Here is a 56,816-nt window from a genome sequence, read left to right as displayed (position 1 = left end):
GGCATGGCGGTATTGCAGGCCAGCAATGCGCAACAACGTTTTCGAAACAAGTTCGAGCGCACCAACCAGCAGCACCTGGGCGCCCGGACCGACGAGATGCGCGTCAATGCCTGGCTGCTGCGCCCGATGCTGGACCTGATCAACGTCTTGTTGCTGGCGCTGGTGATCTACAGTTTTGGCCAGCGCGCCCTCGGCGCGCTGGAGATCGGCGTTCTTTACGCCTTTGTCAGCTATATCGGTCGGGTGGTCGACCCACTGATCCAGATCACGCTGCAGTTCGGCCAGTTGCAGCAAGCCGTGGTGGCGGCGGCGCGGGTCGACGCGCTGCTGCAGGAGCAGCGCCCCGCGGCGATGAAGGGCCCGCAGCGCATCGCGCAGGGTGCCGGCAGCATCGGGCAACTTCGCTTCGGCTACGACCCGTCCACCGTGGTCTTGCATGACCTCAGGCTGGAGATCCCGGCCGGGGGTTTTTACGGTTTGGTGGGCCACACCGGCAGTGGCAAGTCGACCTTGCTGAGCCTGTTGCTGCGCTTCTATCAAGCCCAATCGGGCAGCATCCGGCTCGATGGAATCCCCTTGGCCAATTTCAGCGATGAGCAATTCCGCGCCGATGTGGGCCTGGTGCCGCAAGATCCGTTCCTGCTGGCCACCAGCGTGCGCGAAAACATTGATATGGGTCGGGGCCTGTCTCTGGAGGCGGTGCAGACGGCCGCTCGTGCTGCCCACTGCCATGACTTCATCACGCAACTGGAGCAGGGCTACGAAACCTTGCTGGGCGAGGGTGGCGCCCGCCTGTCGGTCGGTCAAAAGCAGCTGATTGCCATCGCCCGTGCCCTGGCCGGCAACCCGCGCATTCTGTTCCTGGACGAAGCCACCGCGCACATCGACTCGCAGACCGAACAGATCGTGCAGGCCGCCTTGTCGGAATTGCATGGACGGGTGACCGTGATCGCCATCGCCCACCGGCTCTCCACCATCCGCGGCGCCGATTGCATTGTGGTGCTCAACCATGGCCGCATCCATGAGCAAGGCACGCACGACCAACTGATGGCGATCGATCAAGGCATTTATCAGCGCCTGTACTTGTTGCAGCAGATGGACGACTGAGCCCGGCCCGCGCCGGCGCCCCAGGGCTTATTCAAAGATCCTCGGCAACTGCCCGTGGCGGGTCCACTCGGGCAGGGGTTCTCCCCGAACAAAGCGCGACCAACAGCTGTGCATCTCCTGTGCCAGCGCCGCAGGGGCTTGGGCGCCGATGAATTCCTGGGCGCGCGCCGAAGCGCTGTTGCCCAGTACAAAAGGGATTTCCATGGCGTGCGCCGCGCCCATGCGACCCTGGAGTAGCGGTGAGTGCCAGGCAAATTCATATTGCAGCGTTTCGCAGCCGCCCTGGCGCAGGGCTTGTGCCAGGGCGTTGGCGGGTTGCCGGTAGTAGTAATCCGACTGGATCTGGCAAAGCAGCTCGCCGGCGCTGGCCTCGGGGGCCTGGGCGGCATACTTTGCCAGCAGCGCTTCGGCCCCGTCGATGTCCTGCACAAAGCGTTTCAGACTCGCCTCGTCGATGCGCTCGATCTGGCCGCCGGGCACCAGGTAAAAGCGCATCTCTTGCGCATTGCAGCCCAGCAGGACCGGCCAGCGCGCAGTGCCTTGGTCCAGACGTTTCTGGATCGCCGCCAGTGGCGCGGCTTGCACGATGCGCCCGTCGATCACCGGGCGCACTGGAAAGTAGTTGCGTGGCCGCAGGCCCCATTGCTGCTTCAGGCTTTCGTTGCCGACAAAAGAGAACAACGCCTGCGTCAAGGGACCCAGTGGCACGTCCGCCAAGGCGGCCCGGGTGGGCGCCACGCCCAGCACGCCGGCCAGTGCATGGCGGATGCGCTGGGCATCTTCCAGGTCATGGGTTTGCAGACTGGGGCTTTGCAGGACCACGCGCTGGAACAGGCCGGCGCTGGCCGGCATGCCCATGAGGTGGCTGATGGCGCCGGAGCCGGCCGACACCCCCGCCACCGTCACGCGCTGGGGGTCGCCGCCAAACAGCTCGATGTGGTCCTGCACCCAACGCAGCGCGGCCAACTGGTCTTGCAGGCCGCGGTTCGGCTGGGCATCGTCAAAATGCATGAAGCCGTCAACGCCGATGCGGTAGTTGATGGACACAAAGACGATGCCTTGGCGCGCCATGGCGCTGCCGTCGTACAAGGGGTCGGCGGCACCCCCGCGCAGAAAGCCTCCGCCCGGCACCCAGACCATGACCGGCCAGGGGCGTTCCGCTTCGGCCGGGCACCAAACGTTCAGGCTCAGGCAATCGAAGTCGCCGCTGTGCGCGTGGCTGCCCGCAAGGCCTGCCTGCACCGCCAGCGGACCGAAGCGGTCGCAGACGCGCGTGCCGGTCCAGGCGGGCGCGGCCTGAGGCGCTTGCCAGCGCAGTGCTCCGGTCGGCGCGGCGGCGTAAGGAAGGCCCTTGAAGATGTGCAGCCCGGCTTCCTGCGTGCCCTCGATCCAGCCGCAAGGCAGTTGCAGGCGGGGCGCGCCGGCCAACGGCTTATTCAATCGCCAGGCCCAGCTTGTCGATCAGCGGTTTCCAAACCGCGATGTCACGCGCCGCCCAGGCCACCACGTCAGCGGGTTTGCTGGCGGTCAGCGTCACGTTCATGGTATTCATGCGGGCCGCGTAGGCGCTGTCGTTGCGGCAGTTGTTGGTGGCCTCGTTCAGTTTGGCCAGTAGCTCCGGTGGCGTGCCCTTCTTGGCGACGATGGCGATCCATGCCGGACGCGCCAGGATTTTGGGGCCACCGGCTTCGCTGATGGTGGGCACCTCCGGCATGAGGCTGGAACGCTCGCTCGCGAACACCGCCAACGGCACCAGCTTGCCGGCCTTGACCTGCGTCGCGGCGGTGCCGATCACCAGCGTCATGGCCTGAATCTGCCGACCCATGAGGGCCGTCAGGCCGGCCCCCTCGCCCACAAAAGGCACATGCGTGGCTGGCCAGTTCATGGCCTCAGCCAGTGCCGTGGTCAACAGGTGGGCCGGGCTGCCCTTGCCGGGCGAGCCAAAATTGATGCCACCCGCTTGCGAGCGGGCCACTTTTCCCAGATCGGCCAGATTCTGAATCCCCATCCCGGCCGGCACCGCCAGCACCAGCGGCGATGTGCCAATCAGCGCCACGCCGTCAAAGTCCTTGATCGGGTCGTACGGCATCTGCTTGTGCACAAAGGGCGTGATGCTCATTTGCGACATGCCGATCGACATCAGGTTCAGGCCATCGGCCGGCTGAGCCTTGAGGTAGTTGATGGCCAGGATGCCGTTGGCGCCGGGTTTGTTCAGCACCACCAACGACTGGTTGATCTGGCGCGATGCGCATTCGGCCCAGGCGCGGGTCATCGCGTCGGAGCCGCTCCCGGGCGGTTGCTGGGCGATCACTTGCAGCGGTGTCTGGGCCTGGGCCGTGGTGCTCAAGGCGCTCCCGGCCAAGGCGGCCAGGCAGGCGAAGCGGAACAAGCGCAGTGCAGTTTTCATGGGGTTTCCTGGGAAGGGGCGGACCAGGTCTGAATGACTAGGGACAGAACCTGCAACTGCGGCTCGATCACGGACGCGGGGGCGAACGGGTTGACCAGGCCGAGGCCGCGCAGGGACGAAAGAATCAACGCAAAACGCGCCTCGGCCTGCCGGCCGCGCGCCAATTCGGGGAACACGGCGAAGAACTTTTGCCGCATCTGTTGCTGAAGCAGTGAGCGTTGTTCGACAATGTGCGCGGTCATCGCGGCATCGTCACGCGCCGCCAGATAGGCCGACCAGGCGGTGGCAAAGCGCGGCTGGCTGTAGAGCTGCTGCCAAGCTTGGCGCACGAAATGATCGGCCCGGCGCCGCAAGCCCCAGCGCGGCGAGGGCCAGAAGTCGCTGCTGCTCTCAAGGGATTCGATCAGGCGGCTGAGCACTTGCATCATCAGCGCCGCCTTGGACGGAAAGTGGTGTTGCACCGCGCCCGTGGTCATGCCGGCGGCCCTGGCCACTTCCTGAATGGAGATCTGACCCGCTCCTTTTTCTTCCATCACCCACAGTGCGGAGCTGAGCAGGCGCTCCCGGGTGAGTTCGCTTTTGGCTTGGTGCAGGTTCATGACCATCGGTCCATCTGTTTTTGAATTTACATTATGGTTGTAATGCAATTTGCCGGTGTCGGGATTTACCCTGATCGACCTCCCTGGACCACTTGGGTTGGCCGCCGGGGCGCACGCCTGTGAACTACTGCCCCCATAAGCTGGACAGCGGCGCAGCCCATAGGCCGTCTCCCAGCGGCAGGGTTTGCGTGCCATCGTACAAAATCACGCCCAGTTTGAACTTTTCGCCGACGACGCCGGCCAACTTCTTCAGACCCCGCAGATCGCGCTCGCTGACCGTGGCGGACGCCTTCACCTCGACCCCGATCAATTGGCCGGCAGCATTCTCGACGACGATATCAACTTCAAACTTATCGAGATCGCGGTAGTAAAGCAGTCGATAGTCTCCTTCGGCCGTGCTGCTGTGTTTGAGCAGTTCCCCATAAACAAAAGTCTCCAGTAGATTGCCAAACCGGGTGCGGTCCTGACTCACTTGAGCCGGCGTCAGGTCGATCAGGGTGGCCAACAAGCCGGAATCGATGAATTGAAGTTTGGGGGTCTTGACCACACGGCTGAGCCGGTTGCTGGCCCAGACCTCAACCCGTTTGAGCAAGTACATTTGTTCGAACACGCCGCAATATCGGGCTGCGGTTTTGCTGTCCAAGCCTACCTGCCCACCTAATTGGGTGAAGTTGCACATCTGGCCCGACATCTGTGCCAAGCCGCGCAGGAAACGCGGCAATTGGTCAAGTTTATCGATGTTGGCCACATCACGGACGTCGCGCTGCAGGATGGCATCGAGGTATTGCCTGGCCCAGGCCGTGCGCCTGCGCGCGGATGGGCGCGCGACCGCCTCAGGGTAACCGCCGCGCATTACAACGTCGACCATTTCATCGCCCACGACCGTGGCGGGCACCTTGAGCAGGTCTCCTGCGAAGGCAGCGTCAAGCCAATTGGCCGTATTCCCGCGCATCTCACTTTGCGACAACGGAAGCAATAGAAGTACCTCTATGCGCCCGGCGAGTGAGTCGGCCACGGTCGGCAAGGCCATCAAATTGGCCGAGCCGGTGAGCAGGAAACGACCAGGACGCCGATCTTCATCGACACTTTTCTTGATCGCCATAAGTAGCTGTGGGGCACGCTGGATCTCATCGATGACGGCTCGGTCCAGGCCACGGATCATCCCTACCGGATCTGCTTTGGCTGCGAGCAAGGTCAACTCGTCGTCAAGCGTGAAGTAACGCAATTCCCCCTGTGCCATCTGGCGCACCAAAGTCGTCTTGCCTGCCTGCCGCGGTCCGGCGACAAGAACCACCGGGGTGTCAGCCATCGCTTCCGCGATGCGCGCTTCAATGAGTCGTGGGTAAAGAGTTGAGAAATTCATGGTGACCATGGTACCGTGAATTATGGATTTAGTGGTCGTAAATTACGGATTGTTAGATCGATAATTACGGAATACTTCAGGATCTACCGGCCGCTGGTCTCCTCTCTGGCCGATGATTCTGACGCCACGGCATCCGGCTGGCGCCCCCGACGGGAATCGAACCCATATCTAGCGCTTAGGAGGCGCTCGTTCTATCCATTGAACTACGGCGGCGGTGGGTCGCATTGTAAGGCCCGGCGTCGGCCAGCTCAGTCGTAACGCAGCGTGAAAATCAGGTCGACGGCGCTTTGTTCGCCGGTCTGGGCGCGCAGGGTGAAACGGCGCGACAGGTCGTAGAAAATGTAGAAGGTGCCCAGGGCTCCGGCCAGGCTGCGTTCGTAGGCGACGTAGAAGTTGCGCGAGACGCGCTTGCCCAGCGTGACGGTGGCGCCGCTGGTGGTTCCGTCGGCGCTGCTGGTGGCGGCGCCGCGCACCGACAACTCGTCCAGACCCAGCGATTCGGCCAGACTGCCCGACAGGCTCTCCGGTTTGGATCGTGGCTTGAAGGGGTTTTGAAGCGCTTTCATTGGTACCGGGCCAAGCTCTGGTTTGTGGAAACTGCAGCGTAGATGCCCCCACCGTTGTGGCAGAACATCCGTTATCCATTTATCAAGGTGAAGTGGGAAGGACTGTGGTAACCGCTGCGCCTCACGGCCAACACGATGGGCTCTTCCCGGACTTGCCAGCGCCGGCTCAGACTCGCTATCGTGGTGCGCCATAGGAAAAGATTCATGGAGTACGCGAGCATTTGAATATTGCTTGTCATGCCGCTGGCGCGGCATAACGGGTCTGGGCCCGGGTTCGTAAGTAACGTGACCGGCCGCTGTGCAGCGGACGTGGCCATTCAAGTTCGCCTATAGTGCTCCTTAGAATAGAAGCGATTTTTAAGGGGAGGCTATGACTTTCATTCGCGTGCTTTTTGTTTTTTGGGTATTTGTGATTTCCGGGTGTGCAAGCGTCGACTCGCAAAAAGAAGGACTAGCTATGTCGAGTGTGTGTTGTAAGGCATACGCGGATATGCCAGTGGCTAAATTGGCAGTCGAAGGGACCCAGATTAACTTTGGTCCAAGTGACCCTGTCTTTCAATTTCCCCTGGGACGGAGCAGATTTCGCACTTTTGAGTTGCCTGCAAAATTGAATCCCGGCAGCACGCTTGTCGTAAACGCTTTGGGACAAGCCGGCAACGTGTATACAAAAGACGGATCATGGGCACCATATTTTCATCCGGCAGTTACGTTTCTTGACAACGAAAAAATAGCGACTTCAACCTATACGGAGAAATCACCGACGGTACCGCCCGATTCCTGCGTCTCTCTTTTCCGTTGCGGGGTTGCACTCATTTCTGTTCCCATACCCTCTGCAGCGAAATTCGTTGTTATCCATACACCTTTTGATGCTGTTGGCCGAACCAGGAATGAACTGTTGAGTGGAGTGAATCCTGATCAAACCTACGTGATCAATGGAGCGTATGTCACGCTGCCAGGGCATGCAAGAAAGCTGCGTGCTATCGGAATGGCAACTGGAATTGTTGATGTCCGCGTAGTTAACTTCAGCGTGTCTTCTGACGCGCCTGTCGGACTCGCAACACTGTATGTCATGAGGCCACATGCCGACCCAGGAACACCATTGTCGCCAGTTACCTATTTGAATGGCGTGAAAGTCATTGACCTCAAAGATGGCGCTTACACAAAGTTGTATGTGTCGCCAGGAACTTACTCGATCAATACAGAAAAAGGTAACTCGATAAACGGGTTAGGAAACGTACCGGGAGAGTTCACGGTTTCTGATCAAGGAAAGTATTTCCTTGCATTCATAACCGATGGTAATGACTCGCGCTTCCCACCAGGCACCGTTCCAATTTCTGATCCCAAGCCGAGGCAGTGGCTAGTTGTTCCTGAGGCGGCCGCAGTTCCTGCGCTCACGAAGATGTTTTACATAGCGCCCGAAACAAAGGAACTTAGAAAGTAAAGGTTCCTAAATTTCAAAATCCAGAAAAGCAGGCCAATCTATACGGACAGCAAACATCCCGACGCCCCTCTGTGGCGCGTGCTGCCCACTGGGGGTCCAAACGTTAACGACAGTTTTGGAGCGCAGCGAATGACTGCAACCTTCAAGCGACTTTCTCAATTGCTCGAAGCCGATCGTCAAAATCGAACACCAGGTCTTGAGAAAGGTACTCGGAAGAGGTCTGCCCTTGACGAGGATCGCCTTTACGGCCCGGGGGGCGACAGAACGATTGTTCCGGCAGCCCCTACAGCTACGAAGGTGTTGTTGGCGAAGGTTACCCCGTACAGGGAGCTATTCGTCCCGGTCACGTACGGCTGCCAATGAACGGCATCTTCACTAACGAGCACGCTGCTTCCGACGGCCACGAACTGTCTGTTGCCGTAGGTCACACCAAACAAGTTGTCGATTGTTCCGGAAGGGCTCCAGGTCCAAGTCTGGCCATCCTCACTTAACCAGATGGCGCCGCCCCAGCCAACTGCCACAAAGCGACCGTTGCCAAAGGTCACTGTTTTGACGGTGCCAACACCAAGTAGCCCGGTCTCCCAAGTCTTTCCGTCGGTACTGCTGATGATGCAGCCGTAGCCAACTGCCACAAAGCGACCGTTGCCATAGGTCACGCCCAAGAGCGTTGCCGATACCCCGGAAGCTGCGCCAGACCAGTTCACAGCATCGGGGCTGGTGAGAACAGTACCATCAGACCCCACAGCGACGAAGCGACCACCACCGTAGACCACCGAATAGAGAACGTCAGGCGTATGGATGGGAGCGGCCGTCCACTGATCACCGTCGCTGCTCGAAAAAATGTTGCCAGACCCCAGGACCAGGAATCGCCCGTTGCCGTGTGTGACGCTGGTGAGGCCGGCAGGGACCACCGTGCTGGCGGGGGACCACTGGAGCGCGTCGGTGCTCTTTAGTAAAGTGCCTCCAGCGCCGACGGCAACCCAGACACCGTTCATGGCGTCCACGCTCCCCAAGTCGACTGATGGACCTTGTATTGCAGAGGCCCATGTCTTCGTGTCCGCGCTTTGCTGCAACAACCCATTGAACCCAACCAGAACGTAGCGGTCCGCGCTGGCGGCCATCCCCATGATGGGGTTGAGATTGGTGGTCTTGTTATAGATAGATGTCCAGGTGACGCCGTCACGAGAAGCCATGACGCTATTGTTCGCAATTAGAAAGTACTGCCCGTTACTGAAGCTCAGAGTGCCTCCGAAGACATCGTGCGCCGTGGTTTGCCAAGTGATGCCATCGGTGCTGGTGAGAATATTGCCATCACCAGGGGTCAGGACGAAGCGGCCATTGCCGTAGACCACACCCGAGCCCGAGTAAGCACCGGGGATGTTTAGAGGCGTCCAGGTGATACCGTCATCGCTGATAAGGATTTTCCCGCTGTATCCGACCGCGACGAATCGGCCACTGCCGAACGCGACACGGCTCATATACGTCACTCCCGCCGGACTGACGGCGGTCCAGGTCACCGCATCCGTGCTGTGGAAGATGCCACCAATCCCCGCGGCGACGTAGCCGCCCTTGCCCGCAGTGACGCCGTAAAAGTCGATCAAGTTGATGGTGCGCGGGTCATGAACCGGTGTCGTGCGTGTCCAGGTTTCCCCGTCCGCGCTCTTGAACACAGTGTTGCCAAAACCCACTGCCACGTAGCCGGCGTCACCGTAGGTAATCGCACGCAGATTTCCGGACGGGACGGGCTTAGGGACCCAGTTCAGGCCATCCGTACTGACGAGGATCGTGCCATAGTTGTTTACGGCGAAGAACTTCCCGTTGAGGTACTGCACATCGGTGAAATCACCCTTCGGGTAGGACGCTATCTGCCATTTACGTCCGGCCGAAACACCCACTGTGATCGTGACCGACTTGGTCAGCGTGCCCAAGGTGGCCGTGATGGTTGCATCAGCTTGGCTGCTTAAGGTGCTAGGCAGCGGTGGCGTGTAGGTTACCGAAGTACCAGTCGTCGCGCCAAGCGTGCCCGGGCCTGTCACGGCCCATGTGACAGATTGCGTCGAGTTCTGGATATTCGCTGCGATTGCTACTGTGGGGCCACCAGCCACCGTATTGGTGGCATCAGCGGTGATGCCGAGAGCTGCCGCCGGAGGAGGGAGCGGCGAAGCCGGAGTACCTCCGCCTCCACAGGCGGACATGCAGGCGACTAGGCACACTGAAATAGCACGACGAAATATCGCCGGCCACCAATACGGATTCAAAATCACGACTTCCTCCCTGGATACTTGTTGCTTGAACGCAAGTTTTCTAGATTCGCAACTACGTGCGCTAGGATATAAGTGTACTCATCGAGTCCCTTCGCAAGGCTCTGAACACCCCCCCAAACCGGCAATTTTGCGAAAGTCCGTTGCGGTAATGCCGAAGTCCAGCGCTGAGTATTCACCGGCACAGTCCACCGCCAGCTATCTGGCATTCACTGAAGTCAGCCGGCCGCAATCGAGAACGAAGATTTGCATCCGCTCTCGGTCGGTCGTGGGTGCTCAGTTTGACGAAATCGTCGGTACATTGCCAACCGTCCAAGGTATGTTTGAATGGCCGATCTATTGCAGGCAAGTCCGAAAAGCGTACTTCAGCAATGTGTCTGAACTTGAAGGTCGTTGAGGTCAGTGGGCGAGATCAGACTTCCTGCCAACCTTCAGTGCCTCAGTGATTGATACGAAATTGATGCAGATTTTCGCAATATCCAACGAGAGATTCCCATTGAACTACGGCGGCGGTGGGTCGCATTGTAAGGCCCGGCGTCGGCCAACTCAGTCGTAGCGCAGCGTGAAAATCAGGTCGACGGCGCTTTGTTCGCCGGTCTGGGCGCGCAGGGTGAAACGGCGCGACAGGTCGTAGAAAATGTAGAAGGTGCCCAGGGCTCCGGCCAGGCTGCGCTCGTAGGCAACGTAGAAGTTGCGCGAGACGCGCTTGCCCAGCGTGACGGTGGCGCCGCTGGTGGTTCCGTCGGCGCTGCTGGTGGCGGCGCCGCGCACCGACAACTCGTCCAGGCCCAGCGATTCGGCCAGACTGCCCGACAAGCTCTTGCCCCTGCCGCCCAGCAGGGCCAGCGCCGCCTGTTGCAGCATGGCGGATTCGGCGCCACCATTGGCGGCCGAGCGACCCAGCACCAGCCAGGCCAGTTTGTCGGCTTCGGCCATGTCCGGTTCGGCGTACAGCCGCACCACCGGCGACAGGGCGGTGCCGCTGATCTGCACGCCCACGCGTTGCTGCAGATTGGGGCGCAACGCCAGGATGTCTAGCGCCGGGTTGTCGTACGGTCCGGTGAAACGCAGTTGGCCCTCTTCGATATCCAACTGCTGGCCGTAGGCTTTGTAAGTGCCCCCCACGGTGTGCAGTTGGCCGCTGAGCTGCGGCGTCAAGCCATGGCCCAGCGTGCTGCGCAGTTCCAGCGTACCGGCCAGATGGGTCGCCAGACCGCGCCCGCGCACTTCGAAGTTTTGCCCCAGATCGAGGCTGACGGTGACGTCAGGCGTCACCCGCTGCTGCGGCGCCGGGTTGGCGGGCTGCGGGATGGGTCCGCGGCCGGTCTGGCTGTCGCCGGCAATGCGCACCCGCACGTCGGCGCCCAACTGCGGTGCCGAGTCCTCCGGCAGGATGAACAGCGCCTCATCGGCCTTGAGCGCGCCGCGCAGCGTCAGGCGCGTGTTGTCCAGTCGCGCCGTCAGCTTGCCTGACAGCACCAGGCGTTGGTCGGCGCGGGCCGTCACGCGCAAGGTCTTGGCTTCAAAGTCCAGCGCCATGTGCAGGCGCGACAGCGGGCTGGCCATGCTTGGCGTGGCAGGCAGCCACACGACCGAGCCCGTCACCGAGAGCCGGCCGCCGCTGTTGCCGCCGGCGCCTTGCAGCGTGAAAGAGTCGATGTCTAGCCGCTGGCCGGTCAGGCTGGCGCGCAGCGTACCCTGGCTGAAGTCGATGCCGTCCGCCAGCGAGCGCACGGCCAGTTCTTGCGCCCCCAGCGTGCCGCGCCATTGCGGCGCACTGCGCGTGCCCGACAGGGCGGCATCGGCGGCCAGCGTGCCGCGCAAGCGCCAGCCGGGCGGTGCCAGCAAGGACCAGGCACCGCTGCTGGGCAGTTGCGCGCGCAGGGTGCCGCTCAGAGGGGCGTCGCCGGGCCAGATCCAGACGCCGTCCTGGCGTTGCAACTGCGTGCTGAAATCAGCCTGCACCTGGCCGGCACGTTCACTGTCCCAGCGCAGGCTGGCGGCCAGTTGCTGGGCGTCGGCGCTGAGCAGCAGGCGTGCCGTGCGCACCCCGGCTTGCAGGGTAGTCGCCGGGCCACCCGTTTCAGCCGCGTCGGTCCGCAATTGCAGGTCGCCGCTGCTGCGCTCCAGCGTGGCGCGCAGGCGCAGCCGATCACCGCCGCCAAGGTCCCACTGGCCGCCAAACAGAAGGTCGCCGCGCAAACCCAGGTTGGCCATCTGGGTCTGGCCCAGCAGATCCAGCCAGGCCAGTGGCAGTCCCTCCAGGCGACCCTGGGTCATCCAGCCGGTTTGCGCTGGATTGCCGCCACCGCGCGACCATTGCGCGGCCTGCCAGTTGACGGTCGCCGCACCCGGAACCGGTCCGCTCAGAGCGGCACTGCCGGCAGCGATGTGCAGCGACTGCGCGCCCTCGCTCTGCTTCCAGTCCAGGGCCACGCGCTGGCGCAACTGCAAGCTCCAGAGGCCGGGGCGCAAGCTGTCTTGCGCGCTGAGCTGGGCGGTCTCCAATTGGGCTTGCCACAGGCCGTCGCCCAGCCGTCCAAGCTGGGCCTGCATCTGTAGCGCGAAGTGCCGGCTGGCCTGATCGGCCTGGCCGCGCGTGCTCAGACTCAGGGCGCCCAGCGTGCCGGAGATGTCGGCTTGCCAATCGCGCAAACGCCAGCCCTGATCGGCTGCTGTATCGCTGGCGCGCAGTTCAAGCTTGGGCGCCCGCAGGCTGGCCGCAAGGCGCAGTTCCCGACCCTGATTTTGCCAACCGCCTTGCCAGTTTCCGTTCATTTCCACGGCGCCCTGGAGGCCCATTTGGTTCAGCGCCGCCGGTGCCCCTGGCCAGCGGGCCAGCCAGTGGGCGGCCAGTGCCGCATCGGTCACGCGCAAGCTCATCGCGCCTTGGCCACTGCGGCTGGCGAGGTCACCTTGCAGGGTCGCGCTGGCACCGGGCAGGGCTAGCGCCAACTGGCCTTGCGCGGCTTGGCTGAGAGTATTGAAGCTCAACTGGCCTTGCAATTGCGCGTCGTCGCTTTGCAGCGCCAACTGCTCCAGCTTCAGCATCGGCGCCTGCCAGATTCCCTTGGCCTGCAGTGCTTGCAGGCGCAGGCCGGCCAGGGCACCACCAGCCGGCGAAGCGGTCTTGCCATGGGCGCCTTGCAGGCTGGCTTCGAAGGCGATGCCGGATGGCGTCTGCCGCGCCGTCACCTGGCCGTCCAGTGCCGTGATGGCCAGTCGCGAGTCGAGCGCGGCCGGGTTGATGCCATGCAGGGTGGCGCTGCCTTGCCAGTTGGCGGCGCCGCCCACTTGGCCGCGCCCGTCAATGCGCCCGCCGGCGCCGCTGGCCTGTAGCGACGCTATGGTCCACTGCCCCGTTGCGAACACCAGCCTGGCGCTCAGCTTGTCGATCGGCAGGCGCTGCTGGTTCCATGGGCCGCTCAGTGCGTTGCCGAGCTGGATGGCGGCCTGCCAGCTCTGGCCGGCCGGCGTGACCGTGGCCTCACCGCTGAGCAGCGTTTGCGGTGCCCGCGGCCACAGCGCCGCCAGGTCCAGTGCCTGCCAGTGTGCCGTGGCGGTGACGACCGGTTGCGGCTGCCAGGGCGCAAGCTCCGCCGTGACGCTGGCTTGCATCGCCTGCTTGATGGTTGGCCCGGTCGGTTTCGTGTTGCCGGGTGTGCTGGGTAGCTGGGGCTTTAGCTGGGCCTGCAACGCCAGCCGGGCGTCAGGGCCGGCCAACTGGCCTTGTAGCGTGGCGTCAGCCCGCAGCGTGACACTGCGGCCCCCGGAGGGCAGCTGGGTTGCCAGCGTGCCCTGCATTTGCAGCGCCAGTGCCATGGGGGCAAGCGCCTGCAAGCGGCCCATGCCGCGGTAGTTGCCGGAGGCCATCCGCAAGCTGCTCAGCTCGAACGTGTGTTCCTTGTTGTCGAAGGCGTAGTGCCCCGCGAGGCCACTGATTTGCAGCGCGGCGGGGCCTACCCACTCCAGCGTGGTGACGCTGAATGGCGCGGCTACACGCAGCGGCAGACGCAAATCGGTGGGTGCTGTGGCGCCGGCGCTGGGGCGCCGGTCTTCGATGCGCAAGTGCTCGACGGAAAGCTGGCCAAGGCGCAGTTCGCCGTCCAGCAGCGTTCGCAGCTCCCAGGCTACGCTGACATCGCGTGCCTCGACGCTGAGCGCGCCCTGTTGCCAGCGTAACCAGCCGACGCGGCCACCCCGGCGCAGCGAGCCTTCGACATCTTTCGCCTCCAGTGTCTGGCCGGCGGGAAGATGCTGCGCCAGTTGTTCCAGTGAAGTCGCCAGCGAGGTGCTGGCGCCGCTCCAGAGCCACAGCGCTCCGGCCAGGGCCAGCAGCGTCAGCAGCGTGGTGCCCAGTGCGCTCAAGGCCATGCGCAGTGCTTTCATCAGAAGGTGAAACCCACGTTCAGATGCAGCCGCAAGCGTTCCACCGCTACGCCATACGCCAGGTCGATTTGCAGCGGGCCGACCGGGCTCTTCCAGCGCGCGCCGACGCCGATACCGACCTTGGCACGCAATTCAGCGGGTTTGTTGGCGACGGCGCCGGCGTCCATGAATACGGTGCTCTCCCAGTCCGTCAGGCGGCCGTTGGCAACGATGGGGCGCTGCCATTCGACGCTGGCCACGGTGAGGTAGCGGCCGGCGCTGACGGTTCCATCGGGCAGCGTGACGCCGAGGTCGTGGTAGCCGTAACCGCGCACGCTGTTGTCGCCGCCGGTGAGGAACAGTTGCGTGCTGGGCAGGGCGATGTCGCTCTTGGCCAGCACGGCGCCGGCCTCCGCCCGCAGCGCCAGGCGTCCGCCGCGCAGGGCTCCGGTTGCGGCGTCGCCGTTGCCGCCCAGTGGCACATAGCCGAGCAAGCGTCCCAGTACGCGGCCGTAAGGGTCTTGCTGGCTGCCCAGCGTGCTGCCGCCGCCCACTTCCACGCCCAGCCCCCAGCCGCTGCCCGGGAAGGGCAGGCTGTCGAAGTTGCGCACGGTGAAAGCGTAGTTGGCACTCAGCGCTTGCGCCACCACCGGCACGCTGCCATCGCTGGCGGCGGTCTCGGCCCGGTCGTATTGCAGGTAGTAATTGCGGTCTATGCGCTGGCCGCCCTGGCTGCGTCCGGCGCGCAGGCGCAGGCTGCTGATGTCGGTGCTGCCACTGTTCTGGTTTTGCAGCAGGGCCGAGCTGACCCAGCGCCAGTTGTCGGCGTCGGGCGGTGCCGTCAGCTCGCTGCCCAGGGAACGTGTCTCGCGGTCCAGCGACAGCTTGCTGACGGCGCGCCAGCCGATGCCCGGCACCCGGTGGTGCGTGTGTTCGGCCGACAGGCGGGCGCCGCTGTCGGTGCTGGCACCGACACCCAGCACCAGTTTTTGCATCAAGGCTTCGCGCAGTTGCACCCGCACCGGTGCCGCCAGCGGATCGCCAGCGGTGTCCAGCGAGACGAACACCGAGTCGAAAAATCCACTGTCCGTCAGGCGCTGCTGGGCTTGCACCAGTTGGGTTTGGTCGTAGTCGGCGCCAGGCGTCAGGCGCGCCAGCCGGGTGACCAGTTCGGTGTCATAACGCTGGGCGCCGCTGATCACCAGAGCGCCTAGCCGGTAGGCTGGTCCGCTGTCCAGCGTGACCGACAGGCGCGCGCTGTGGTTGATGGGGTCGATGTCGGCTAGGCTGCTGCCGATTTGCCCGGCCGGGTAGCGTTGCCCGGTGAGCTGGCGCAGTGCCTGCTGCTTGGCGGCGTCCCAACTGGCCTGGGTGAAGCGCATGCCGGCGCGCAGCGGCCAGTTGGCCTCGATTTGCTGGCGTTGGCTGCGGGCCGCCGGATCGTTGGCGATGGCGCCGCTGAATTCAAGGCGCACCTCGCTCACCAACGTCGGCGCGCCGGGCGCCACGCTCAGTTTCACCCGGCGCGTGAGCGGGCCGGAGTCTGTTCTCGCCTGTTCGATACCGATGTCGGGCGAGAAGTAACCCAGCGTGGCCAGCAGGTCCTGGGTGTTTTGCCGGGCGGCTCCCAGCAGGCGTGCCAGTTCGCTGTCACTCAGATCCGTCAACTCGCGGTAACGCAGCAACTCCAGATGGCGCTCCAGCAGCGCCCGGATTTCATCCGGCGCGGCGATCTCCAGCTCGAAGGCGCTGGCGTTGGCCACGGCGCCGGGGCTGGCGGGCTGGGCTTGCGCGGGCAGCAGGGCCGGCAGGCCGGCCAGCAGCGCCAGCGCCAGCAGCCATTTCATTTTGTCAGCAGTCGCATGGCTTCTTCCAGTCCCTTGATTGTCAGGGGAAACATGCGCTGGCTCATGATTTGCTGGATCACGCTGATGCTTTGGCGGTATTGCCAGACCCCTTGCGGCTCCGGGTTGATCCAGGCGAATTTGGGGAAAGCGCTGGTCAGGCGTTGCAGCCATTCGACGCCCGCTTCCTCGTTGTTGTATTCGACGCTGCCGCCCGGTTGCAGGATTTCGTAGGGGCTCATGGTGGCGTCGCCGACGAAGATCAGCTTGTAGTCCTTGTTGTACTTGCGGATGATGTCCCAGGTGGGGAACTTTTCGCTGTAGCGGCGGCGGTTGTTCTTCCACATGAAGTCGTAGACACAGTTGTGGAAGTAATAGAACTCCAGGTGCTTGAGCTCGGTCTTGGTGGCACTGAAGAGTTCTTCCACGCGCTGGATGTGCTCGTCCATGGTGCCGCCCACGTCCATCAGCAGCAGCACCTTCACGTTGTTGTGGCGCTCCGGCACCATTTTGATGTCCAGGTAGCCGGCGTTGGCCGCCGTCGACCGGATGGTGTCGTCCAGGTCCAGTTCTTCTTCATGGCCCTCGCGGACAAATTTGCGCAGACGGCGCAGCGCCACCTTGATGTTGCGGGTGCCCAGTTCCTGCGTGTCGTCGTAGTCCTTGTAGGCACGCTGGTCCCACACCTTGACGGCACTCTTGTTGCGGCTCTTGTCCTGGCCGATGCGTATGCCTTGCGGGTTTTGGCCGTAGGCGCCGAACGGGCTGGTGCCGCCGGTGCCTATCCATTTGGAGCCGCCTTCATGGCGTTCTTTTTGCTCCTCGAAACGCTTCTTGAGCGTTTCCATCAACTCGTCCCAGCCCATCTTCTGGATCTTGGCGAGTTCTTCCGGGCTCAGGTTCAGTTCCAGATTCTTGCGCAACCATTCCAGCGGGATCTCCTTGCTGAAGTCGGCAATCATCTCCACGCCCTTGAAGTAGGCGGCAAAAGCGCGGTCGAACTTGTCGTAGTTCTTTTCGTCCTTCACCAGCGTGGCGCGGCTCAGGTAGTAAAAGTCGTCGATCTTGTAGCCGCTGGCCTGCGTCTCATCTTCAGGCGCCGGCGCGTTGGGACCCACCACGCCGGCCTTGAGCGCTTCCAGCAGTGTCAGGTACTCCTTGACCGACACCGGCAGCTTGGCCGAGCGCAAGGTGTAGAAGAAGTCAATCAGCATGGTGTTCCTTCATCTCTCGGTATCAGATTCTGCCGCCCAATTTTCCAGCTTCAACCCATCCACCCGTGCAAATTCGCGGGTGTTATTTGTCACCAGCGTCATACCCAGTGCCAGCGCGTGCGCTGCGATCCACAAGTCGTTGCCGCCAATGGGCGTGCCTGCGGCCGCCAGTTGCGAGCGCGCAGTGCCGTAGTGCTGTGCCGCGTCAGCGGGAAGGGGCTGTACCGGGATGGCACTGAACAGCCCGTCCAGCTGACGCGCCAACAGGGCGGAGCGGCGCGACGCCGGCAGTCGGCGCAGGCCGTAACGCAGCTCACCCGCGCTGATGGTGGAGATGGCCAGTTGCTCCGGGGTGCTGTTCAAAATACGCCGGTTCAGGGCCGGCGAGGCGCCGCGCAGGAAGTGGCTGACGATGTTGGTGTCGAGCAGGTACCTCATGCGCGGGTCGACTTTCTGCGCCCGCTGCGCGCTGTCGGACCGCTGGCGACCTGGCCCGCTGGTGCCAGCCCCAGCAGCGTATTCCAGTCGCGTTCCTGAGGTTGGGGATCCGCGATGAACGCGGCAATGCGCTCCCAGTCCCCGGTTTCCCCGGTGCCCAGCGCAGGCAACTGCCGCAGGATGTCGCCGACGGTACGTTTCTTTTCGCGCAAGATGATTTCGTCGCCCCGGCGCTCGATTTCCACCGTATTGGAATTGACTCTAAACGCCTTGGGCAGACGAACCGCCTGACTGTTGCCGGACGTAAAAACGGTGGTCGTTTGTTTGGCCTGGGTAAGTGGTGTTGGTGCAAGAACCTTGTTCATGATGGCTCCTCCATGTATACACTTTGAGTATATACATACTTGAAGTATGTTGTCTTGATCGAACGAATCAGGGCAAATACACCGGGTCACTGCTCCATTGCTCTTGCGGTTAAGACCCGATGCTGTAATGGCACGCGTTTTCGCGTCAGCGCGGCTTGTCCAGCAGGTACAGCAACTGCGCCTTGGCTTCGGGCCATTCGCCGCTGCGCATGCTGTACATCACGGTATCGCGAATGGTGCCGTCGCGGCGCAGCGCATGGCCCCGAATGACGCCGTCTTTCTGGGCGCCGAGCCGCTCGATGGCGGCCTGCGAGGCAAAGTTGAAATTGTCGGTGCGCCAGCCCACTACTTTGCAGCCGACGGTTTCGAAGGCATGCGTCATCAGCAGCAGCTTGGCGACCGAGTTGACGTGGCTGCGCTGGCAGCGCTTGGCATACCAGGTGTAGCCAATTTCCACGCGCTGCACCGCTGGCACGATGTCGTGGTAGCTGGTGCAGCCCAGCACTGTGCCGCTGGCGGCCTCCAGCACGGCAAAAGCAAAGCGGTTGCCAGCTTCCCGCATGGCCAGCGCATCTGCGATGTATTTGGCGGTCTGCTCCGGCTCGGGCACCGAGGTGACGCGCAGCTTCCAGAGTTCGCCGTCGGCGGCGGCGGCGCGCAGCCCGCTTTCATGGCTCAAGGCCAGCGGCACCAGTTCAATGCCGCGCCCGGCCAGGGTGATGGGTTCGATGTAGGCCATGTTCAGTCTTCGCCAATCAATGATGGAGGGTGTCCGCCCGTTTCAGCGGTTGTGCCGTTGCATGAACACCAGTTTTTCAAACAAGGTGACATCCTGCTCGTTTTTCAGCAGGGCGCCGACCAGCGGCGGCACCGCCACCTTGTCATCTTTGGTTTGCAGCGTCGCCAGCGGGATGTCTTCGGCCAGCAGCAGCTTGAGCCAGTCCAGCAATTCGCTGGTGGAAGGCTTCTTTTTCAGACCCGGCAGGTTGCGCACGTCGTAAAACGTTTTCATGGCGGCCGTCAGCAACTCCTTCTTCAGGCCGGGGAAGTGCACGTCCACGATGCTGCGCATGGTGTCGGCGTCGGGAAACTTGATGTAGTGAAAGAAGCAGCGGCGCAGAAAAGCGTCCGGCAGTTCTTTTTCGTTGTTCGAGGTGATGAACACCAGGGGCCGGTACTTGGCCCGGATCAGTTCTCGGGTTTCGTAGACGTAAAACTCCATGCGGTCAATTTCGCGCAACAAGTCATTCGGGAACTCGATGTCGGCCTTGTCGATTTCATCGATCAGCAAGGCTATCGGCTGCTCGGCCGTGAAGGCCTGCCACAGTACGCCCTTGACGATGTAGTTGTGGATGTCCTTGACGCGCTGGCCGCCGTCCAGGTCGGCCAGTTGGGAGTCGCGCAGGCGGCTGACGGCATCGTATTCATACAGGCCTTGCTGTGCCTTGGTGGTGGATTTGATGTGCCATTGCAGCAGCGGCATGTTCAGGGCGCCGGCCACCTCTTCGGCCAGCATGGTCTTGCCGGTGCCGGGTTCGCCCTTCACCAGCAGCGGGCGTTTGAGGGTGATGGCCGCGTTCACGGACAGCATCAAATCCTCGGTGGCAATGTAGTTTTTGGATCCTTGGAATTTCATGGTTCTGGTTGGATTGGAAAAGCAACGTCAAGGTTAGGCGAAGGACTGTGGGTCGATATAATTAATTGTTGATCTATCTCAAACTCTGGTTGATTGTCTCCCGAAAATGAACAAATTCCTGCTAATACCGTCCGCCCTGCTTGTCGCTTGCGCGACGCTCTTCCCGGCCCAGGCCCAGCCCATCACGGGCGATAGCAAGGCCGGCGAGAAAAAGATCGCCATGTGCGTCGGCTGCCACGGTATCGTGGGCTATCAGGCCAGCTTTCCGGAGGTCTACCGGGTACCCAAAATTTCGGGTCAGGGCGCCGGCTACATTGTGTCGGCTCTGACGGCTTACAAAAAAGGCGATCGCCGGCATCCCACCATGCGCGGCATTGTGGACAACCTGAACGAGCAGGACATCGCCGACGTGGCGGCCTATTACTCTGGCTACGGCCGGGTCGAAGCGGCTGCCGCACCGGGCAAAGCAGCGGCCGGCAGCGCCAGCGCCGCCGCCCTGGTTGCCAAAGGCGCTTGCGTGACTTGCCACGGCGACAGTTTCAGCAAACCGCTTGACCCCAGCTACCCCAGGATTGCGGGGCAGTACGCCGATTACCTGTTCGTCGCTCTCAAATCGTACAAGACCACGGGCAACCCGACCTGGGGCCGGGGCAATCCGATCATGGGCGGCGTGGCCAAGCAGTTTTCCAACGCGGAACTGAAGGAACTGGCCAATTACGTGAGTTCCCTGCCGGGCGAGATCAAGACCCTGCCGCAGTCCGGTTTTCGCTGATGCCGGGCGGCTCCGGCTGCCCCCACAGCCGAGTTCCTGACTGCTCCAGGTAGGTCAGGTAAACGCGCAGTTCGAAATCCAGTTGATGGTAGTTGGGCTCCATGTAGCTGCAAAGCTGGTAGAAGGCCTTGTCGTGGGCGCGCTCCTTGAGGTGGGCCAACTCGTGCACCACGATCATTTTCAGGAACTCGGGCGGCACCTCCTTGAACAGGGCGGCGATGCGGATCTCGCGTTTGGCCTTGAGCCGGGTGCCTTGCACCCGCGAGATGCTGGTATGGGTGCCCAGGGCATGCTGGACGGCATGCAGCTTGCTGTCGAACAGCACCTTGGCCAGCGGCTCGGCGCCCCGCAGACAGGCCAGACGCAGTTGCTGCACGTAGTCGTAGAGGGCTTTGTCGGTTCGAACCTGGTGCGCCGCCGGATACTTGTTTTGCAGCCAGTCCCCCAGCCGATTGGCAAGCAGCAGCTGCTCGACCCGCGCTACCGTGTCACCGCAATAGCCTTGCAGGTATTTCAGCCGCCGGGTCGCCGGTGCCGTCATGCCTCCCGGCGCAGCGCCGGGAACAGGATCACATCGCGGATGCTGGCGCTGTCGGTCAACAGCATCATCAAGCGGTCCAGGCCGACACCGCAGCCGCCGGTCGGGGGCATGCCGTATTCGAGGGCCCGAATGAAATCGTGGTCGTAGTACATGGCTTCATCATCGCCATCTTCCTTGGCCGCCACCTGGGCCTGGAAGCGGGCCGCCTGCTCCTGCGCATCGTTGAGCTCGGAAAAGCCGTTGCCGAATTCGCGCCCGGTAATGTAGAGCTCGAAACGTTCGGTCACACCCGGCTTGTGATCGCTGGCGCGGGCCAGCGGTGAAATCTCGACAGGGTGTTCGCAGATGAAGGTCGGCTGCCACAATTTTTCTTCCACCGTCTCTTCAAAGTACATCACCTGCAAGCTCGGCAGGGAGCGGCTGGAGAGCTTGTTTTTGCCTTCTGTCAGGCCCAGTTTGCGCAGCGCATTAATAAGCCAATCCCGGTCTTCCACCTTGCGTCGGCTGCTGCCCTCCAGGCACTCGCCGGCTTCGGTGTGCTTGCAGATGGCCTCGACAATGGTGAGCCGCTCGAACGGCTCGGTCAGATCGACCTCCCGGCCGCTGTAGCTCAGGCGCAGGCTACCGACCGATTTCTCTGCGGCATCGCGAATCAGCGCTTCGGTGAAGGTCATCAAGTCCTGGTAATCCCAGTAGGCCGCGTAGAACTCCATCATGGTGAATTCCGGGTTGTGGCGTACCGAGATGCCTTCGTTGCGAAAGCTCCGGTTGATCTCGAAGACGCGGTCGAAGCCGCCCACGATCAGGCGTTTCAGGTACAACTCGGGCGCGATGCGCAGGAACATCTGCTGGTCCAGCGCGTTGTGGTGGGTGACGAACGGTTTCGCGTTGGCGCCACCCGGAATCGGGTGCAGCATGGGCGTTTCCACTTCCAGAAACTGGTGTGCCACCATGAACTCGCGGATGCCGCTGAGCGCCTTGCTGCGTGCCACAAAGCGCTTGCGGGTGGCCTCGTCGGTGATCAGATCGACATAGCGCTGGCGGTATTTCAGTTCCTGGTCGTTGATGCCGTGAAACTTGTCGGGCAGCGGGCGCAAGCTCTTGGTCAGCAGGCGCACGCTGCTGGCGTGGATCGAGAGTTCACCGGTCCGGGTCTTGAAAACCTTGCCTTCGGCGGCCACGATGTCGCCCAGGTCCCAGTGTTTGAAACTGGTGTAAGAAGCCTCACCGATGTCCTCTTTCTTGATGTAAATCTGGATCCGCCCGCTGCTGTCCTGCAAGGTGGCAAAACTGGCTTTGCCCATGATGCGCTTGAGCATCATGCGGCCGGCCACCTTGGCGATGGCGCCTTGTTCCAGCAGCCCCTCGGGCGTTTGGCCGGCGTGCGCGGCAAACAGGTCGGCGGCATGGTCGGTGGGTTTGAAATCGTTGGGAAAGGCCGGGCCGCTACCCTCGGCTTGGGCTTGCCGGAGGGCTTTGAGCTTTTCGTGCCGCTCCAGAATCAGCTGGTTTTCGTCCTGGGGGGCTGGGGCAGTGTTGTGATCAGACATGAGAGGCGCAGTAGTGGGGGCAACGAAGGGGTTAGCTCGGGCGGCTGGTTAGCCGAAAGATGCGATTTTAAGTGGAGCGCGCGCTGTCGCTATGATGCACAGAGATTGACAGCCGAACCCATACCGTTGGATGGCTGTCTTTGCGGCCCCGGATCAGGTCCGGGGTTCCAGCACCCGCAAGCCATGGATGCCTTCGCGCCATGGATGCCGGATCAGGTCCGGCATGACCGTAACCAAACCACAGTGACAACCGAGCCTATGTTCTATCAAATCGTTTCCCTGTTGCTTGAGGTCGCCGTCGGCGTCCTGTGTGGCGCCTGTCTGCTGCGGCTCTACATGCAGTATCAGCGCATCCCGATGGCGGCACGTTCCGGCAATCCGCTGGGGCGCTTTCTCTTTGCCTTGACCGACTGGCTGGTGTTGCCTCTGCGGCGTGTCGTGCCGGCGTTGGGGCGCTGGGATATGGCCAGTCTGGTGGGTGCTTACTTACTGGAACTGGCGCAGTTCTTTTTGCTGTGGTTGCTGGCGGGCGCCCAGGGTGGCTTGTATGCGGTCCCCATTTTGGCCGCTTTTGGTTTGCTGCGACTGCTGATCTCGGGCTTGACCGGCCTGGTGATCGTTTACGCCGTGTTGTCCTGGGTGCCGACCCAGTCGCTAATGTCGGATCTGATCGGGCGGTTGTGCGCACCACCCCTAAGGCCTATTCGCCGCCTGCTGCCGCTGGTCGGTGGTGTCGATTTGTCGCCGCTGGTGCTGTTGGTGTTGCTGCAAATCGTCTCCATCTTGCTGGGCCATTTGCAGGGCCTGGCTTTGCTGGCGATCTGACGATAGGGTGAACAGGCCCTCGCTCAGATCACGGCGTCGGCCGGCTGGCGCTGCAATATGGCCAGCGTGCTGGCAATTGTTTTGCGCAATTCGCGGCGGTCGCAGATCAGGTCGATAGCGCCCTTGGTTTGTAAAAATTCGGCGCGTTGAAAGCCTTCGGGCAGCGTCACCCGCATGGTCGATTCGATCACACGGGGGCCGGCAAAACCGATCAAGGCCTTGGGTTCGGCAATCACCACATCGCCCAGAAACGCAAAGCCGGCGCTCACCCCACCCATCGTCGGGTCGGTCAGCACGCTGATGAAGGGCAAGCCTTTTTTCGCCAACCGTGTTAACGAGGCATTGGTCTTCGCCATTTGCATCAGACTCAACAGTCCTTCCTGCATGCGCGCGCCGCCGGTCGAAGTGAAACAGATGAAAGGTACTTTTTGCTCGATGGCGGTATGCACGCCGCGCACAAAACGCTCGCCCACCACCGAGCCCATGCTGCCACCCATGAACTCAAATTCAAAACAGGCGGCCACGACGCCAATCCCATGCACGGCGCCGCCCATCACCACCATTGCGTCGGTCTCGCCGGTGCTTTCCATCGCCTCCTTCAGGCGCTCGGGGTATTTGCGGCTGTCCTTGAACTTGAGTGCATCGACCGGCAGCACCTCCTGCCCAATCTCGTAGCGGCCCTCGTTGTCCAGAAACACATTGAGCCGGGCCCGTGCGCCGATGCGGTGGTGATGGCCACAGGTCGGGCAGACGTTCTGGTTTTGCTCCAGATCGGTCTTGTAGAGCACCGTTTCGCAACTGGGGCACTTGATCCACAGACCTTCCGGGACGCTGCGCCGGTCGGCCGGGTTGGTGTGCTGAATTTTGGGGGGCAAAAGTTTTTCGAGCCAGCTCATGGTTCCACTTTCACTTTTTTTGCGGATAGGGGGGCAATTATGAATCCAATGCAGTCCGGATTTCACGCAGGAAATTTTGCGCCACCGCAGGCACCTGGTCGCGCGCTTGGGCATCCATCAACTGGATGATCTTGCTGCCGATCACCACGGCGTCGGCCACTTTCCCGATGGTGCGGGCGGTGGCGGCATCCCGGATGCCAAAACCGACACCCACCGGCACGTTCACATGCCGGCGAATGCGCGGCAGCATGGCCTCGACGGCCCCGGTGTCGAGCGTGCCGGCGCCCGTCACGCCCTTGAGCGAGACGTAATAAACATAGCCGCTGGCAATTCGTGCCACTTGCTGCATCCGTTCGTCAGTGGAGGTGGGCGCCAGCAAAAAGATCAGGTCCAGCCCCTGGCTTCGGAGCTCGGCGGCAAAGCCTTCGCACTCCTCCGGCGGGTAGTCGACGATCAGGATGCCGTCGACGCCCGCGGCGGCGGCATCCACTACAAAAGCGCTCTTGCCGTCGTGCCGGTCGTGCTTCTGGTTGTAGCGCTCCACCGGGTTGGCGTAGCCCATCAGCACCACCGGTGTGCTGGCGTCGCGGGTCCGAAATGCGCGCACCATGGCCAGCACCTGGACCATGCCGATGCCCAGGGCCAGTGCCTTGTCGCCGGCTTTTTGAATCACCGGGCCGTCGGCACTGGGGTCGGAAAAGGGCACACCCAGCTCGATCACGTCGGCACCGCCCGCTACCATGGCGTGCATCAGCTCCGGCGTGATGTCGGCGAACGGGAAACCCGCCGTGACATAGGGAATCAGCGCTTTGCGGCCCTGCGCTTTGAGCGTGGCGAAAGTGGTGGCGATGCGGCTCATTGCTGCACCTGCACGAACTGCTGAGCGGCGTTCAGGGTGGCGGACTCCGCCCCTTTGACCGATTGGCCCTGGCAACTGGGGCGGCAATAGAAGTTGGCGTGACTGAGGTCGGCCACGGTGCCTATGTCCTTGTCACCCCGGCCCGACAGATTGACCAGAATTGACTGGTCCGGCTGCATGGTTTTGGCCAGTTTCATGGCGTAGGCCACGGCGTGGCTCGATTCGAGGGCCGGAATGATGCCCTCGGTACGGCACAGGTAATGAAAAGCGGCCAGCGCCTCCTGGTCGGTGATGCCCACGTACTCGGCGCGACCGATGTCATGCAGGAAAGCATGCTCCGGGCCGACGCCGGGATAGTCCAGCCCGGCGCTGATGCTGTGCGTCTCGGTTACCTGGCCGTTGTCGTCCTGCAGCACATAGGTGCGGTTGCCGTGCAGCACGCCCGGGCTGCCGCGCTGGATGGAGGCCGAGTGGCGGCCGCTGTCCAGGCCCTCGCCGGCCGCTTCGACGCCGATCAGGCGCGTGTTTTCATGCGGGATGTAGGGGTGGAAAATTCCCATCGCGTTGCTGCCGCCGCCGACGCAGGCCACCACGGCGTCGGGTTGCGGACTCTGGCAGCCCTGTTGCGCCAGCATCTCGGGCATCTGCAGCAGGCACTCGGTGCCGATCACGCTCTGGAAGTCGCGCACCATCATCGGGTAGGGGTGCGGGCCGGCCACCGTGCCTATGATGTAGAAGGTGTTGTCGACGTTGGCGACCCAGTCGCGCATGGCCTCGTTGAGGGCGTCCTTCAACGTCCTGCTGCCGCTCTCGACCGGTACCACGGTGGCACCCAGCAGATGCATGCGGTAGACATTGGGGCTTTGGCGCTTGACGTCCTCGCTGCCCATGTAAACCACGCATTCCATCCCGTAGCGGGCGCAGATGGTGGCTGTCGCCACGCCGTGCTGGCCGGCACCGGTCTCCGCAATCACGCGCGGCTTGCCCATGCGCCGGGCCAGCATGGCCTGGCCGATGGTGTTGTTGATCTTGTGGGCGCCGGTGTGGTTGAGGTCCTCGCGTTTGAGGAATATCTGCGCGCCACCCTGTTCCCGGCTCATGCGGGCGGCGTGGTAAACGGGGGAAGGACGGCCGACAAAGTGCGCCAGCTCGTAATTGAATTCCTTGATGAACGCCGGATCGTGCTGGTAGCGCGCGTAAGCGGCCTTCAGTTCGTCGATGGCGTGCGTCAGCGTCTCGGAGGCAAAGCTGCCGCCATAAATTCCGAAGTGACCGCGTGGGTCAGGTTGTTGATACTCGAACATGTTTTGACATTTCTGCAAGTTGTTTATCCGCCGCGCGAACGGCGGCGACAAACTGATTGATCTTGGTGGGGTCCTTGAGGCCCTTGTTTCCCGGACCGGCAAGCTCTACCCCCGAACTGACATCGACCGCCAGGGTCTTACACCGTGGCCGCAGCTGCAAAATGCCCTCGGCCACGTTTGCAGCGCTCAGCCCACCACTCAAGACGAGGTGAGCGTTGACGTTTGGAGGAAGCAGTGACCAATTGAATGTTTGCCCGCCACCACCGTACCCGTCGACCTGAGCGTCGAGCAGGATGGCCTGGGCTGTTGAGTAATCGAGCGCGTATTTTACGAGATCGAAGCCGCCAGCGGCGTCGCCCAGCGGGATGCGCGCGGCGCGCAGGAATGGCCGGCGCCCCTGCGCCGTGGCGGCGAGGCATTGCTCAGGCGTTTCGTCGCCATGAAACTGGACCGTGGCCCCCGCAATGGCTGCGCAAGCAGCGATCACTTGCGCCGCATCCGGGTTCACGAACAGCAACACGGGGGTGACAAAAGGGGGCAACCGACGCGCCAACTCGGCGGCCCGTTGCAGCGACACATGGCGTGGACTTCTGTCGTACAGGACGAAGCCAACGGCGTCGGCGCCGGCCGCCACTGCCGCATCCACATCGGCCTCGCGGGTGAGACCGCAAATCTTGATCCGGGTGCGTTGCGCTGTGGCAGTCATGGCAATCCATCAAAGGCAGGGGTGCGATCGGGCAGGCCCCAGTGCGCAGCATAGCGCGGACCGAGAAAATACAAGCCGGCAGCGGAAAACGTCGGCGCCGCGGCATCCCGGTCGCGGGCCAGCAGCACCTCGCGCAGCCAGTCCGGCGGTCGCTTGTGCTGGCCCACGGCAATCAGGCAACCCAGGATGTTGCGAATCATGTGGTGCAGAAAGGCGTTGGCTTCGAAGTCAAAGCGCCAGTAGGCGCCACGCCGTGAAATGTCAATTCGTTGCAGCGTTTTCACGGGCGACAGGGCCTGGCAGGCGGAAGCTCGAAAGGACGTGAAATCGTGCTCGCCCAGCAGGTGCAGTGCCGCCTGGCGCATGGCGTCCAGGTCCAGCGCCTGGAACACCCAGCCGACCCGGCCGGCCTCGATGCTGGGGCGCACCGGCGACTCCAGCAAGATATAGGCATAGCGGCGCGACAGGGCACTGGCGCGGCAATGAAATTCGTCCGGCACCGGCTGCGCCCATTGCACCGCAATATCGCGCGGTAAGAAAGAATTGGTGCCGCGCACCCAGGCCGCCGGCGAGCGATCGAGCCGGGTGTCGAAATGGGCCACCTGCATCAGGCCGTGTACTCCCGCATCAGTGCGGCCGGCGCACAGCGTCGACACTTTATGGGCACTGAATTTGCTCAAGGCCAATTCGAATTGGTCCTGAACGGTTTGGCCCGACAACTGACTTTGCCAGCCCTGGTAGGCCTGGCCGTTGTAGCTGATTCCGAGTGCCAACCTCACGGCGGGAGCATAGTGACTAAAGCTTGCCCAGGGCGCGCTGGGCCTTGAGCTTCATGTCACCGGAGGCTTCCGCGATGACCTCTTCTATCAGGGCGCGCGCACCGTTCTTGTCGCCAATAGCACCGAATTCTTCAGCCAGTGCCAGCTTGGTCGCCAGCGGATCTTCATGCGTATCTGCAGTCTGGTCGGCTGGCGGCAGCGCAACGCTGTCTTCAAGATCAAGTGACAGCGAGCCGAGGTCGAACTCCAGCATGTCAAAGTCCGGCGCGACCGCAGTGCCGCCGTCAACCTCGGTGGCGGGTTGACGCTTCGGCTCGTTGCGGCTGGCGCTCACCTGTGGCGGCGCAACCGGGGGTGTCGGTGGCGCGTCCGGCAGAGCGAAATCGAGGGCATTCGCGTCGGCACCTGGCGTCTCTTCCTCTTGGTCAATCGGCGCGGTCGCTCCATTGGCCGGGCGATCCTTCGCGTCAAGCGGGCCTGGGGTCGTTTCGGCAACGCTGGAGGAGGTTTCGTGGATCGCTCCGGCGGGCGCTTCATCGAGCGAAAAGTCCAGGTCCAGATCGACAAAAGCACTCGGCTGGGTGACTCGCGGGGCGCCGCCGTTGTCGGTCAGATTGTTGGCGCCGTCCAGGGGTGCCGGACGCGATGGCGAGCCATTGGCTTGCCGGGGTTGACCACCCGGCAGGTACAAGGGATTGTTGGCGTCAACGCTGAGGCCAAGTTCGCGGATGCGCTCCCAATCCGGCCCCTCGCCGTTGCTTGCCTTGAACGCCAGCACGGCGATATTCTCAAAGGATTTGATGTCACGCCGCTTGCTGAAAAGTTCCAGCAATTTTTGATGGATGGCGAGGCGTCCCGGGTTGTTGCGCAGGGCGTCCTTCAAAATCTCCTCGGCCTGCAAATCACGGCCGTAGGCCAGGTAGACGTCGGCCTCGGCGACCGGGTCGACGTCGTCCACCGCGTCCAACTGGCTGGGCGAATAGACCAGGGAGGAACCGGTTGCCGGTCCGTTATGGGTATCTACACTTTGCCCGCCACTGCCACCGAAAAATGAGTCCGGCCGCAAGTGGTTTTCCAGGAAGACACTGTCAACCTGTGCGGCGTTCTTGCGCTGGCGCGCGCGGTAGAGACCAAAAAAGGTTAACAGAGCGATCAGCCCGACAGCGCCGGCCGGGACCAGGGGACTTTCCATCAGCCCATCCAGCAAGCCGGTCTGGGGTTGCGGCAGCGGCATTGCCGGCGCGGCTTTGGCTGCGCCGGAGGCTGTGCGAACCGGCGCCGACGCAGCGCCGGTGGCCGCAGTGGCACTGGCTGCGCTGGCCGCCAGCGGGGCGGCGGGCGGCGGGTTGACCAGCGTGCTGGTGACTGCTGCCGCGCCGGGCTGGGCAGCGGCACTGGCGGGCGCTACCGGGCTGCCAGCGACGGCCTTCGAGGCGGCGCCCAAGCTGCTGAGGTCACTGATGTTTTTGGCGATTTCCGCGACCCGGCTGGCCGCCTCGCGGGCACTGCGGTCTTTGACCAACTTGTCTTCGGCCGGCAATTTTTGAATGCCGCCCTTTGACAGCGTCAGTTTGTCGGGCGCAGCAGCAGCCGGCTTTCGGTCGTCGACGCTGGCTTGCACGGTACCACTGGTTTGACGGCTGGCCGCCACGGTCGGGGTGTCGGGTGCGCTGACGGCGAGTCTTCTGCGGAAATCGTTGAAGTCCTTGCTCTGGGCAACAATGATTTGAGTGGCTTCGGCGGCGGAAGTGGTCCCGGCCTGTTCTGCCGTCGGGAGGTCCAGAATGGCGCCGGCCTTGATGCGATTGATGTTGTCGCCCATGAAGGCGGCTGGATTGGTGCGCAGCAAAGCCACCAACATCTGATCCAGCGACACCTTGTCCGGCTTTGTCGCGGCGGCTATCCGGCTGGCGGTGTCGCCGGCCTTGACAGTTACCTGTCCGGTCCGGCCAGCGGGCGGCTTGACGACGGCCGCGGGGACGGGAGCCTTGGCGGCAATTCTGCTGCCGGGCTCGGCGACCTGGGTTGCGTTCAATCCGGGCGTTGCCGGCGTCGCCGGTTTCGTTGCCGACGCAGTCCGGCCGGCCGGCGACGCGGCGGTGACCTGAGCCGGGGTCGGTGCCGTTGGCGCGGCTGCGCGCAGATTGGGCGGGTCGAACAACAAGGTGTAGTCGCGAACAATGCGACCGGTTGCCCAATTGGTTTCCAGAATCAGGTCGACGAACGGGTCGTTGATGGCACGGTCGCCGTTCAGGCGGATATAGGCGCGTCCGTCCGCGCGCCGTTGAAGAGTGGCTTGCAGGCTTGCCAAGGCCGGGTTGTATTCCAGTCCCGCGCTCCTGAAGGCCTCGGGCAGGGCAATGGAGGCGCGCAGCGAAGAGGCCTCTTCGGCGTTGATGTCGAGCACCTCCACTTCCGCACGCAGAGGCTCGCCAAGGGCAGATTGGACTGTGATACGGCCCAAGGAGAGCGCCATCGCATTGAATCCCCAAAGGCCGCAAAGCGCCGCCACCATGGCGGTTTGCTGCCAGCGATGTGATTTAGCAATCAATTTGTGGACTCCGGTATGCGGATGGCTGAAAAATAAGTCTCATTATGCGAACAAATGGATCGATACAAAAACGCCAAAAGCACCATAACATCAATGTCTTAGGCTGACAAGCAAGGGAACTTTGAACGCTCCCTCGCTCGCCGTCAGGGTCCCCGCCGCCCGATTCTATGTTGTCGAGCGACAACGACCGGCAACACTTTTTTACACCCAAGGGCAGGGCGCCGGAACCGGTTCGACGTTGACTCAGGCCGCCAGCAAGATGCGCAACATGCGGCGCAAAGGTTCTGCCGCGCCCCACAAGAGCTGGTCGCCGATGGTGAACGCGCCAACATATTCCGCTCCCATGGCGAGCTTGCGGATGCGGCCCACCGGAATGCCCAGCGTTCCGGTCACAGCCACCGGCGTCAGGTCCTTGATACTCGCTTCGCGGGTATTGGGAACCACCTTGACCCAGGCATTGTCGGCCGCGATCAGGGCTTCAATGTCGGCCGTCGGCACATCTTTCTTGAGCTTGAAAGTCAGCGCCTGGCTGTGGCAACGCATGGCGCCGACGCGGACGCAGAAACCGTCCACCGGCACCGCCGGTGTGCCGAAACCTTCGCCCTGGCCCAGGATCTTGTTGGTTTCGGCGCCGGCCTTCCATTCCTCGCGGCTGATGCCGTGGCCGAGGTCCTTGTCTATCCACGGAATCAGGCTGCCGCCCAGGGGCACGCCGAAATTGGCCATTTCAGCGCTGGTCAAGGATTGCTGCTTGGTCAGTACTCTGCGATCGATTTCAAGGATGGCGGACTTCGGATCGTCCAGCAGGCTCTTGACCTCCGCATTGAGGGTTCCGAATTGAGTCAGCAATTCACGCATGTGTTGCGCGCCGCCGCCCGATGCCGCCTGGTAGGTCATGCTGGTCATCCACTCCACCAGACCGGCCTTGTAGAGTGCCCCGACGCCCATCAACATGCAACTCACGGTGCAATTGCCGCCAATCCAGTTGTTGCCGCCTTTGGCCAGGGCATTGTTGATAACCGGCAGATTGACCGGGTCCAGGATGATGACCGCATCGCTTTTCATGCGCAGTGTCGAGGCGGCGTCGATCCAGTGGCCCATCCAGCCGGAGGCGCGCAGTTTCGGGAACACCTCGGTGGTGTAGTCGCCGCCCTGGGCGCTGATGATGATGTCGCATTTTTTCAGCGCAGCTATGTCAAAAGCGTCTTTCAATGCGGTTTCGTTCTTGGCCTGAACCGGCGCCTTGCCGCCGGCATTCGAGCTGGAAAAGAAGACCGGTTCGATCAGGTCGAAGTCACCCTCCGATTGCATGCGGTCGATCAACACCGAACCGACCATGCCACGCCAGCCTACCAAACCGACCAGATTACCAATTTTCATCATGTTGCTCTTTCAAATGGTTGGAATAAAGGAATGTCAAACCCTACAAGGCGGCGACCACGGCGGCACCCATTTCCAGCGTGCTGACCTGCGTGGTGCCCGGGCTGAAGATGTCTGCCGTGCGCAGACCCTGGGCCAGCACCGATTTCACGGCGGCTTCAATGCGCTGGGCAGCCGCTTCCTGGTTCAGGCTGTAACGCAGCATCATGGCGGCGCTCAAAATGGTTGCCAACGGGTTGGCGATGCCCTTGCCGGCGATGTCCGGCGCGCTGCCGTGACTGGGTTCAAACAAGCCCTGGTTGCTGGCGTTCAAGGAAGCGGAGGGCAGCATGCCGATGGAGCCGGTCAGCATCGCCGCCTCGTCGCTCAGGATGTCGCCGAACATATTGCCGGTCACCACCACGTCGAATTTCTTGGGCGCGCGCACCAGTTGCATCGCCGCGTTGTCGACGTACATGTGGTCCAGTGCCACATCGGGGTATTGCCGGCCGACCTCGGTGACCACGTCTTTCCAGAACTGAAAGGTCTCCAGCACATTGGCCTTGTCGACGCTGGTGACGCGTTTGCTGCGTTTGCGGGCCGCCTGGAAGGCGACGTGGGCGATGCGTTCGATCTCCGGCCGCGAATAGCGCATGGTGTCGAAGGCTTCCTCGGCGCCGGGAAAGTGGCCGTCGGTTGCGATGCGGCGGCCGCGTGGCTGGCCAAAGTAGATATCGCCCGTCAATTCGCGGATGATCAGAATATCAAGATCCGCAATCAGTTCGGCTTTCAGGCTGGAGGCGCCCACCAGTTGCTCGTAGCAAATGGCCGGGCGGAGGTTGGCAAACAGTCCCAGGTTTTTGCGCAGCCCCAGAATCGCCTGTTCCGGCCGCAGGTGGCGGTCCAGCGTGTCGTATTTCCAGTCGCCGACCGCGCCAAACAGCACGGCGTCGGCCTCTTTGGCCAGTTTCAGTGTTGCCTCCGGCAGGGGATGACCATAGGCCTCAAAGGCGGCACCGCCGACCAGTGCGGTCTCGAGCTCAAACTTGAGGTCCAACGCATTCAGTACCTTGACCGCCTCGGCCACAATTTCGGTGCCAATGCCATCGCCGGGTAACACTGCAATTTTCATGGTGAATTCTTTTTGCTATCAGATGTAGGGTTCTTCACGCAATCAGCGTGTGGGCCAGCCACGGCTTTTGCGCCAGGCGTTGCGCTTCAAAAGCCTTGATCTTGTCGGCATGGCGCAAGGTCAGGTCTATATCGTCAAAACCATTGAGCAGGCAGTATTTGCGAAACGCTTGCACCGCAAAAGGAAGTTCCTCGCCGCTCGGTTTGACAACCAACTGTCGCTCCAGGTCGATGGTCAGTGCATAGCCGGGGAAGGCCGCGGTCTCATCAAATAGCTGGCTTACCTGAGCTTCGCTTAAAACAATCGGCAGCAAGCCATTCTTGAAACTGTTGTTGAAGAAAATGTCGGCATAACTGGGTGCAATGATGGCGCGAATACCGTATTGATCGAGCGCCCAGGGGGCATGTTCGCGTGACGAGCCGCAGCCAAAGTTTTTCCGTGCCAACAGGATCGACGCCTTCAGGTAGCGGGGCTGGTTGAGCACGAAGTCAGGGTTGGGCTTGCGACTTTTCGGGTCCTGGCCCGGAAAACCGGCATCCAGGTAACGCCATTCGTCAAACAGATTCTGACCAAATCCGGTCTTGTGGATGGATTTCAGAAACTGCTTGGGGATGATGGCGTCGGTGTCGACGTTCTCGCGGTCCATGGGGGCCACCAAGCCCTTGTGCAGGGTGAATTTTTGCATACTGATTCTTTACTTCTTCTTGGCCACGTCTTCAATCTTTTCGCCGGCCTTCTGCAGGTCTTGGCCAACGCCTTTGACGGTGTTGCAGCCGGTCAGGAAGACAAACACGGACAAAGCGATCAATGCAGAAAATTGTTTCATGAAGTTCTCCTGGATAAAACGCGTCAGACAAACTTCCTGACATCGACAAAATGGCCCACAATGGCGGCCGCGGCGGCCATCGCCGGACTGACCAGATGGGTGCGTCCTCCGGCGCCCTGACGTCCCTCGAAATTGCGGTTGCTGGTGGACGCACAGCGTTCCCCCGGCTCCAGCCGGTCGGCGTTCATGGCCAGGCACATGGAACACCCTGGTTCGCGCCACTCGAAGCCGGCGGCTTTGAAAATTTCATGCAAACCCTCGCGTTCGGCCTGTTCCTTGACCAGCCCCGAGCCGGGTACGATCATCGCCAGCTTGACGTTGCCGGCTACTTTCTGCCCTAATTTCTTCACCAGGGCAGCAGCTTCACGGATGTCTTCAATCCGGCTGTTGGTGCACGAGCCGATGAAAACCTTGTCCACATACAGATCGGCCAGCGCCTTGCCTGGCTGCAGGCCCATGTAGACCAGGGCCCGTTCAATGGCGCCACGTTTGTTGGCGTCCTTCTCCTTGTCGGGGTCTGGCACCTGGCCATCGATGCCAAGCACCATTTCCGGTGAAGTTCCCCATGTGACTTGCGGAACAATCAGGGAAGCATCGAGTGTGACGACGGTGTCGAAGCTGGCATTGACGTCGCTGCGCAGCGTCTTCCAGTACGTCACCGCCTGCTCCCATTCGACACCCGCAACCGTTTCGTTGACAGCGCCATGCCCCGGTGCCAGCGGACGGCCTTTCAGGTATTCGATGGTCTTCTCGTCGACCGCCACCAGTCCGGCGCGAGCTCCGGCTTCAATCGCCATATTGCACACCGTCATGCGGCCTTCCATGCTCAGGGCGCGAATGGCGGAACCGCCAAATTCAATGGTGTAGCCGGTGCCGCCGGCGGTGCCTATTTTGCCGATGATGGCCAGCACTATATCTTTGCCGCCGCAGCCGCGTGGCAGGGTGCCGTCAACCCGGATCAGCATGTTCCTGGCTTTTTTGGCGAGCAGGGTTTGCGTCGCCATCACGTGTTCCACTTCGCTGGTGCCTATGCCATGCGCCAAAGCGCCAAAGGCACCATGGGTCGAAGTGTGAGAGTCGCCGCACACCACCGTCATGCCGGGCAGGGTGGCCCCGGTCTCAGGTCCGATGACGTGAACAATGCCTTGGCGTTTCGACAGGAAGGGGAAATAGGCGGCAGCGCCGAATTCCTGCATGTTGCGGTCCAGCGTGGTGACCTGTTCCTTGCTGGTCGGATCGGTGATGCCGTCATAGCCCAGTTCCCAGTGGGTGGTGGGTGTGTTGTGGTCGGCTGTGGCAACGACCGAGCTGACCCGCCACAGTTTGCGCCCGGCCTGACGCAAGCCTTCAAAGGCTTGCGGACTGGTGACTTCATGCACCAGGTGGCGGTCTATGTACAAGAGGGCCGTGCCATCTTCCTCTGTGTGAACGACGTGTTCGTCCCAGAGTTTGTCGTACAGCGTTCGTCCTTGCGTCTCAATGTCTATCCGGCCCATGTGGTCTTTCCTTGGCAATGCTTGATTTTAAACGGCGGGCCGAATCGGCGCGCCGCAAACAAAACGCCCGCCGGTGTTGCCATCCGGCGGGCGTTCCAAACCAGACCGTATCAGCGCTGGGCTAGCGGCAGCACATCGCGCTTGACCGAGCCGGAGAACAATTGACGCGGACGACCAATCTTGTACTCGGGATCGCTGATCATTTCATTGAGCTGCGCAATCCAGCCGACCGTGCGGGCCAGCGCGAAAACGCCGGTGAACATGTTGACCGGGATGCCGATGGCGCGCTGCACGATGCCGGAGTAGAAGTCGACGTTGGGATAGAGTTTGCGGGTGACGAAATAGTCGTCTTCCAGCGCAATCTTCTCCAGCGCCATGGCCAGTTTGAACAAGGGGTCGTTTTCGAGTCCCAGCGCGGCCAGAACTTCCTTGCAGGTTTCCTGCATCAACTTGGCGCGCGGATCGTAATTCTTGTAGACCCGGTGCCCAAAGCCCATCAGCTTGACGCCGGAATTCTTGTCCTTGACCTGTTCCATGAACTGGCCGACTTTCGCAATGCCGCCCGTTTTCTGGATCTCTTCAAGCATGTTCAGGCAGGCTTCGTTGGCGCCGCCGTGCGCCGGGCCCCAGAGGCAGGCCACGCCCGCGGCGATAGCGGCAAACGGGTTGGTGCCGGAACTGCCGCAGAGGCGAACGGTGGAGGTGGACGCGTTCTGTTCGTGATCCGCGTGCAGCACGAAAATGCGGTCCAAGGCGCGTTCGATGACCGGGTTGACCACATAGTTTTCGCAGGGGGTGGCGAACATCATGTGCAAAAAGTTGCCGGCATAGCTCAGGTTGTTCCGGGGATACATATAGGGTTGCCCCATGCTGTATTTGTAGGCCATGGCGACCAGTGTCGGCATCTTGGCAATCAGGCGCAGCGCGGCAATTTCACGATGTTCCGGATTGTTGATGTCGGTGCTGTCATGGTAGAAGGCAGACAGGGCTCCCACCAGCCCGGTCATGATGGCCATCGGATGGGCATCGCGGCGGAAGCCGCGCAGGAAGAACTGCATTTGTTCGTTGACCATCGTGTGATGGGTTACGCGTTTGGTGAAGTCGGCTTTCGCGGCGGCATTGGGCAGGTTGCCGTACAACAGCAGATGGCAGGTTTCCAGGAAGTCGCAATTGGTGGCCAATTGCTCGATCGGGTAACCACGGTACAGCAGTTCACCCTTGTCGCCGTCAATGTAGGTAATGGCCGACTGGCAGGAGGCGGTAGAGAGGAACCCCGGATCGTAAGTGAACATGCCGGTCTGTGCGTAGAGCTTGCGGATGTCAACGACATCAGGCCCGACACTGCCCTGATATACCGGCAAATCGACACTGGGGCTGCCGTTACTGAACGACAGGGTGGCTTTGTTGTCAGCTAATTTCATTTCTTTGCCTTTCAAGGGTTTCTTTCAACATACACAAAATTTCACGTACCTGGCTCCGACCAAGACCGGCGTTGACTTGTATCGGCGCTTGGCGCGCCAAAAGCAAGTCCGGCAGATCTTCGTCACTGAGTTCCCTTCAAGCGTTCAGAACTTGCGACTGCCGGTCGGTCAGTCTCAATCAAAACGCTGAAAACCGCTCGACGAAAAAACCACTCCCAGGCAAGCTGCGGCGACAACGCCATTTCAACTTGCCCAAGGACCTCGAATCGATCAGATCGCTGGTTTGTACCATAGCGCGTCGGCCCCGATATTGATCAACCTCAAAGCTGCGTATCAGCGTCGTTTTTTGATTTTACCGGCTGCTCTGGTTGGATCGAGTCCCTTGCGGCACACTTCGATGCCATTCGCGGCAGGCGTGGCGCGGCGGCCGGTGAGGGGCTGACAGACCGCCTGCCTAGGCCGCCAGGCGCTCGAACGGCAAAGCGCTCAGCTCAATCGGTTGTGGTAATAGTGGGTGTCGGTGCGGTAGTAGCCGCGGCGCAGTTCCATCGGCACGTCCTTATAGGTATAGGCAATCCGCTCGACGCTCAGCAAGGGTGTGCCGGACGCTACTTGCAACAGCTTTTCACGACCGTTGGCGGCCGGCTCGGCGCGTATCTTTTCCTCGGCCCGAACCATGCGGACATTGAATTCGGTCTCAAACAAGGCGTACATGGGACCCTGGTAATTGGCCAGGCGTTCAGCGGTCAAGCCTTTGAAGGGGGCGGCCGGCAACCAGATGTCTTCCAGAATGGCGGGGGTGCCGACAAAACTCAATACGCGGCGTGCCTGCAGCACGGCATCACCGGTGCGCAGCGCCAAGGCGCGCGCGATATTGGCGCTGGCGCTGGTGCGGCGGCACTCAATGATGTGACGCTGGGCGGGGCCTTCGCTGCCGGGTGTGCCGCTATTGGGTACCAGCTTCAGGAAACGGAATTGCGCCTGCTGCTCCGCGTGGGTGGCCACAAAAGTGCCCTTGCCTTGTCGTCGCACCAGCAGGTTCTCGGTGGCGAGATCGTCGATCGCCTTGCGTACCGTGCCCTGGCTGACATGAAAGCGGGTTGCCAGGTCCATCTCACTGGGGATCACTTCGCCTGGTTTCCATTCGCCAAGCCGCAAGCCGTTCAATATCAGCCCCTTGATTTGCTGGTAAAGAGGACTGAACGAGGGCGTCAGCGTGGCGCCGCCGGACGTGCCGCCGTTGCTGGCCGCAGGGCTGTTGTTGGCAGATCGGAAGGATGTTGTGGACATGGATATTCAATCTCGCACAGCGTAACTCGCCAAAGTTTGAGCTGAATCATATCTCTTATATAAGACATAAGACAAATTGACGGTGCAGGGTTTTCCAGAGTAAACTAAGAGTGAATTTTGTGGGACTCAGGTGGTCCGCTTGAGCCGTCCCAGCACCCGTTTCACAACAACTCTGGAGTACTCACCATGAGCAAGAAGCCTGTCCGCGTTGCCGTTACCGGCGCCGCCGGTCAAATTGGTTACGCAATCCTGTTTCGCATCGCTGCCGGCGAGATGTTGGGCAAAGACCAACCCGTCATTCTGCAATTGCTGGAGGTTCCCCTGGAGAAGCCACAGCAAGCCCTGCAAGGCGTCATGATGGAACTGCAGGACTGCGCTTTCCCGTTGCTGGCCGGCATGGAAGCCCATTCCGACCCGATGACGGCGTTCAAGGACGTGGACTACGCTCTGTTGGTCGGTGCGCGTCCGCGTGGCCCCGGCATGGAGCGGGCCGACCTGCTGGCCGCCAACGCCCAGATCTTCACGGCCCAAGGCAAGGCTCTCAACGCCGTGGCCAGCCGCAATGTCAAGGTCCTGGTGGTCGGCAACCCGGCCAATACCAATGCCTACATCGCCATGAAGAGCGCGCCCGACCTGCCGCGCAAGAACTTCACTGCCATGCTGCGCTTGGACCACAACCGCGCCTTGAGCCAGATCGCCGCCAAAACCGGCAAGGCGGTTGCCGATATCGAGAAGTTGACGGTGTGGGGCAACCATTCACCCACCATGTACGCCGACTATCGTTTTGCCACCATCAATGGCGCCAGTGTCAAGGACATGATCAACGACCAAGACTGGAATGTGAACACCTTCCTGCCCACGGTGGGCAAGCGCGGGGCAGCCATCATTGCGGCCCGTGGCGTGTCTTCGGCCGCCTCCGCGGCAAACGCCGCCATTGACCATATGCGCGACTGGGCGCTCGGTACCAACGGCAAGTGGGTCACCATGGGCATTCCCTCGGACGGCCAGTACGGCATTCCGAAGGACACGATGTTTGGTTTTGCCGTGACTTGTTCGGGTGGCGAATACAAGCTGGTCGAGGGCTTGGCGATCGATGCGTTCAGCCAGGAGTGCATCAACAAGACCCTCAAGGAGTTGCAGGACGAACAAGCCGGCGTTGCGCATTTGCTGTAATCGGCTGCTTGGGCCGAACCCGGTTGCTGCGTATCTGCGCGAAGCGGCCTCGGTTTGCGGTGATGCGGGATCCTTTGGCGCTGGGTGATCCTGCACAAAAGAAAGCGGATGAACTGGTTTGGGTTCTTCCGCTTTTTGCTGGTTGTCGGCATCTCAATAAAAGATTGAGTTGCCGACAAGCAGCACAGCGTTTGCTGCGGCGGCGGAATTTCCCGCCACGCTTTATTTGTTGGTCTAACGGGTTCCAAGGAATGCCATGAAGTTCGTTTTTGCACTTGCAGTCCTCTTTGTTGCACCCGTATTGGCGCTGGCTCAAACCAGCCAGCCGAGTACGACCGTCACGAAGGCCACGGAGCCGGCTGCTCCGCATAAATCACCGGCCAAGGTGAGGCGCTCAGCGCTCAAGGTGGTGGAAGAAATAACCCCTATTGACGATGACCTCAGTGTCACCCTGACGGCGGAAGAACTCGAAATTGCCAAGCACGTTTACTTGGGGTCCATTCCCTGTGAACTGGGTGCTGCGGTCACCATCACGGCGAGCGAAAAGCGGCCTGGCTTTTTCCTGGTGCGGACCAAGACCAGCAGTTTTCGCATGCATCCGGTTGCCAGCCGCACCGGTGCCATTCGGCTGGAAGATCCAAGAGCCGGCGCGATGTGGCTGCAGCTGGGTAACAAGTCGATGCTGATGAGTCAGAAACTCGGTCAGCGGCTGGCAGACAACTGCACCAGTCCGGATCAGACTGTGATGGCCGAGATGTTGAAAAAAAATCCGGCACCCAGTCTTCTTGATGCGCCTGCGGCGGCTGCGAAATAGTAAGAAAGCGGGCCGATTCATGATGCCCGAGCCCATTTTGTTGATTGTTAAGGAGTAGACCATGTTGCAGACCTATCGCGTCCACGTCGCCGAACGCGCGGCCCTCGGCATTCCCCCGTTACCACTGTCGGCCAAGCAGACCGGCGAACTCATTGAACTGCTGAAGAATCCACCGCCGGGTGAAGAGGCCACCTTGCTGGACCTGATCACGCACCGCGTGCCGGCCGGCGTGGATGACGCCGCCAAGGTCAAAGCCAGCTATCTGGCGGCACTGGCGCATGGCAGCGAAAAATGCCCGCTGATTTCCCGCGAGAAAGCCACCGAACTGCTGGGCACCATGCTGGGCGGCTACAACATCAGCCCGCTGATCGATTTGCTCGATGACGCGATCGTCGCGCAAGTGGCGGCCAATGGGCTGAAGAAGACGCTGCTGATGTTCGACCAGTTCCATGACGTCCAGGAAAAAGCCCAGAAGGGCAATGCGCAGGCCAAGGCCGTGCTGCAGAGCTGGGCCGATGCCGAATGGTTTACCTCGCGTCCGGAGGTGCCGCAATCGATCACGCTCACCGTATTCAAAGTGGAGGGCGAGATCAACACTGACGACCTGTCGCCGGCACCCGATGCCTTCAGCCGTCCCGATATTCCCTTGCACGCCCTGGCCATGCACAAAAATGCGCGTCCCGGCATTACGCCCGAGGAAGACGGCAAACGCGGCCCGGTCAAGTTCATCGACCAACTCAAGGCCAAGGGCCATCTGGTGGCTTACGTGGGCGACGTGGTGGGTACCGGCTCGTCCCGCAAATCGGCCACCAACTCGGTGTTGTGGTTCACCGGCGAGGACATTCCGTTCGTGCCCAACAAGCGCTTTGGTGGTGTCTGTCTGGGCGGCAAGATTGCCCCGATTTTTTACAACACCATGGAAGACTCGGGCGCACTGCCGATCGAACTGGACGTGCGGCAGATGAACATGGGCGACGTGGTGGAGCTGCGCCCCTACGATGGCAAGGCGCTGAAGGACGGCAAGGTGATAGCCGAGTTCAAGCTCAAGAGCGAGGTTCTGTTCGACGAAGTGCGCGCCGGCGGTCGCATTCCCTTGATCATCGGCCGCGGGCTCACCGCCAAGGCGCGTGAGGCACTGGGCTTGCCGGTCAGCACGTTGTTCCGTTTGCCGCAGAACCCGGTGGATACTCACAAAGGGTTCACACTGGCACAAAAAATCGTTGGCCGCGCCTGCGGTTTGCCGGAAGGTCAGGGCGTGCGTCCCGGCACCTACTGTGAGCCCAGGATGACCAGCGTCGGTTCGCAAGACACCACCGGCCCCATGACCCGCGACGAACTCAAGGATCTGGCTTGCCTGGGTTTCAGTGCCGATCTGGTGATGCAGTCGTTCTGTCACACCGCCGCTTACCCGAAGCCGGTGGATGTGAAGATGCACCACGAATTGCCTGTATTCATGAGCACACGCGGGGGCGTGCCGCTACGCCCCGGCGACGGCATCATCCACAGTTGGCTGAACCGCATGTTGCTGCCCGATACCGTGGGCACCGGCGGCGACAGCCACACCCGTTTCCCGATCGGCATCAGCTTCCCGGCCGGTTCCGGTTTGGTGGCCTTCGGTGCCGCCACCGGTGTCATGCCGCTGGACATGCCGGAGAGCGTGCTGGTGCGCTTCAAGGGAAAGATGCAGCCCGGCATCACGTTGCGCGATCTGGTCAACGCCATTCCCCTGTACGCCATCAAGGCGGGCTTGCTGACTGTGGCCAAACAGGGCAAGAAGAATATCTTCTCCGGCCGCATCCTGGAGATCGAGGGTCTGCCGGACCTCAAGGTGGAACAGGCGTTCGAATTGAGCGATGCATCGGCCGAGCGCAGTGCCGGCGGTTGCACCGTGCATCTGAACAAGGCGCCGATTCAAGAGTACATCAGCAGCAACATCACGCTGCTGAAATGGATGATTGCCTCGGGCTATTCCGACGTGCGTACCATCAATCGCCGGATCAAGGCGATGCAGGCTTGGCTGGCCGATCCGCAGTTGCTGGAACGCGACGCCGATGCCGAATATGCCGCCGTCATCGAGATTGACCTGGCCGACATCCATGAGCCGATCGTGGCCTGCCCGAACGATCCGGATGATGTGAAGACACTGTCCGAGGTCGCCGGCGCCAAGATCGACGAAGTCTTCATCGGCTCCTGCATGACCAACATCGGCCATTTCCGCGCCGCCAGCAAGCTGCTGGAGAACAAGCGCGATATTCCGGTCAAGTTGTGGATGGCGCCGCCGACCAAGATGGACGCCAAACAACTGAGCGAAGAAGGCCATTACGGCGTGCTGGGTTCCGCCGGTGCCCGCATGGAAATGCCCGGTTGCAGCCTGTGCATGGGCAACCAGGCCCAGGTCAGGGAAGGTGCCACCGTGTTCTCCACCTCCACCCGCAACTTCCCGAATCGTCTGGGCAAGAACAGCTTCGTGTACCTGGGCAGTGCCGAGCTGGCGGCCATCTGCTCCAAGCTGGGGCGCATCCCGACCAAGGCAGAGTACATGGCCGACATGGGGGTACTGATGGCGGCCAGCGACAAGGTTTATCAATACCTGAACTTTGACAAGGTCAAGGATTACACCGACGCTGCCGCTTCCGTCAAGGAAAGTGCTGCCGCCTGATGGGTGATATCGAGCCCCGAAAAGGCTCGATAGCCGATCCGCAAACGCCCCGCAATTCAATTTGCGGGGTGTTTTTTTGCGCCAGCCCAGGGGCGCGTGTGCCGGATAATCCGCGGCATGAACGCGCTTCAATCCATCCCCTTGTCCTTGCAGACGGTCTTGTTGCTGGTAGGCAGCAATATCTTCATGACTTTCGCCTGGTACGGCCATCTTAAAAACCTGGCGAGCGCACCCTGGTATGTCGCCGCGTTGGTGAGTTGGGGCATTGCGTTGTTCGAGTACGCATTACAGGTGCCGGCCAACCGTATTGGTTTTCAGCAAGCCGGTTTCACCGTGGCTCAACTCAAGATCACGCAGGAAGTGATTACGCTTTCGGTGTTTGTGCCATTTGCCATGTTGTACCTGAAGGAACCCTTCAAACTGGACTATCTGTGGGCGGCGCTGTGCATGGTGGGCGCGGTGTTTTTTATTTTTCGCAATGCTTGATTTTTCCGGGGTGTTCCCGGCAGGGCGGGCGGTTAAACTTCGCGCAGTCACAAATACGTCATATCTTTGATATCTTCCCTTGAGGAGTCAGCCATGTTCTTTGGCAAGCTGTTGCCGCGCGATGGTAATTTTTTTGAAATGTTCAACCAGCATGCTGACCGTATCGTTGAGGCGGCACGGGCGTTTTCCAAGCTGGTGGCGAACTACAGCGATCTTCACCTGCGCCAAAAATACAACCAGGACGTGGACAATGCCGAGCGGGCGGCGGACCGGGTCACACATGATGTCAACAAGGCAATTCATATCACGTTCATTACGCCCATTGATCGGGAACAGATTCATACGCTGATCAACACCATGGACGATATTGCCGACCTGATCCAGGACTCGGCCGAGACCATGGCGCTGTACGACGTGCACCACATGACGGAAGACATCACGCGCCTGACCGACCTCAGCGTCAAGTGCTGCGAACGGGTGCGCGATGCCGTCAATATGTTGGCCAAGGTGGCCGACCCGGCGACGGCGGCGGCGGCACTGAAAACCTGTGAGGAGATCGACCAGCTTGAGTCGGATGCCGACCGCGTCATGAGAAGTGCCATGAGCAAGCTGTTCCGGGAGGAGCCGGACGTGCGTGAGGTGATCAAACTCAAGGCGATCTATGAATTGCTGGAGACCATCACCGACAAGTGCGAAGACGTCGCCAACGTTATCGAGGGCATTGTCCTCGAGAACTCCTGAGCCGTTACTGTCATGGCATCGGTTCAGGTGGGGCTGTGGGTGGTGGTGATGCTGGTGGTGCTGGCGCTGGCGTTCGATTTCATGAACGGATTTCATGACGCCGCAAACTCGATTGCCACGGTGGTATCGACCGGTGTTCTGAAACCCGGACAGGCCGTGCTTTTTGCGGCGGTCTTCAATTTCATCGCGATCGTGATTTTTCAGTTGAGTGTGGCGGCGACGATTGGCAAAGGGCTGGCACAGCCCGGGGTGGTCGACGTGAACGTTGTTTTTGGCGCCCTGGTTGGTGCCATCAGCTGGAACTTCATCACCTGGTATTACGGTATCCCCAGCAGTTCCTCGCACGCGCTGATCGGGGGCATTGTCGGCGCCGTCATTTCCAAGGCCGGCGCCTCGGCGCTGATATTTGCCAGCATAGCGAAGACGGTGGTGTTCATATTTGTGTCGCCCCTGATGGGATTCCTGTTGGGCTCGCTGATGCTGATTGGAGTGTCGTGGCTCTTTCGCAGCAGCACACCCAGTCGCGTTGACCGCTGGTTTCGGCGGCTGCAACTGGTGTCGGCCGGTGCTTACAGTCTGGGCCACGGTGGCAATGATGCACAGAAAACCATCGGTATTGTCTGGATGCTCCTGATCGCCACCGGCTACACCGCCGCCGCGGACAAGTCGCCGCCGACCTGGGTGGTGCTCAGTTGCTACACGGCGATTGCCATGGGTACCTTGTTTGGCGGCTGGCGCATTGTCAAGACCATGGGTCAAAGACTCACCAAGCTCAAGCCGGTGCACGGCTTCTGTGCCGAAACGGGGGGCGCCATTACGCTTTTCACGGCGGCAATTCTGGGTATTCCGGTTTCGACCACCCATACCATTACCGGGGCGATCGTGGGGGTCGGTGCGACCCAGCGTGCCAGTGCTGTGCGCTGGGGTGTCGCCGGTAACATCATCTGGGCCTGGATCCTGACGATTCCCGCCACGGCCTTCATCGGTGCAATTGCCTATTGGGTCAGTCTGCAGGTCTTTTAGCGCGCCGAACAGCGTCGCCCGTCAACGGCCTGCTTCATTGAGAAATCTTGCGGGCCTCCTCGATTTGGTATTCAAAGTAGTGTTGAACACTCCACACCATGCTGCTCATCAGGACTGTGCTGCCCAGCAGCAGGGCCAACACTATCGCTCCAATGGTCGCCCAGTTGCTGTTTCCCGAGGCGGCGTCCGGGAGCGCCGAAGGGTTGTACCGGGCGTTCCATTTCTCCGGGCTTGTCAAGCCGTAAACAATGGCCGTCAATGCGCAGCCGGCGATGGTAAAACCCAGTAGCGGGATCAACAGCCAGCTCCACAAGTCGTCCAATCCATTGCGCCACACCCGCTCAAGACCGTACAGGCCCAAGGCGGTGGGGACGGGCAGTAACCAACCCAACAGGTCGCCGCTCCCGTGCAAGTAAAGACGGTGCAGTCCCAAGGGGCCGCCGATCAATGCCAGCCAAGCGGCCAGAGTTTTGTTTTTCATGACATCCTGTTGCTATTGCGGGGCGCTTGTGGCGCCCAGGCCCAGCGCCTTGTCCATCATGACCACATCGCGCCATTGATCAAATTTCCAGCCGCAGGATTGAAGTACGCCGACGTGGGAAAACCCGACACAACGGTGGACCCCGATCGATCCGGTATTGGCCGAGTCGCCAATCACCGCGATCAATTTTCGCACGCCCGCTTTTTCCGCTTGCGTTGCCAGTTCTGTCAGCAGCGCCCGGCCGAGGCCGTGGCCCTGGGCCTGCGGGGCCACATAGATCGAGTCTTCGGCCGAGAACCGATAGGCTGGGCGTGGCTTGAACCAGTTGCAGTAGGCAAAGCCCAGTACCGTATCGCCTTCGGCTGCCACCAGGTAGGGTAGCCCCTTGGACAGCACATCGGTACGGCGGTTCGCCATCTCGCTCTCGGAGGGCGGTTCAAGCTCGAAAGTACCGGTTCCGGTGAGCACGTGATGGGCATAAATGGCGGCAATAGCCGGGAGGTCTCGGGATTGGCTGGGGCGAATAATAGGCATAAATAGAGGAAACGTTATAATAAAAAGCTTTCCAGTGTGTCGCTGACCGGGTGGTCATGTCGCGTGTCTCAACGCTGGATTGAGTGCTTATTAAATGGTGGAAATAAAACTCTGCCACCCCAAAGGATAAATCATGGTCGTCATTCGACTCGCCCGTGGCGGTGCCAAAGCACGCCCGTTTTTCAATATTGTCGTCGCCGACAAGCGGACCCGCCGTGACGGTCGTTTCATTGAGCGCATTGGTTTTTATAACCCGATCGCGACTGCCAATGAAGAGAGCATCCGCATTGCTCAGGACCGTCTCACTTACTGGAAAAGCGTAGGCGCTCAGGCCTCCCCCACGGTGGAGCGACTGGTCGAGCAAGCGGCAAAAAAAGCGGTCTGATGCCATTGTGATGCTGCCTGGCCTCGAAGCCGCCGAACTGCCGGCGGATGCCATCGAAGTTGGGCGCGTCAATGATGCCTGGGGCATCAAAGGCTGGTTCAGAGTCCAGCCTTACAGCGCCGATCCGGAGGCGCTTTTTTCTTCCAAGCGCTGGTTTCTTTTGCCATCCGAGATCGGGGCAAAAACCTTTTCCGGCGTTGGCAAGCTGTCCATCGTGCAAGCCAAGACGCACTCTGGCGCGGTTGTCGCTTCAGCGCGTGAGATCGATGACCGCGATGCGGCTGAAGCCCTGCGTGGCGCCCGTATTTTCGTCTCCAGGTCCAGTTTCCCAAGCACGCAAGAAGATGAATACTATTGGGTCGACCTGATTGGATTGAATGTCGTCAATCGGGCCGGTGTGATGCTGGGGACGGTCAAGGAACTGTTGTCAACCGGAGCGCAAACCGTACTGGTGATGGATTGCGAGCAAGAGGGCAAGAAGTTCGAGAGAATGATCCCCTTTGTGTCGACCTACATTGACGACGTTGATTTGCCAGGGCGGCGCATTTTGGTGGACTGGCAAGCCGACTATTGAGAGTCGTCAGATGCGCTTCGACGTTGTCACGCTTTTTCCGGAATTGTTTGCGCCGCTGTTGACCAGCGGCATCACCCGGCGTGCCTTCGAGTCTGGCCAGGTGGATGTGCATTTTTCCAACCCACGGGATTTTGCTTCCGGGAATTACCGGCGCGTCGATGACAGGCCGTTTGGCGGTGGCCCTGGCATGGTGATGATGGCCGAACCCCTGACCCTGTGCCTGAAAAGCATCCAGGTGGAACGCCATGATGCTGTCCCGGTGGTTCTCTTTTCGCCTGCTGGCGTGCCGCTTAGTCACTCCGTGGTGGCGCGCTTGGCCGACAGCCAGGGTGCGGTACTGATTTGTGGCCGCTATGAGGGGATTGACCAGCGTTTTATCGACGCCCATGTCACGCAGCAAATCAGTCTGGGCGACTTTGTTCTGTCGGGTGGTGAAATTGCCGCCATGGCTTTGCTGGACGCCGTCGCTCGCCTGCAGCCGGGGGTCTTGGGCAGTGCAGACAGCCACCAGCAGGACAGCTTCAATCCGGCGCTGGACGGCTTGCTGGATTGCCCGCATTACACCCGCCCGGAGAACTGGTCCGGCAGTACGGTGCCGGAAGTTCTGCTCTCGGGTCACCATGACCGGATCGAACGGTGGCGGCGTGAGCAGCGGCTGGCCCTGACCGCCCGCTTGCGCCCCGATTTGATAGCGCAGGCGCGGCAGGCCGGGCGGCTGAGCCCCATGGACGAAGCTTTTCTGCTCGGGCACTGAGGTCCAGTTGGGCTTTGGGCGTTCGATCGGGTTATAATTTAAGGCTTATCGATCCTCTGGCGGGCCGCCTTGCTTCGTTTGCAGTGGGGCCTTTGCGTCAATCCCGACGCTGGCGCTTCCAAGATCATTTGAGGAAAACATGAATTTGATTCAAACCCTTGAGCAGGAAGAAATTGCTCGCCTCGGGAAAACAATTCCCGAATTCGCCCCCGGTGACACGGTGGTTGTCAGCGTGAACGTTGTTGAAGGGGCGCGCAAGCGTCTGCAAGCCTATGAAGGCGTCGTCATTGCCAAACGCAATCGCGGCCTCAACAGTGCCTTCATCGTTCGAAAAATCTCCAGCGGAGAAGGTGTTGAGCGTACTTTCCAGACCTACAGCCCGCTGATTGCCAGTATCGAAATCAAGCGCCGTGGCGATGTGCGTCGTGCCAAGCTGTACTACTTGCGCGATCGCAGTGGTAAATCGGCCCGTATCAAGGAAAAGCTGCCGGCCAAGAAAACCGCTACCCAAGCCGCTAACGCATAACGCGAGCTGTTTTGGAAAAGCCGCCCAGCTTATGCTTGAGGCGGCTTTTTTGCTTTTAGGTTTTTTCTCATCGTCTTTTCCATGGCGTCAAGCGTATCCAGTGTCTCCTTGTCCAGTTTGCCGAACTTCGACCCGCGTCAAGTTCCGGTGCAGGGCGTGGATTCACATCTGCCGGTAGTGCCGCGGGCATCGCTGCAGCCAGTGGCCTTGCGGCGGCGCTTCGCTTCACCCCCGCTGTGGGAGCCCGAATTGCTGGCGGAGACAAAATTTGTCGACCGGGCACCGACGCATGCCTCGGTGCTGCTGCCGATCGTCATGCGCGAGCAGCCCACCGTCCTGCTGACGGAGCGCACCCTGCATCTATCGACCCATTCCGGGCAAATTGCTTTTCCGGGTGGCAAGGCCGAGGCAGACGACGCGGATGCATCGGCCACCGCCTTGCGCGAGACGCAAGAAGAAATTGGCCTGGATCCGGCTTTGGTGCAGGTGCTGGGCCTGTTGCCCCAATACGCGACCGGTTCGGCTTTCATCATCACGCCGGTGGTCGGTCTGGTAGAGCCAGGTTTTACGCTGACCCCCAACGCCTACGAAGTAGCCGATGTGTTCGAGGTGCCACTGGAATTCCTGATGAACCCAGGCCATCATCGGCGTCATGTTTTCGAGTGGGAAGGGGTTCGACGCGAATGGTTCTCGATGCCGTATCAGGACCGCATGACGCAGCGTTTCATCTGGGGTGCCACCGCCGGCATGCTGCGCAACTTCTATCGAATGCTGTCGGCCTGAGGCACAGTGCAGCTATGATGGTTGCATGAGCTTTATTTCGGTGCTTCTTGCCCTGTTGCTGGAGCAGGCGCGTCCTCTGAGTCTGGGTAATCCGGTGCATGCCAGCATGCGTGCCTGGGTGCGCTGGAGTACCCGAAATTTTGATGCCGGAAAATCCTTCCATGGCTGGTTGGCCTGGGGCTTTGCGGTGGGCGGCCCGTCGCTGGCAACACTGGCCATTTACAGCCTGCTGGATGCTTTTTTGGGCTGGCCGGTGGCGGTAATCTGGAGCGTGGCGGTGCTGTATGCAACGCTCGGGTTCAGACAGTTCAGTTTTCATTTCACCCAGATCAGGAATGCCCTGGCGGATGGGGACGAAGATCGGGCTCGCGAATTGCTGGCAAGCTGGAAACAGATTGACGCCAGCGAGTTGCCCCGCAGCGAAATCGTGCGTCACGTGATTGAGCATTCGGTGCTGTCGGCCCACCGTCATGTCTTCGGCGTGCTGACCTGGTTCTCGGTTCTGGCGGCTTTTGGTTTCGGCCCGGCCGGCGCGGTCCTGTACCGATTGAGTGAATTCGTCGCCCGCTACTGGCGGCACAGGAGCAGGACGCACCATCAGCCGGTCAGTGAAGCGCTGCAACAGACTGCCGCTGACGCCTGGATGGTTATTGACTGGGTGCCAAGTCGTGTTACCGCGATCAGTTTTGCCGTGGTTGGCAGCTTTGAAGAAGCGATTGATGGCTGGCGCAATTACGAGCCGCGTTCTGCTGGCGACAATGATGGCGTCGTGCTGGCGGCGACAGCGGGCGCGGTCAATATTCGGCTGCAGGGTTCAGACAGGCAGAGTGAACCGTCTTCCGGGCAGGTGCCCGAACTGGCGCATCTGGCCGTGGTGGTCGGCCTGGTCTGGCGCACGGTGGTCATGTGGATGGTACTGCTCGCTCTCCTGACACTGGCGCGCCTGCTGGGCTAGGGCCTGTTCACCCGATCTTTCAATATCTTTTCACCTGGCTCAGCTCGGCATACAAGTCGCTGTAAATTTTGTAGCGATTGGCACTGATGCCTGCGGGATCGGCGTCTGGTTTGATGGCGGCCATGACGCCGCAACCGGGCTCGTGAAGATGGCTGCAGTTGTAGAACTTGCAGTTGGCCACGTGGGGTTTGAGGTCCGGCATATAAGCCGCCAACTGTGCCGGGTCGATGTGGTTCAGACCAAATTCCTGGAACCCTGGCGAGTCAATCAAGGCCGTCGTTTTATCCTCGTCCACCCAGTACCAGGTGGTGCTGGTAGTGGTGTGTTTGCCCGAATTCAAGGCTTGGGAAATTTCACCGGTCTGTGCCAGCGCGCCCGGTGCCAGCAGGTTGATCAAGGTACTCTTGCCGGCTCCGGACGGACCCAGCACCAACGTCGTTTTGCCCGCCAGCAGTTTCAACAGCGCGCCCCGATCCACTTGGGCCGATTTTTTGAGCGACAGCGGGAGCACGCCGTAATGCATTTGCCGATACGGCAGCAGCCACTCCCAGGCGCGCGCGAAGGGCTCGATCAGGTCGCTTTTGTTGAGCGCAATGATGGGCGTGATGTGCTCGGCCTCCGCCGCAATCAGGGCGCGAGAGAGTTGACTGCTGGAGAATTCGGGCTCAGCCGCGATCAGGATCAATATCTGGTCCAGATTCGCGGCAAAAGACTTGGTCCGGATTTGATCCTGGCGGTAAAACACGTTTTTCCGCGGTTCGATCTTTTCGATGGTGCCCTCGTCGCGCGAGGCCTGCCACAGGACCCGATCCCCCACCAACCCCTGACTCTTCTTACCGCGCGAATGGCAGATCAGGCGCTTCCCGTCTGGCGTTTCGACCAGAAAGTGGCGGCCGTAATTGGCGACGATCAGGCCGCGCTGGAGAGTGTCTTGTTGCATCGACTGATCGCCTTGCGGGTGGGCGGTCGTTGGCTCAGACCCGCATCCGTGCCAGGCGCTCGGACGCTGGCGGGTGAGAGTAGTGGAACTTCACGTACACCGGATCGGGTGTCAGTGTCGAGGCGTTATCTTCATAAAGCTTGAGCAAGGCGGTACCGAGGTCCTGGCCGCTGGTTTGAGCCACGGCGTAGGCATCCGCCTGAAACTCGTGCTTTCGCGAGAACCAGGTAAACACCGGTGCGATGAAGAAGCTGAAGACCGGCACGGTGAGCATGAACAGCAGCAGGGCCAGAGCGTCATTCGGGGCGTTCAGGTTGGGCTGCACTCCCAGCCCGTGGTAGAACCACAGTTGCGTTGCCAGCCAGCCCAGCAGGGCAAAACCAAGCAAGCTCAGGGCGAACATTGAAACGATGCGTTTGACCAGGTGTTTGTGCTTGAAGTGCCCAAGTTCGTGCGCCAACACGGCGTCCACTTCGCCGGCCGACAGTTTGGCCAGCAGCGTGTCATAAAACACCACGCGCTTGGCCGCGCCAAAGCCGGTGAAGTAAGCATTCGCGTGGGCGCTGCGTCGGCTGCCGTCCATTACAAAAAGTCCTTTTGCGGCAAAGCCGCAACGCTGCATCAGGGCCGTCACGCGTGCTTTGAGTGTTTCGTCCTCTACGGGTGAAAATTTGTTGAACAAGGGTGCGATGAAGGTCGGGTAGATCAGCAACACCAGCAGATTGAAACCCATCCAGACGCCCCAGGCCCACAGCCACCAGCGGTTGCCGGCGGCACCCATCAACCACAAGATAAGCGTGGCAATGGGCAAGCCAATGATGACCCCGAGCAAGCTTGATTTGATCAAATCGATCAGCCAGAGCTTGAATGTCATCCGGTTGAAGCCGAAACGCTCCTCGATGACGAAGGTCTGGTACAGCGTCAGCGGCAAATCAATAAATCCGCTGATGAGCACAAATCCTGCCAGCAGCGCCATCTGCTGCCCCATGCCACCGCCCAGCCACCCAAGCAGCGCCAGGTTGAGTGTCGAGAGTCCGCCAAACAAGGTCCACAGCAGAAGAACCAGTGAACCCAGCACCAGTTCGAACAGGCCAAAACGCACCTTGGCGATCGTGTAGTCGGCGCTCTTCTGGTGCGCGCTCAGGCTGACGGTGCGGGAAAACGCTTCCGGCACTTCAGCGCGGTGTTGTGCCACATGCCGGATTTGGCGGGCGCTGAGCCAGAATTTCAGCACCATGCCTGCGATCAGGGTCAGCGCAAAGGCGAGGGTCAGCAACATCGAAGGGGAAGACAGGAGAAACGAATCAGGCATGGCGCCCGAGTTTAGGTCATCGGCGACAATTCCGGGCATGAACGTACAGAACCCCAACCCAGGCAACGCATTGCTTGTCAAATCCGACCAAAACCTTGTCTGGCTTGATTGCGAGATGACCGGGCTTGAGCCCGAACATGAACGAATCATTGAAATCGCGGTCGTCGTCACCGGCCCAAACCTTGAATGTCGTACCGAAGGTCCGGTGCTGGTGATCCACCAAAGCGACGAGCAGCTTGACAGCATGGACGCCTGGAACAAAGGCACGCACGGAAAAAGTGGCCTGATTGACAAGGTCAAGGCCTCGACCTTGACCGAAGAGGAGGCACAAGCGAACCTGATTTCATTCTTGACCCAGTACGTGCCCAAGAACGCTTCTCCGATGTGTGGCAACAGCATCGGGCAGGACCGACGCTTTCTGGTCAAGTACATGCCTAAATTGGAGGCATTTTTTCACTACCGCAATCTGGACGTAAGCACCCTCAAGGAGTTGTCCAAACGCTGGCGTCCGGAGGTTTATGCGTCGTTCAAGAAACAGCAGCGGCACACCGCCCTGGCCGATGTGCACGAGTCCATTGACGAGATGGAACACTATCGGGATCACTTTTTGAAACTGGGTTAGGTAGAAACCCGAATCTATGTCATAATAGAAAGCTGCACTGGAAACAGCGGTGCACATTTGTACATCTCCCTTCATTCACAGGGTCCAAAGCCGGTTCACTAGTGCGAACCTGCAGAAAATGACCCCCGGCGCTGCTTGAACTCCCCGTGAGTTGGCGCAGGTTCCGTTTGATGGTTGATGTTTTTTAACCATTGACGGAGTCGTTGCAAACGCTGCAGCGCTCGCGTGTGAGTAAATCCATGACTGACGCTTTTCAAGCGACGGGCGATATTTCGCTTGTCGAAAATTTTTCCAATCAAACGGCCGAAATGCCAAACAACGACGACCAGGCAGTGGCGGTCGCTGCTGAGATCCCCAACGGCTTTCTGACTTTCGGCCTGGCTCCCGAATTGCTTCAGGCGGTAAAAGATCTGGGCTTCACGCAACCGACCACGGTGCAGTTGAAAACCATTCCGCTGGCGCTGCAAGGCCACAGTGGGTCGGATGAAGCGGCGCGCTTTATCGACCTGATGGTGTCGAGTCAGACCGGTAGTGGCAAGACCGCCGCGTTCCTGTTGCCGGTCCTGCATACCTTGCTGACCCAGCAGGCGCAGGCCGAGGCGAAAGAACGTGCCGACTTCGAACGTGCAGTGGCCGAAGCAGCGGCAAAAGGCGAAGCGCCTCCCAAGCGCGCCAAACGTAAAGACCCCACCAATCCGCGCAACTTTTCGGCCACCGCTCCGGGCGCCCTGATCGTTTGTCCGACGCGTGAACTGGCCCAGCAAGTAGCGCACGATGCCATTGACCTGGTGCAACATTGCCGCGGTCTGCGCATTGCCAACATTGTGGGTGGCATGCCTTACCAACTGCAGATTGCCAAACTGCAAAACGCCAACCTGGTGGTGGCCACGCCGGGTCGTTTGCTGGATCTGCAACGCTCCATGCAGATCAAGCTCGACAAAGTGCAGTTTTTGGTGGTCGACGAAGCCGACCGTATGCTGGACTTGGGCTTTTCCGACGACCTGGCTGAAATCAACCAGTTGACCATGGCGCGCAAGCAGACCATGATGTTCAGCGCCACCTTTGCGCCGCGTATTCAGCAACTGGCTTCGCGCGTGATGCGTGAACCCCAGCGCTTGCAGATCGACAGCCCGCAGGAGCGGCACCAAAATATCCAGCAAAAGCTCTTCTGGGCCGATAACGCGCAGCACAAGCGCAAATTGCTGGACCATTGGCTGCGTGATACCACCATTAACCAGGCGATCGTGTTTGCCAGTACCCAAATCGAATGCGATGGCTTGGCCAATGATTTGCAGCAGGAAGGCTTTTCCGCTGTCGCATTGCATGGCGCCTTGAGCCAGGGTTTGCGCAACCGCCGTTTGATGGCCTTGCGCCAGGGCCAGGTGCAAATCCTGGTGGCCACCGATGTGGCGGCACGCGGTATCGACGTACCCACGGTGAGCCATGTGTTCAATTTCGGTTTGCCGATGAAGGCGGAAGACTATACGCACCGTATTGGCCGTACCGGACGCGCTGGGCGCGATGGTCTGGCCGTGACGTTCGCCGAGTTCCGTGATCGTCGAAAGATCATGGACATTGAGTTCTACAGCCATCATCAATTCAAGGGCGAGACCGTTCCGGGACTGGAGCCCAAGCAGCGTTTCCCCGATTCGCGTCCCAGTTCCAATTTTGGGAATCGTGAAAGCCGTGGTGGCAATGACTATCAGGGGCGCGACCGCAATTTTGCGGGCGCCGGCCGTGCTGCTGGTTTCGGCGCCAATCGGGGCGGTTTTGCCGACAGGAATCCCGGGGCGGCTCGCGATTCGGGCGCCAATGGCTATCAAAACAACAACGCGGGTGGATTCGGTCAGGCCGATGGCCGCAGTGGCGGCGCGCGTGAGGGGTTCAGCTACGAACGCAAAGGCGGCTTCAATGACCGCTTTGCCGGTGCCCGCAATGACGGCATGGCGCCGCGCGGCGATTTTGGCGCCCGCAAGCCTGCGTTTGGCAAGCCGATGGGGGTAAGGCCGGGCAATGGTGGCAAGGTCTTCGTGCCCCGCGATGCCAAGAAGCGCCCGGTACGCAGCGCTTGATGAACGTCGTCCCGCTGCCACAGGTGGCGGAACCCCCCAATTATTGGCCTATAATGCAAAGCTGAGCAAAGAGATCTCGAGTCATTTTTGCTTGGTCCTTGCAGTAATCCTGCACCGACAATTTCCGGAAATTGTTTCATTAACTCACTAGGTATTTTTCAAATGAAAAAATCGCTCGTTTTGGCCGCTGTCATTGCCGCCGCCGCTTTGGTTGCTTGTGGTAAGAAAGAAGAAGCACCTGCTCCTGCACCGGCTCCTGCCGCTGCTCCGGCACCCGCACCCGCTGCTGCTCCGGCTCCCGAGGCTGCTGCTTCTGGCGCTGCCGCTGCCCCGGCTGCTGCCGCTCCCGAGGCTGCCGCTTCTGGCGCTGCTCCGGCTGCCAGCGCTGCGAAGAAGTAATTTCTACCTACTCAACTCTGTTGAGTCAAAAAAGCCACCGTCAGGTGGCTTTTTTTATGGGCCGAAGAAACTGGCTCGAAAAGCCCGGAAGGACAGTTCCGGGCATCACGTCGGCATGGCGGGTTGGCTTACTTCAGGTCATCGGCAATAAGTTTGACGATACGCTGCGCATTGGCCGAGTTGTCCGGCGCCCCGCTTTCATTGAGTACGGATACCGTCGTTGACTCGCCTTGGCTGACTACGGCAATGCGGTATTTCAGCGGCGTCGCACCTGCCTTCGAGCCGCCAAAGAGTGAGCCGAAGAAGCCGGCTTCTGACTTGTCTGCTGTCGGCTCGACATAACGGACAAAATAAATGCCTTGGCTGCGGTCCCGGTCCTCCACCGTGAAACTGGTGCGGTCCAAAGACAAGCCGACACGCCGCCAGGCACGGGCGAAGCCCTCGTCAATTTGGACCACCGTTTGCCCATTGACCACGGCAACACGGGCACTGCTCTTGTTGACCTCAGCGGCCAGCAAGGCTTTGGATTGTTCTTTCGTCACGCCCAGTTTCACCATCAGCCGGCCCAGGAACTCGGCTTCGAGTTCCGGATCGGGGGCACGGGGTTGCCATACCGTTCCGTCTTTCTCCTTGTTGGCGTACACCTCCACCATGCCCCGGTGGCTGATGAAGATTTCGGTGCCACCGCTCGCATTGCGTTCCAGACGCGTGCGAAATTTGTCACGCTCCCCGGTCGAATAAAGTGAGTCGAATACTTTTCCTATGGCACTGCGAATAAAGTCCTGCGGTATCTTGGCCCGGTTTTCCGCCCAGTCGGTTTCCATGATGCCCAAATTGGCTTGTTCCATGATCAGCAGAAAACCATTTTCCTGCCAGAAGTCACGTACCGGATCCCAAAGTTTGTCGGCCGGTCGATTCACCACCAGCCAGCGCTGGCTCCCGGCGCGCTCGATACGAACATCGCCCAGGGCAGTCACCGCAGTGGGGGTCGACGGGCTGGCTTGACCCAGCTGGAAACTCGATGCCGTCACCGTTCCACCGGGAACGGCATAACGGGAGCTGGCGGAGAGTTGGGTCAAATCCGGCGGGACTTCAAGCGACGGTGCCTTGCCCGCGCTTTTGTAGTTGATTTTTTCGCTCTCGAGCACCGAGCACGCCGCCACGGCGAGTGAAAGGCTCAGCAGTGCAAGTTTGGAGAAATGATTCACAAATATATCCCTTGGGGTAATGAATGGGGTAGGCGAAATAGGGTAAGCCCGGCCAGGTCAGACCAGACCGACTGCTTGCAGGGCACGTTCAACCACGGCTTCATTGGCGTGGCTCAAAGGTGTCATGGGTAAACGCAGCGTGCCGCCGCACAGTTTGACTCTGGCCATGGCCCATTTGACAGGAATGGGATTGGCCTCGGTAAACAGATATTTATGCAAAGGCAGCAGTTTCAACTGAATTTCCATGGCCCGCTTGGTGTCGCCGGCGATCGCCGCAACGCACAGTTCATGCATCAGGCGTGGCACCAGGTTGGCCGATACGCTGACATTGCCATGCCCACCGCACAGCATCAAGGCCACTGCGGTCGGGTCGTCCCCGGAATAAATGGCAAATCCCTTGGGCGCTTCCCGGATCAGCCACTGGGCCCGCTCAATATTGCCGGTGGCTTCCTTGATACC

At 60.9% G+C, this 56,816-nt stretch carries 52 protein-coding genes and 1 tRNA gene (2 of these 53 running past the window's edge); 18 read left to right on the top strand and 35 right to left on the bottom strand.

Annotated elements, in window-relative coordinates; all coding sequences use genetic code 11:
- On the top strand, positions 1-1,107 hold the 3' portion of the coding sequence (locus tag PHS32_RS00780) for an ABC transporter transmembrane domain-containing protein (RefSeq protein ID WP_301076841.1). Its footprint begins 651 nt before the window's first position; 1,107 of the gene's 1,758 nt are visible here — the last part of the coding sequence; its start codon lies off the left edge, out of view; its stop codon occupies positions 1,105-1,107.
- 27 nt (positions 1,108-1,134) lie between these two features.
- Here the strand turns inward: PHS32_RS00780 and PHS32_RS00775 are convergent, their stop codons facing one another.
- The 6 genes from PHS32_RS00775 to PHS32_RS00750 all read right to left on the bottom strand — a co-directional run bounded on the left by PHS32_RS00775 (position 1,135) and on the right by PHS32_RS00750 (position 6,042).
- The gene (locus tag PHS32_RS00775) at positions 1,135-2,547 is read right to left on the bottom strand and encodes a carboxylesterase family protein (protein WP_301076840.1); all 1,413 of its coding nucleotides are present in this window, start codon (positions 2,545-2,547) and stop codon (positions 1,135-1,137) included.
- Positions 2,540-3,514: a tripartite tricarboxylate transporter substrate binding protein gene (locus PHS32_RS00770; protein ID WP_301076839.1), complete on the bottom strand. Its 975-nt coding sequence runs from the start codon at positions 3,512-3,514 to the stop codon at positions 2,540-2,542. The genes PHS32_RS00775 and PHS32_RS00770 overlap by 8 nt, the downstream gene beginning before the upstream one ends.
- Positions 3,511-4,113: a TetR/AcrR family transcriptional regulator gene (locus PHS32_RS00765; protein ID WP_301076838.1), complete on the bottom strand. Its 603-nt coding sequence runs from the start codon at positions 4,111-4,113 to the stop codon at positions 3,511-3,513. Before PHS32_RS00765 ends, PHS32_RS00770 begins: the two co-directional genes overlap by 4 nt.
- A 124-nt stretch (positions 4,114-4,237) precedes the next feature.
- On the bottom strand, positions 4,238-5,476 hold the full coding sequence (locus tag PHS32_RS00760; protein WP_301076837.1) for an ATP-binding protein: 1,239 nt from the start codon (positions 5,474-5,476) through the stop codon (positions 4,238-4,240).
- A 138-nt stretch (positions 5,477-5,614) separates the two neighbouring features.
- Positions 5,615-5,689: transfer RNA gene (locus tag PHS32_RS00755), tRNA-Arg, on the bottom strand.
- 35 nt (positions 5,690-5,724) lie between these two features.
- Complete coding sequence (locus tag PHS32_RS00750) at positions 5,725-6,042, bottom strand: translocation/assembly module TamB domain-containing protein (protein ID WP_301076836.1); 318 nt, start codon at positions 6,040-6,042, stop codon at positions 5,725-5,727.
- A gap of 370 nt (positions 6,043-6,412) precedes the next feature.
- Here PHS32_RS00750 and PHS32_RS00745 point away from each other — a divergent pair, with 370 nt between their 5' ends.
- Positions 6,413-7,483: a hypothetical protein gene (locus PHS32_RS00745; protein ID WP_301076835.1), complete on the top strand. Its 1,071-nt coding sequence runs from the start codon at positions 6,413-6,415 to the stop codon at positions 7,481-7,483.
- 242 nt (positions 7,484-7,725) lie between these two features.
- Here PHS32_RS00745 and PHS32_RS00740 read toward each other — a convergent pair whose 3' ends face one another.
- The 8 genes from PHS32_RS00740 to PHS32_RS00705 all read right to left on the bottom strand — a co-directional run bounded on the left by PHS32_RS00740 (position 7,726) and on the right by PHS32_RS00705 (position 19,609).
- Complete coding sequence (locus PHS32_RS00740) at positions 7,726-9,747, bottom strand: hypothetical protein (RefSeq protein WP_301076834.1); 2,022 nt, start codon at positions 9,745-9,747, stop codon at positions 7,726-7,728.
- Positions 9,748-10,290: 543 nt separating this feature from the next.
- Complete coding sequence (locus PHS32_RS00735) at positions 10,291-14,133, bottom strand: translocation/assembly module TamB domain-containing protein (RefSeq protein ID WP_301076833.1); 3,843 nt, start codon at positions 14,131-14,133, stop codon at positions 10,291-10,293.
- Positions 14,133-15,959 carry a BamA/TamA family outer membrane protein gene (locus PHS32_RS00730; RefSeq protein WP_301076832.1) on the bottom strand — a complete coding sequence of 609 codons (1,827 nt, stop codon included), beginning with the start codon at positions 15,957-15,959 and terminating at the stop codon, positions 14,133-14,135. Before PHS32_RS00730 ends, PHS32_RS00735 begins: the two co-directional genes overlap by 1 nt.
- On the bottom strand, positions 15,956-17,170 hold the full coding sequence (locus tag PHS32_RS00725; protein ID WP_301076831.1) for a VWA domain-containing protein: 1,215 nt from the start codon (positions 17,168-17,170) through the stop codon (positions 15,956-15,958). Before PHS32_RS00725 ends, PHS32_RS00730 begins: the two co-directional genes overlap by 4 nt.
- Before the next feature lie 9 nt (positions 17,171-17,179).
- Entirely contained in the window at positions 17,180-17,608 is a 429-nt protein-coding gene (locus PHS32_RS00720) for a type II toxin-antitoxin system VapC family toxin (RefSeq protein WP_301076830.1), read from the bottom strand.
- Positions 17,605-17,973: an AbrB/MazE/SpoVT family DNA-binding domain-containing protein gene (locus tag PHS32_RS00715; protein WP_301076829.1), complete on the bottom strand. Its 369-nt coding sequence runs from the start codon at positions 17,971-17,973 to the stop codon at positions 17,605-17,607. Before PHS32_RS00715 ends, PHS32_RS00720 begins: the two co-directional genes overlap by 4 nt.
- Positions 17,974-18,118: 145 nt before the next feature.
- Positions 18,119-18,712: a GNAT family protein gene (locus tag PHS32_RS00710; protein WP_301076828.1), complete on the bottom strand. Its 594-nt coding sequence runs from the start codon at positions 18,710-18,712 to the stop codon at positions 18,119-18,121.
- 42 nt (positions 18,713-18,754) lie between these two features.
- Positions 18,755-19,609 (bottom strand): MoxR family ATPase, encoded by an 855-nt coding sequence (locus PHS32_RS00705; RefSeq protein WP_301076827.1) that lies wholly within the window; start codon positions 19,607-19,609, stop codon positions 18,755-18,757.
- Between the two features lie 106 nt (positions 19,610-19,715).
- On the opposite strand from PHS32_RS00705, the gene PHS32_RS00700 reads away from it, so the two are divergent.
- Entirely contained in the window at positions 19,716-20,381 is a 666-nt protein-coding gene (locus PHS32_RS00700; protein WP_301076826.1) for a c-type cytochrome, read from the top strand.
- Here PHS32_RS00700 and PHS32_RS00695 read toward each other — a convergent pair.
- Together PHS32_RS00695 and lysS are read right to left on the bottom strand one after the other, a co-directional pair.
- A complete protein-coding gene (locus PHS32_RS00695; protein WP_301076825.1) occupies positions 20,350-20,922 on the bottom strand; it encodes a YgjP-like metallopeptidase domain-containing protein in 573 nt (190 codons plus the stop codon). The genes PHS32_RS00700 and PHS32_RS00695 overlap by 32 nt on opposite strands.
- Complete coding sequence (gene lysS, locus PHS32_RS00690) at positions 20,919-22,472, bottom strand: lysine--tRNA ligase (protein ID WP_301076824.1); 1,554 nt, start codon at positions 22,470-22,472, stop codon at positions 20,919-20,921. Before lysS ends, PHS32_RS00695 begins: the two co-directional genes overlap by 4 nt.
- A gap of 258 nt (positions 22,473-22,730) precedes the next feature.
- Between lysS and PHS32_RS00685 the strand changes: the two genes are divergently transcribed.
- On the top strand, positions 22,731-23,297 hold the full coding sequence (locus PHS32_RS00685; RefSeq protein ID WP_301076823.1) for a YggT family protein: 567 nt from the start codon (positions 22,731-22,733) through the stop codon (positions 23,295-23,297).
- Between the two features lie 23 nt (positions 23,298-23,320).
- Here PHS32_RS00685 and accD read toward each other — a convergent pair whose 3' ends face one another.
- From accD to PHS32_RS00620, 13 genes are all read right to left on the bottom strand, one after another.
- The gene (accD, locus tag PHS32_RS00680) at positions 23,321-24,193 is read right to left on the bottom strand and encodes an acetyl-CoA carboxylase, carboxyltransferase subunit beta (protein WP_301076822.1); all 873 of its coding nucleotides are present in this window, start codon (positions 24,191-24,193) and stop codon (positions 23,321-23,323) included.
- A gap of 37 nt (positions 24,194-24,230) precedes the next feature.
- A complete protein-coding gene (gene trpA / locus PHS32_RS00675) occupies positions 24,231-25,052 on the bottom strand; it encodes a tryptophan synthase subunit alpha (RefSeq protein WP_301076821.1) in 822 nt (273 codons plus the stop codon).
- Positions 25,049-26,356: a tryptophan synthase subunit beta gene (gene trpB, locus PHS32_RS00670; RefSeq protein ID WP_301076820.1), complete on the bottom strand. Its 1,308-nt coding sequence runs from the start codon at positions 26,354-26,356 to the stop codon at positions 25,049-25,051. The genes trpA and trpB overlap by 4 nt, the downstream gene beginning before the upstream one ends.
- Positions 26,334-27,062 carry a phosphoribosylanthranilate isomerase gene (locus PHS32_RS00665; protein ID WP_301076819.1) on the bottom strand — a complete coding sequence of 243 codons (729 nt, stop codon included), beginning with the start codon at positions 27,060-27,062 and terminating at the stop codon, positions 26,334-26,336. The genes trpB and PHS32_RS00665 overlap by 23 nt, the downstream gene beginning before the upstream one ends.
- Complete coding sequence (gene truA, locus PHS32_RS00660) at positions 27,059-27,841, bottom strand: tRNA pseudouridine(38-40) synthase TruA (protein ID WP_301076818.1); 783 nt, start codon at positions 27,839-27,841, stop codon at positions 27,059-27,061. Before truA ends, PHS32_RS00665 begins: the two co-directional genes overlap by 4 nt.
- A gap of 16 nt (positions 27,842-27,857) precedes the next feature.
- Positions 27,858-30,392: a FimV/HubP family polar landmark protein gene (locus tag PHS32_RS00655; protein WP_301076817.1), complete on the bottom strand. Its 2,535-nt coding sequence runs from the start codon at positions 30,390-30,392 to the stop codon at positions 27,858-27,860.
- Between the two features lie 243 nt (positions 30,393-30,635).
- The gene (gene asd / locus PHS32_RS00650; protein ID WP_301076888.1) at positions 30,636-31,772 is read right to left on the bottom strand and encodes an aspartate-semialdehyde dehydrogenase; all 1,137 of its coding nucleotides are present in this window, start codon (positions 31,770-31,772) and stop codon (positions 30,636-30,638) included.
- 43 nt (positions 31,773-31,815) lie between these two features.
- Positions 31,816-32,883 (bottom strand): 3-isopropylmalate dehydrogenase, encoded by a 1,068-nt coding sequence (gene leuB / locus PHS32_RS00645; RefSeq protein ID WP_301076816.1) that lies wholly within the window; start codon positions 32,881-32,883, stop codon positions 31,816-31,818.
- 34 nt (positions 32,884-32,917) lie between these two features.
- Complete coding sequence (gene leuD / locus PHS32_RS00640) at positions 32,918-33,568, bottom strand: 3-isopropylmalate dehydratase small subunit (RefSeq protein ID WP_301076815.1); 651 nt, start codon at positions 33,566-33,568, stop codon at positions 32,918-32,920.
- Positions 33,569-33,577: 9 nt separating this feature from the next.
- Positions 33,578-33,709: an entericidin A/B family lipoprotein gene (locus PHS32_RS00635; protein WP_301076814.1), complete on the bottom strand. Its 132-nt coding sequence runs from the start codon at positions 33,707-33,709 to the stop codon at positions 33,578-33,580.
- Between the two features lie 23 nt (positions 33,710-33,732).
- Positions 33,733-35,205 carry a 3-isopropylmalate dehydratase large subunit gene (gene leuC / locus PHS32_RS00630; protein ID WP_301076813.1) on the bottom strand — a complete coding sequence of 491 codons (1,473 nt, stop codon included), beginning with the start codon at positions 35,203-35,205 and terminating at the stop codon, positions 33,733-33,735.
- A gap of 110 nt (positions 35,206-35,315) precedes the next feature.
- Positions 35,316-36,626 carry a citrate synthase gene (gltA, locus tag PHS32_RS00625; protein ID WP_301076812.1) on the bottom strand — a complete coding sequence of 437 codons (1,311 nt, stop codon included), beginning with the start codon at positions 36,624-36,626 and terminating at the stop codon, positions 35,316-35,318.
- A gap of 486 nt (positions 36,627-37,112) precedes the next feature.
- Positions 37,113-37,916 carry a GntR family transcriptional regulator gene (locus PHS32_RS00620; RefSeq protein ID WP_301076811.1) on the bottom strand — a complete coding sequence of 268 codons (804 nt, stop codon included), beginning with the start codon at positions 37,914-37,916 and terminating at the stop codon, positions 37,113-37,115.
- Between the two features lie 186 nt (positions 37,917-38,102).
- On the opposite strand from PHS32_RS00620, the gene PHS32_RS00615 reads away from it, so the two are divergent.
- From PHS32_RS00615 to PHS32_RS00590, 6 genes are all read left to right on the top strand, one after another.
- Positions 38,103-39,089, top strand: coding sequence for a malate dehydrogenase (locus PHS32_RS00615; RefSeq protein WP_301076810.1), 987 nt, complete (start codon positions 38,103-38,105; stop codon positions 39,087-39,089).
- 256 nt (positions 39,090-39,345) lie between these two features.
- Entirely contained in the window at positions 39,346-39,903 is a 558-nt protein-coding gene (locus PHS32_RS00610; protein WP_301076809.1) for a hypothetical protein, read from the top strand.
- Between the two features lie 61 nt (positions 39,904-39,964).
- Positions 39,965-42,562 (top strand): bifunctional aconitate hydratase 2/2-methylisocitrate dehydratase, encoded by a 2,598-nt coding sequence (gene acnB, locus PHS32_RS00605; protein WP_301076808.1) that lies wholly within the window; start codon positions 39,965-39,967, stop codon positions 42,560-42,562.
- A 117-nt stretch (positions 42,563-42,679) separates the two neighbouring features.
- Entirely contained in the window at positions 42,680-43,048 is a 369-nt protein-coding gene (locus PHS32_RS00600) for a DMT family protein (RefSeq protein WP_301076807.1), read from the top strand.
- Between the two features lie 93 nt (positions 43,049-43,141).
- Positions 43,142-43,789, top strand: coding sequence for a DUF47 domain-containing protein (locus PHS32_RS00595; RefSeq protein WP_301076806.1), 648 nt, complete (start codon positions 43,142-43,144; stop codon positions 43,787-43,789).
- A gap of 12 nt (positions 43,790-43,801) precedes the next feature.
- Positions 43,802-44,812 (top strand): inorganic phosphate transporter, encoded by a 1,011-nt coding sequence (locus tag PHS32_RS00590; RefSeq protein WP_301076805.1) that lies wholly within the window; start codon positions 43,802-43,804, stop codon positions 44,810-44,812.
- A 34-nt stretch (positions 44,813-44,846) separates the two neighbouring features.
- Here the strand turns inward: PHS32_RS00590 and PHS32_RS00585 are convergent, their stop codons facing one another.
- Positions 44,847-45,293, bottom strand: a complete 447-nt coding sequence (locus tag PHS32_RS00585) for a hypothetical protein (protein ID WP_301076804.1) — start codon at positions 45,291-45,293, stop codon at positions 44,847-44,849.
- A 12-nt stretch (positions 45,294-45,305) separates the two neighbouring features.
- Complete coding sequence (locus PHS32_RS00580) at positions 45,306-45,827, bottom strand: GNAT family N-acetyltransferase (RefSeq protein WP_301076803.1); 522 nt, start codon at positions 45,825-45,827, stop codon at positions 45,306-45,308.
- A 133-nt stretch (positions 45,828-45,960) separates the two neighbouring features.
- Here PHS32_RS00580 and rpsP point away from each other — a divergent pair, with 133 nt between their 5' ends.
- The 6 genes from rpsP (at position 45,961) to PHS32_RS00550 (ending at position 49,804) form a co-directional block, all read left to right on the top strand.
- Positions 45,961-46,212: a 30S ribosomal protein S16 gene (gene rpsP, locus PHS32_RS00575; RefSeq protein ID WP_301076802.1), complete on the top strand. Its 252-nt coding sequence runs from the start codon at positions 45,961-45,963 to the stop codon at positions 46,210-46,212.
- A 10-nt stretch (positions 46,213-46,222) separates the two neighbouring features.
- Entirely contained in the window at positions 46,223-46,786 is a 564-nt protein-coding gene (rimM, locus tag PHS32_RS00570; protein ID WP_301076801.1) for a ribosome maturation factor RimM, read from the top strand.
- Between the two features lie 10 nt (positions 46,787-46,796).
- Positions 46,797-47,540, top strand: a complete 744-nt coding sequence (gene trmD / locus PHS32_RS00565; protein ID WP_301076800.1) for a tRNA (guanosine(37)-N1)-methyltransferase TrmD — start codon at positions 46,797-46,799, stop codon at positions 47,538-47,540.
- 139 nt (positions 47,541-47,679) lie between these two features.
- Positions 47,680-48,066, top strand: coding sequence for a 50S ribosomal protein L19 (gene rplS / locus PHS32_RS00560; RefSeq protein WP_301076799.1), 387 nt, complete (start codon positions 47,680-47,682; stop codon positions 48,064-48,066).
- An 81-nt stretch (positions 48,067-48,147) separates the two neighbouring features.
- Positions 48,148-48,849 (top strand): CoA pyrophosphatase, encoded by a 702-nt coding sequence (locus tag PHS32_RS00555; RefSeq protein ID WP_301076798.1) that lies wholly within the window; start codon positions 48,148-48,150, stop codon positions 48,847-48,849.
- Between the two features lie 25 nt (positions 48,850-48,874).
- The gene (locus tag PHS32_RS00550; protein ID WP_301076797.1) at positions 48,875-49,804 is read left to right on the top strand and encodes a CobD/CbiB family protein; all 930 of its coding nucleotides are present in this window, start codon (positions 48,875-48,877) and stop codon (positions 49,802-49,804) included.
- 19 nt (positions 49,805-49,823) lie between these two features.
- Here the strand turns inward: PHS32_RS00550 and rsgA are convergent, their stop codons facing one another.
- Both rsgA and PHS32_RS00540 read right to left on the bottom strand, forming a co-directional pair.
- Positions 49,824-50,744 carry a ribosome small subunit-dependent GTPase A gene (gene rsgA, locus PHS32_RS00545; protein WP_301076796.1) on the bottom strand — a complete coding sequence of 307 codons (921 nt, stop codon included), beginning with the start codon at positions 50,742-50,744 and terminating at the stop codon, positions 49,824-49,826.
- Between the two features lie 34 nt (positions 50,745-50,778).
- Positions 50,779-52,056: a M48 family metallopeptidase gene (locus PHS32_RS00540; protein WP_301076795.1), complete on the bottom strand. Its 1,278-nt coding sequence runs from the start codon at positions 52,054-52,056 to the stop codon at positions 50,779-50,781.
- A gap of 37 nt (positions 52,057-52,093) precedes the next feature.
- Here PHS32_RS00540 and orn point away from each other — a divergent pair, with 37 nt between their 5' ends.
- Both orn and PHS32_RS00530 read left to right on the top strand, forming a co-directional pair.
- Positions 52,094-52,678, top strand: coding sequence for an oligoribonuclease (gene orn / locus PHS32_RS00535; protein ID WP_301076794.1), 585 nt, complete (start codon positions 52,094-52,096; stop codon positions 52,676-52,678).
- Between the two features lie 239 nt (positions 52,679-52,917).
- Positions 52,918-54,750 (top strand): DEAD/DEAH box helicase, encoded by a 1,833-nt coding sequence (locus PHS32_RS00530; protein ID WP_301076793.1) that lies wholly within the window; start codon positions 52,918-52,920, stop codon positions 54,748-54,750.
- Positions 54,751-55,277: 527 nt separating this feature from the next.
- On the opposite strand, the gene bamC is transcribed toward PHS32_RS00530, so the two are convergent.
- Positions 55,278-56,357: an outer membrane protein assembly factor BamC gene (bamC, locus tag PHS32_RS00525; protein ID WP_301076792.1), complete on the bottom strand. Its 1,080-nt coding sequence runs from the start codon at positions 56,355-56,357 to the stop codon at positions 55,278-55,280.
- A gap of 57 nt (positions 56,358-56,414) precedes the next feature.
- On the bottom strand, positions 56,415-56,816 hold the 3' portion of the coding sequence (gene dapA / locus PHS32_RS00520) for a 4-hydroxy-tetrahydrodipicolinate synthase (protein WP_301076791.1). 492 nt of this gene lie beyond the right edge of the window; 402 of the gene's 894 nt are visible here — the last part of the coding sequence; its start codon lies off the right edge, out of view; its stop codon occupies positions 56,415-56,417.

It is taken from the genome of Rhodoferax sp. (assembly GCF_028714215.1).
In the GTDB taxonomy this organism is placed as follows: Bacteria; Pseudomonadota; Gammaproteobacteria; order Burkholderiales; family Burkholderiaceae_C; genus Rhodoferax.
The sequence above is the reverse complement of the archived record's forward strand: the minus strand, read 5'-3'. Positions and strand labels throughout refer to the sequence as shown.

Bases quoted from the DNA above. Each gene is read 5' to 3' on its own strand.
- PHS32_RS00770 (WP_301076839.1), bottom strand. From the start codon at position 3,514: ATGAAAACTGCACTGCGCTTGTTCCGCTTCGCCTGCCTGGCCGCCTTG.
- PHS32_RS00765 (WP_301076838.1), bottom strand. From the start codon at position 4,113: ATGAACCTGCACCAAGCCAAAAGCGAACTCACCCGGGAGCGCCTGCTC.
- PHS32_RS00760 (WP_301076837.1), bottom strand. From the start codon at position 5,476: ATGAATTTCTCAACTCTTTACCCACGACTCATTGAAGCGCGCATCGCG.
- PHS32_RS00750 (WP_301076836.1), bottom strand. From the start codon at position 6,042: ATGAAAGCGCTTCAAAACCCCTTCAAGCCACGATCCAAACCGGAGAGC.
- PHS32_RS00745 (WP_301076835.1), top strand. From the start codon at position 6,413: ATGACTTTCATTCGCGTGCTTTTTGTTTTTTGGGTATTTGTGATTTCC.
- PHS32_RS00735 (WP_301076833.1), bottom strand. From the start codon at position 14,133: ATGAAAGCACTGCGCATGGCCTTGAGCGCACTGGGCACCACGCTGCTG.
- PHS32_RS00730 (WP_301076832.1), bottom strand. From the start codon at position 15,959: ATGAAATGGCTGCTGGCGCTGGCGCTGCTGGCCGGCCTGCCGGCCCTG.
- PHS32_RS00725 (WP_301076831.1), bottom strand. From the start codon at position 17,170: ATGCTGATTGACTTCTTCTACACCTTGCGCTCGGCCAAGCTGCCGGTG.
- PHS32_RS00720 (WP_301076830.1), bottom strand. From the start codon at position 17,608: ATGAGGTACCTGCTCGACACCAACATCGTCAGCCACTTCCTGCGCGGC.
- PHS32_RS00715 (WP_301076829.1), bottom strand. From the start codon at position 17,973: ATGAACAAGGTTCTTGCACCAACACCACTTACCCAGGCCAAACAAACG.
- PHS32_RS00710 (WP_301076828.1), bottom strand. From the start codon at position 18,712: ATGGCCTACATCGAACCCATCACCCTGGCCGGGCGCGGCATTGAACTG.
- PHS32_RS00705 (WP_301076827.1), bottom strand. From the start codon at position 19,609: ATGAAATTCCAAGGATCCAAAAACTACATTGCCACCGAGGATTTGATG.
- PHS32_RS00700 (WP_301076826.1), top strand. From the start codon at position 19,716: ATGAACAAATTCCTGCTAATACCGTCCGCCCTGCTTGTCGCTTGCGCG.
- PHS32_RS00695 (WP_301076825.1), bottom strand. From the start codon at position 20,922: ATGACGGCACCGGCGACCCGGCGGCTGAAATACCTGCAAGGCTATTGC.
- lysS (WP_301076824.1), bottom strand. From the start codon at position 22,472: ATGTCTGATCACAACACTGCCCCAGCCCCCCAGGACGAAAACCAGCTG.
- PHS32_RS00685 (WP_301076823.1), top strand. From the start codon at position 22,731: ATGTTCTATCAAATCGTTTCCCTGTTGCTTGAGGTCGCCGTCGGCGTC.
- accD (WP_301076822.1), bottom strand. From the start codon at position 24,193: ATGAGCTGGCTCGAAAAACTTTTGCCCCCCAAAATTCAGCACACCAAC.
- trpA (WP_301076821.1), bottom strand. From the start codon at position 25,052: ATGAGCCGCATCGCCACCACTTTCGCCACGCTCAAAGCGCAGGGCCGC.
- trpB (WP_301076820.1), bottom strand. From the start codon at position 26,356: ATGTTCGAGTATCAACAACCTGACCCACGCGGTCACTTCGGAATTTAT.
- PHS32_RS00665 (WP_301076819.1), bottom strand. From the start codon at position 27,062: ATGACTGCCACAGCGCAACGCACCCGGATCAAGATTTGCGGTCTCACC.
- asd (WP_301076888.1), bottom strand. From the start codon at position 31,772: ATGAAAATTGGTAATCTGGTCGGTTTGGTAGGCTGGCGTGGCATGGTC.
- leuB (WP_301076816.1), bottom strand. From the start codon at position 32,883: ATGAAAATTGCAGTGTTACCCGGCGATGGCATTGGCACCGAAATTGTG.
- leuD (WP_301076815.1), bottom strand. From the start codon at position 33,568: ATGCAAAAATTCACCCTGCACAAGGGCTTGGTGGCCCCCATGGACCGC.
- PHS32_RS00635 (WP_301076814.1), bottom strand. From the start codon at position 33,709: ATGAAACAATTTTCTGCATTGATCGCTTTGTCCGTGTTTGTCTTCCTG.
- leuC (WP_301076813.1), bottom strand. From the start codon at position 35,205: ATGGGCCGGATAGACATTGAGACGCAAGGACGAACGCTGTACGACAAA.
- gltA (WP_301076812.1), bottom strand. From the start codon at position 36,626: ATGAAATTAGCTGACAACAAAGCCACCCTGTCGTTCAGTAACGGCAGC.
- PHS32_RS00620 (WP_301076811.1), bottom strand. From the start codon at position 37,916: ATGTCCACAACATCCTTCCGATCTGCCAACAACAGCCCTGCGGCCAGC.
- PHS32_RS00615 (WP_301076810.1), top strand. From the start codon at position 38,103: ATGAGCAAGAAGCCTGTCCGCGTTGCCGTTACCGGCGCCGCCGGTCAA.
- PHS32_RS00610 (WP_301076809.1), top strand. From the start codon at position 39,346: ATGAAGTTCGTTTTTGCACTTGCAGTCCTCTTTGTTGCACCCGTATTG.
- acnB (WP_301076808.1), top strand. From the start codon at position 39,965: ATGTTGCAGACCTATCGCGTCCACGTCGCCGAACGCGCGGCCCTCGGC.
- PHS32_RS00600 (WP_301076807.1), top strand. From the start codon at position 42,680: ATGAACGCGCTTCAATCCATCCCCTTGTCCTTGCAGACGGTCTTGTTG.
- PHS32_RS00595 (WP_301076806.1), top strand. From the start codon at position 43,142: ATGTTCTTTGGCAAGCTGTTGCCGCGCGATGGTAATTTTTTTGAAATG.
- PHS32_RS00590 (WP_301076805.1), top strand. From the start codon at position 43,802: ATGGCATCGGTTCAGGTGGGGCTGTGGGTGGTGGTGATGCTGGTGGTG.
- PHS32_RS00585 (WP_301076804.1), bottom strand. From the start codon at position 45,293: ATGAAAAACAAAACTCTGGCCGCTTGGCTGGCATTGATCGGCGGCCCC.
- PHS32_RS00580 (WP_301076803.1), bottom strand. From the start codon at position 45,827: ATGCCTATTATTCGCCCCAGCCAATCCCGAGACCTCCCGGCTATTGCC.
- rpsP (WP_301076802.1), top strand. From the start codon at position 45,961: ATGGTCGTCATTCGACTCGCCCGTGGCGGTGCCAAAGCACGCCCGTTT.
- rimM (WP_301076801.1), top strand. From the start codon at position 46,223: ATGCTGCCTGGCCTCGAAGCCGCCGAACTGCCGGCGGATGCCATCGAA.
- trmD (WP_301076800.1), top strand. From the start codon at position 46,797: ATGCGCTTCGACGTTGTCACGCTTTTTCCGGAATTGTTTGCGCCGCTG.
- rplS (WP_301076799.1), top strand. From the start codon at position 47,680: ATGAATTTGATTCAAACCCTTGAGCAGGAAGAAATTGCTCGCCTCGGG.
- PHS32_RS00555 (WP_301076798.1), top strand. From the start codon at position 48,148: ATGGCGTCAAGCGTATCCAGTGTCTCCTTGTCCAGTTTGCCGAACTTC.
- PHS32_RS00550 (WP_301076797.1), top strand. From the start codon at position 48,875: ATGAGCTTTATTTCGGTGCTTCTTGCCCTGTTGCTGGAGCAGGCGCGT.
- rsgA (WP_301076796.1), bottom strand. From the start codon at position 50,744: ATGCAACAAGACACTCTCCAGCGCGGCCTGATCGTCGCCAATTACGGC.
- PHS32_RS00540 (WP_301076795.1), bottom strand. From the start codon at position 52,056: ATGCCTGATTCGTTTCTCCTGTCTTCCCCTTCGATGTTGCTGACCCTC.
- orn (WP_301076794.1), top strand. From the start codon at position 52,094: ATGAACGTACAGAACCCCAACCCAGGCAACGCATTGCTTGTCAAATCC.
- PHS32_RS00530 (WP_301076793.1), top strand. From the start codon at position 52,918: ATGACTGACGCTTTTCAAGCGACGGGCGATATTTCGCTTGTCGAAAAT.